The organism is Oleidesulfovibrio sp. (genome assembly GCF_047973035.1).
Classification (GTDB): Bacteria; Desulfobacterota; Desulfovibrionia; order Desulfovibrionales; family Desulfovibrionaceae; genus Oleidesulfovibrio.
This window is the reverse complement of the sequence record NZ_JBKEBF010000010.1, coordinates 1-57,671: the sequence shown is the minus strand read 5'-3', so window position 1 is coordinate 57,671 and position 57,671 is coordinate 1. Positions and strand designations below refer to the sequence as shown.

The window sequence follows — 57,671 nt, the reverse complement described above, 5'->3', positions numbered from 1 at the left end:
GCGGACAGACAATCTTTCCCGTATCATTTAGGATTACATAGCAGGGTATGTCGGGTGCAACATATCTATATCGCAGAGATTGGGTTCGCCTGATGAACTGCATCATCAAAGCATTCTCTGCCTGTAAAAGTCGACACACTGCAAAAATAATAAAGGGATATAATCGTGAACGCTAACAGTAACAATCAAAAGACCGAGACACATGAAGGCAGACCGGACTGGTTCCATCTGGAAGTACATCCCTGGGTGTTTTTCGGTTCAGCGGCGCTGATTATTCTTTTTGTGGGAATTACCATCGTCTTTCAGCATTTTCTGGGCAACGTGTTTCAGGCGATGCAATCCTACATGTCCACGTATGCCGGATGGTTTTTCATTGCCACAATGAATATTGTTCTTTTGTTTGTTCTGCTGCTTATTGTAAGCCGCTTCGGCGATATCCGGCTGGGCGGGCCGGATGCGGAGCCGGAATTCAGCACGCTGGGCTGGTTTGCCATGCTGTTTTCCGCCGGTATGGGCATCGGCCTGCTATTTTATGGTGTGGCGGAACCCATGTTTCATTATGTGGCTAACCCGCTGACAGAGCCGGGCACGACAGACGCTGCCAGAAAAGCAATGGATATCACCTTCCTGCACTGGGGCCTGCACCCGTGGGCAGTGTACACCATTGTCGGTCTGGCTCTGGCGTTCTTTTCATTCAACAAAGGGTTGCCGCTTTCCATCCGTACCGCATTTTATCCTGTTTTCGGTGAACGTATTTACGGCCCTATCGGCAATATCATCGATATCATGGCCACCGTTGCCACGCTGTTTGGTGTGGCCACCTCGCTTGGACTTGGTGTGCAGCAGGTGAATGCAGGGCTCGACCATCTTTTCGGGGTGGGACAGTCCACCACCATTCAGGTGCTTTTAATTGCAGGTATCACCGCCATAGCAACATGGAGTGTTGTCAAAGGGCTGGATAAAGGTATCCGGCGTCTTTCTGAGCTGAACATAGCCCTTGCTGCCGCGCTTGCGCTTTTTGTGCTTATTCTGGGGCCCACGCTGTTTATTCTTAACGGTACGTTGGAAAACATCGGGTATTATATTCAGTTTCTGCCGCAGCTTTCCACGTGGAACGAAACCTATGAACACACGCAATGGCAGCACGGCTGGACAATTTTTTACTGGGCATGGTGGATTGCGTGGTCGCCGTTTGTGGGCATGTTTATTGCCCGTGTTTCCTTTGGTCGTACCATCCGCGAATTTATTCTGGGCGTGTTGCTGGTGCCCACGTTCATTACATTCCTGTGGATAACCATTTTCGGTAACACTGCGCTGAATATAGAAATGTTCGGTGGCGGCGGTATTGCCACTGCCGTGCAGGAAAATTTGCCCGTTTCACTTTTTGTGTTGTTGGAGCACTTCCCGCTCAGTTCCGTTACATCTGCTTTGGGTATTGTCGTCATAGTCACGTTTTTTGTGACGTCATCCGACTCCGGATCAATGGTTATCGACATCATTACCTCCGGCGGCGACCCGAACCCGCCTGTGCTTTCCCGTCTTTTCTGGGCCTTGCTGGAAGGGGCAGTGGCTGCTGCGCTGTTGATGGGCGGCGGACTGGTGGCCCTTCAGACGGCAACAATCACAACAGGGTTGCCCTTTGCTGCAATCCTTCTGGGCATGTGCTACTCTTTACACAAAGGGCTTAACGAATACACCGGCCCGCAGGAGTTCACTCTGGATCTGGGCAAAAAGCCTGCCCGATTCCGCGTTAAACGTAAGCCGGTACTGGACAGGACCTTCGGAAGACGCAAGCTCTGGTAACAGTCCGCCTGAAGGTCGCAGACCACGGAGGCGTTATGCGCCGGTTTGTCATTACGCTTTTTTGCTTTTTGTTTTTGGCTACCTCGTACTCCATTGCCGGAGAACGACCGCTGACCATTGCCTATGTTGAATGGTCGTCTATTGCCAGTGCCAATCTGGTGCAGGTTGTCGTGCAGGAAGAGCTTAATGTGCCATGCCGCATTGTGGCAACAGATGCTGAAAACATGTGGCGCATGGTGGCAACCGGAAAGGCTGACGTAATGCTTTCGGCATGGTTGCCTGCTACGCATTCGACCTACTACGACGAGTTCGGCGCGCAGATGGAAGACCTTGGCCCTAATCTTAAAGGCACCAGAACAGGTCTGATTGTGCCTAAAGTGACTGCGGGCAGGTTTACCGCCGGAACAGGGCTTCGTAATCGTCCCTACATTACAACGGAAAGCATCCCTGGCCTGCTGAAGGATGCTGAGAAATACAACCATCGCATTATCGGCATCGACTCTGGTGCCGGTGTGATGGAAAAGACACGGACAGCGTTGAAGGAATACGGACTGGAAGGTTCGTTCCGGCTGGTGGAAGGAAGCGAAGTCTCCATGATGGCAGAGCTCAGCCACGCCATCAGACATCAGCGCTGGATTGTGGTTACCGGCTGGCTGCCGCACTGGGCTTTTGCCCGCTGGCAGCTTGAGTTCCTTGAAGACCCGAAAGGCGTGTACGCCGATGGCGGCAATATTCATACTTTTGTGCGCAAAGGGTTAAAGGAAGACCAACCGGAACTGTATGCCTTGCTCGATAGTTTTTACTGGACTCCTGAAGACATGGGGCAGCTGATGCTCTGGATTCAGGACGATAAGGGGCTTTTTCCCTACGAGAAGGCACAACGCTGGCTTCGTACGCATCCGGAGCGGGTAGCAGGCTGGCTGCAATAACAGACGAACTTTGGAGATTATTCTCATATGCTTCAGGATATTCATTTACGCTATCGCAACGGCTGCATGAAGCTGTTTCGCATGGATGAGCAGAAACATCTTGTTTTTGTTGGGACAGCGTTTGTTGTTCACTCGGAAGGGTACCTGCTGACAGTCGCACACCCTGTCTCGCAGGATGATACGCTGATGGTGGTTCCGCCGGAGGCAGAAGATGACTTTTTGCCAGTAAGCAGTGAAGCGCTTACCGCGATACCGGTTCGCGTGGCGCAGATGGATAAAGAGCGCGATCTTGCACTGCTGAAGTTTACGGACAAGGTGGAGATAACCACGCCTGATCATCTGATAGGCGTACCGGAAAACGCCACAGTCGGTAGCGGAGTCGCATGCCTTGGTTTTGCGTTCGGTTTTCAGTGCATTTATACGCAGGTGCTGCAGCAGGCTGTAGTATGCGCGAAAATGCGCTCCACCAACGGTACAAATCTGTTTCTTTTTGACAGCCGCGTACATGACGGCTCCCGCGGGGGGCCGCTTGTCAGCAACGATGACGACCGCGTCATTGGTGTTGTTACGGGCCGTTTTGACCCGCTTGAAGCTACACCGGTAATAGAAGGCGAAAAGCCTATGCCTACAAGCTTTTCGTACGCGGTATCTATCGAGTACGCTGTGCCCATGATGGAAAAAGAAGGACTTGATGTGATCTGATGCGGAGCGGGTGCCGTAGGTGCACCTCCGGTATACGGGAGCGTTTTTTGTAACAACGATATGTTGTCGCGATACTGAACTCTCTTGTGTCCGTCGTATCCGGAACCTCAATGGATTGTTATCGCGTTGTTATATCAGCCCGTTCAGAAATGAGCGGGCTGATTTTGTTTGCGGTGCACTTATTCCCGTAGCCTATGTGTTTCTTTTATGGTGAGTATATGTTTTGCGATTCTGAAGTGTTACAGAGAAAGGGGACTTTCCCGCATGGTGGTGCGGACGCACTTTCCAGCCTGCACCGTTTGTTTTCGGGGGCGGTGCAAAGGTTGACACTGCCGGTGCTGGCGCATACAGACCGCAGGCGCGTATCTGTCGGCAGAAGGTTTGGCTGGCAGAAGCAGGCTTCTGCCGATGTGGTTCAGAAAGCTGTGCAGATATTTTTTTGCCTGCCGATGCGGATTAAGAATATACACCGCACAGTTGTGCGGAGAACCTGCATTTTCAGGATTTGTATTTTGCGGTGGTATGCTGGTGCATTGCAGCATGCTTGCGTTGCTTTTCAGCGGCAGTGTATTCTGAAGATTGCTCGGGCTTGTGCCAGGCTGTTTTTGCTCTGTCATTATAATAAGAGACAGGATTATGAAAAAGAAACGGGATCAGCGTTTTATACAGGCTAACAAAGAGGCTGTTTTTGCTCTGGGAGTGTATGCTCTGTATTTCTTGTGGTGGTACTTTTGTGCTTACGGGATGGGTGACGGCGATCCGGAACAATACAACTATGTGCTGGGACTGCCGGAATGGTTCTTTTACAGTTGCATAGTGGGGTATCCGCTTATCACACTGGTGCTTTGGGGGATTGTCCGGCTGTTTTATAAAGAAATGCCGCTGGATGACACCACGGAAGATTCTTCCGATGCTGATGCAGAGGGAGGACGCTCATGAGCGGCTCGCTGACGGCGATAATACCTGTAGTGTTGTATCTGGCATTTTCTTTTGCCGTTGCGTTATGGGCGCGCAAAAAAGCCGCGGCACAGGCCACATCACAAGGCGTGCTGGAAGATTACTATATAGGCGGCCGCAGCATGGGCGGCTTTGTGCTGGCTATGACCATCATCGCCAGCTACACCAGCGCCAGCAGCTTTGTGGGCGGTCCGGGCGTTGCCTACCGTCTCGGGCTGAGCTGGGTGCTGCTGGCCATGATTCAGGTGCCTACAACGTTTCTTACACTGGGCGTGCTGGGTAAGCGTTTTGCCATAGTCGCCCGCAAGACGAATTCCGTGACATTGGCTGACTTTTTGCGGGCCAGATATAAAAACGACACCGTGGTGAACCTGTGTTCGTTTGCGCTGCTTATTTTCTTTATGGCGGCGATGCTGGCTCAGTTTATCGGCGGTGCCAGACTTTTTCAGGCCGTTACCGGCTACCCGTACATGGTCGGTCTGATCCTTTTCGGCATTACCGTGGTTCTGTATACCGCCGTTGGCGGTTTTCGGGCGGTGGTCATTACCGATGCGTTTCAGGGTATCGTTATGGTGGTAGCCGTGGTGGTGGTCCTGCTGGCTGTAATCAACGCCGGTGGCGGCATGGAACAGTGCATAACCACCCTGAAAGAAATCGATCCGGGCCTTATCACTCCCACAGGGCCGAAAGAAGCAGTACCCCAGCCGTTTATTCTGTCGTTCTGGGTGCTGGTGGGACTGGGTGTTATCGGCCTGCCTCAGACCGCCCAGCGCTGTATGGGCTACAAAGATTCCCGCGCCATGCATAACGCAATGGTCATAGGCACACTGCTCATAGGCTTTATGATTCTGTGCGCGCATCTTGCCGGTACGCTTGGCAGAGCTGTAAGGCCCGACCTGCCCGCGGGCGACCTTGCCATGCCGTCGCTGATTGTGGACTTACTGCCGCCTTTCTGGGCCGGTGTTTTTATTGCTGGCCCGCTGGCAGCAATAATGTCCACTGTGGACTCCATGCTGCTGCTGGCTTCCGCCGCCATTGTAAAGGATTTGTACGTTCACTACCGGTACAAGGGCGATGCTTCCAGATTAAAGCCCATGACCATGAAGAAGATGAGCCTTGCCAGTACGTCGGTAATCGGTGTGCTGGTATTTCTGGCAGCCATAGAGCCGCCGGATCTTCTTGTCTGGATCAACCTCTTTGCCTTTGGCGGGCTTGAAGCTGTCTTCCTGTGGCCCATAGTGCTTGGCCTGTACTGGGACAAGGCAAACGCCGCAGGGGCCATTGCGTCCATCATTACAGGTGTTGCGGTGTTCATCTGCCTGTCTGTGGCAAAGCCTGCCATGGGCGGCATTCATGCCATTGTACCCACCACGCTGGCTGCGCTGAGCGCTTTTGTGGCTGGCGCATACTTCGGCAGGCCGCCCGACAGGGCCACAGTTGCTGTGTTCCGCGGAGAGTTGTAGCGATACCGGCTGCCGCGAGTGCGTACTTAAAATACATAGCCCCGCCTGATTCTGTATGAATCCGGCGGGGCTTTTTTATACGGTTTAAAAGGGAGTGAAGCAGGACTCATAAGAGGGTGCCTGCGTGAACGCATTGACTACAGCACGGACCGCACAAGGCAGACCATGCCCGCAAGCGTGATGATAAAAAGCAGAACGCGTCTGAAAACCTGCTGGTTGATATGGCGTACAACGGGAAAGGCCAGCAGCGTACCGATCATTGTAGCAGGAATGCCGTACATGGCGTAGCTGAGCACAGTCTCAGTATACATGCCTGCGCTGGCTTGAAGAATGCAGGTCATGGTTGCTCTTGCAACAAAGAAAACACCAAGAGTGCCCAGAAACACTCTGGGGCTCCATCCGGCATACAGTCCGTATGCGCCCACGGGGGGGCCGTCAAACGAAATTGTCGTGCCCAGTAAACCGGCACCGAATCCTGCCAGACTGCCTTTGCTCCATGATTCGCCACTTTTTGTGCTCACTTTGTATGTGCACTGCCAGTACACATAAAAAAGCAGCAAAAGCCCCACCCCGCCCTGCAGCATGGCGCCGGAGACTATCTGCAGGATATAAAGCCCCGCAAAAGCCCCTGGCACACAACCAGCAATCATAGGCCGCAGCGCAGAATAACGGCAGTGTCTGAAATGCATAAGTGCAATGCTGATGTCCATTACAAGAGTGAGAATGCAGCTGAGCGGTATCACAACGTGCATAGGGATAAACGTAGCCACTACGGGCAGTGCCACCATAGCACCGCCTACGCCGCTGACGCCGGATACAAAGCCTGCAATCATCCACATACCGAAAACAAGCAGATGAAGAAAGTCAGGCATTTCTGATACCTGCCCTGTCGTTCTGTTTAGTGGTTGCAAGTTGCTGCTCGCACTGCTCCAGCGAACCGTAACCTAGCTTTTGCATCAGCAGTTCATAGCGCTGGCGGGTAAGGTTGCGCTGCTCATAACGGGCTGTGGTTACGCACGCTGCATAAGCTGCCAATGTTGCGGGTGAGTACGTCTGCAATTCACATGAAAGGTAGAGGCAAAAGCTGTGGTGCCCGTCAGGGTGGACAGCATGGGGAAATTGTGCGGCAACTTCTTTTCTCCATGCGCTTTCAGCCTGAACGATGTCCTGTATGGCGGGAGCATTGCTCAGTTGCGGAATAAGACCTTCCATCAGCGCATATTTTTCGGTCATGAGGTTGCGCCCATGCCGTCTCGCCTGCGTAAGGTCGTTCAGATATGATTGTAAAAAATCGACGGAAAGCACTGCATGCGTGATTTCACGCATAATGCGGAAAGATTCGGGTCGTTCCTGACACGGCGATATCCCGCCGCGATTATTCACTTCCAGAAACATAGCCAGTTCAAGCACTATGACAGATTCGAGAAGCGAGTTATTAGATGTGTTCATCAGAATACCTTTTCCAGAATGATATGCTTCAGACGACTACAAGGTCGCCGGAAGGAGGGCCTTTTACTCCTTTGCGTGCTTAGATGGAAGTGGTTTTTATTCTTTTAGTTACAGTGTGTTATATTTTGTTTTTATGTCACACCCAGATGGCCTGCCGCAGCCCGTGGCGTTCTGGATGATCATTGAAAAACGGAACCTGATTGCAACGTATGAGGGGGGTGGCGCATGTTTGCGTAGGTAGAGCAATTTTGCTTATTGCCGTGCTGTCTTGCTATACTGTAGCATCGTGCTAACATGTTGAATTATTGACGGATATCTGTCTTGCTGGTGGTTGAGGCCGGTGCATGAGGAAAAAACAGCCTTAGCGTGGGACGCACAACATGAGGCATCGGTGATGCTTCAGGTGCAAGGTTCTTACTGGCGGGAGCTTCGTCTTGTTTGCAATGGTAAACGCACGCTGGACAGCGGGAATGTGGACAGATACGTGCGCCGGACATAAGGCGTTACTCTTGTTACGTGTCAGGATGGACTTCTTTTTGTAAACTGAACGGCTATGGACACAGGAGGCAAAGATGATTTTTGGTGTTGAAGCAAGCCCCCGAAGTGGAGGCAACTCTCATAAACTGCTGGAAGCTGTGCTTGGCGGCGCTCAGGATGCCGGAGAACGTACAGAAGCGGCGCATCTGCGGGATTATAAGTATGAGCCGTGTGTCGGCTGTGAGAAGTGCCGGAAAGATAAAATCTGTACCCGTTTTCAGGACGGCATGACTTTGCTGTATCCGCGCATTATCGAAGCCCGAGGGCTGGTGCTTATTTCTCCGGTGCATAACTACAATGTCACCGCGTGGATGAAAGCATTTATAGACCGTCTGTACTGTTTTTATGACTTTAACAATGAGCGGCCGCGGGGTTGGTCCAGCCGCCTTGCAGGTCAGGGGCGAAAAGCAGTCATCTGCGCCATTGCAGAGCAGGCCGACAGGCGTGACATGGGCTTTACGCTTGAAGCAATGCGTATGCCCCTTGAAGCCTTAGGCTATGACGTGGTGGAAGAAATTGCCGTGTTGCGGCTGTTTGACAGGGGGATAATTGCACAGCACGAAGACAGGATGGCACAGGCTAACAAGGCAGGCCGGATACTGGCAGAAAGCCTGCGGGGTGGTTAAGAGCTGTTCAATATTGCTTATAGGGAGCGGGGAGCGCAGTGCCGCAATCTTAGCCTGCTTGCAAGCCCGCTTTTAGTGCTGAATAGCGTTTAATATAAAAGCAAACTGTCATTGCGGGGGAAAAGCGTTGATGAAGGGAGGCGTTACTGTAAAAGTTCTAGCTTAATCAAATTCATGTCTAGTTTCAGTCGCAACGCCATATTATAGAATACGGAGGTGTAGGTGGATACCGAAAGCAAACTCAGGCATGGACAGGCCATGTCAATGCAATGGGTCGGATATTTGTTAAGGCAAGTTATAGCAGATATTGATCATGGTGGAGCTAATACCATTAATATTTTAAAACATGCGCGGTCTGTAGATAGTTCAACAGGCCTGATTCCTCTTAAAGCAGGTTGTACATATGTTGAACAGTTTTTTTTAGCATTTGCCATTGAACTAGGACTCAAGGCCTTGCTGTTGGATGAAGGGGTAGCTCCACCTTTTAAGCATGATTTAAGTTACTTGTATAATACACTCACCAAAGATACAAAAGAACGTCTGCAAACTGCTATGGATAGCATGGCCCCAACGCTAGATATGAGCATTTTTTTTCAGACCCACAAAGATGATTTTATTAATTGGCGTTATTTAGAAAATATTGAATTGCAAGAAACTGCTCCACAAGAGTTACATTTGGTCATTTGCGCAATACTTGATGTTTATAACAAAAACACCGTACAGCATAACAACTGCCCCTCTGGCTGACTATCAGATCATGTTTTAGCCACTACACTTTACTATAAAAAGCGCAGCCCGACAGGCAGGATGCGCACTCTGCTATGCTTGTTTTCATTGTCTTGCTACGTCATGCCGCAACGACGAGATGGAACTGTATAACGTTACTTTTGAACCCCGTACTTCTGCATCCTCAAATAAAGTCGCTTGCGCGGAATGCCAAGGTATTGGGCTGTTTTTTCTATTTTACCGTTGTTGCGGGCCAATGCTTCGATGATGACGTTCTTTTCGTAGTCTTCAACCAGTTCATCCAGCGAAGCAGCCTCTGCAGGCAGGCTTATGGATGAAACTGCGATTTCTTCTGTAGCCAGATCAATCGGCAGCCCCAGCACTAATTGCTGCGCGACATTGCGCAGTTCGCGCACATTCCCAGGCCAGGGGTACTGCTGCAGACGGAGCAAAGTTTCCTGATCCAGTTCCGGTACCGAGGTGTGGAACCGTTCAGCCATTACTTTCATGAAATGTTCCAGCAGCAGGGGCACGTCGTCCGCTCTGTCGCGCAAAGGCGGAATGACAATGCGGGCAACGTTGAGCCGGTAAAAGAGGTCTTCGCGGAACGTGCCTTCCCGCACAGCCTTATGCAGCCCTATTTTGGAGGCTGCAATAACCCGAAAATCAACAGGGATCGTCTGGTTGCTGCCCACGCGTTCGACAACCCGCTCCTGCAGAGTCCGCAGCAGTTTTACCTGTACGTCCATGGGCATGGATTCGACTTCATCAAGGAACAGGGTGCCCCCTTGCGCCAGCTCGATTTTTCCTATGCGCCGGTTGACTGCATGGGTGAACGCCCCTTTTTCGTGCCCGAAAAGCTCGCTCTCAACCAGATTTGCGGGAATGGCACCGCAGTTAAGCGCAACAAATTTGCCCGCGCTGCGATTGCCGCATTCATGAAGCGAGCGTGCGGTAAGCTCTTTACCTGCACCGGTTTCTCCCACCAGCAATACATCCACATTGATGGCGGCAAGGCCTGCTACGGTTGTCCGCAGCTGGCATATCTGCGGTGAGGTACCCAGAATCCGGTTTTCAAGTCCGGTTTTGGTGGCCAGCTGCTCCTGCAGGTTCTGGTTTTCCAGCGCCAGCCTGCGGGCATCCAGCGCGCGTCTGGCAACGTCGATAAGGTATTCCGGCGGTGCTGGCTTTTCCAGAAAATCATAAGCACCTGAACGGATGGCTTCCAGCGCCATCGGCACATCACCGTGCCCTGTAAGGATAATCACCGGCAGCTCGGGGGCGATCTCATGGATTTTTTTCAGCAGCATCAGCCCGTCCATGCCGGGCATTTTTACATCACTGATGACAACACCGAGCCAGTCAGGATCTATATGGGGCAGTACTGCCAGAGCAGAGCTGAATGTGCGGATGGCGTATCCTTCCAGCTCAAATGTCTGTTGGCATGCCTGCCTGATTTCCGCTTCGTCATCGACGAGGAATATTTCACCTATCGGGGTCATTAGCTTTTTTCAACCTTCTGAAATGACAGTGAGAACTTTGTTCCGCCGGTTTCCGCATCCGCCGCTTTAATCTCACCTTTCATGTCTTTTACGATGTTGTATGAAATTGAAAGCCCCAGACCCAATCCTTTACCGATCTCTTTGGTGGTGTAGAACGGGTCAAAAATGGCCTCTTTGACCTCTTGCGGGATGCCGGGGCCGCTGTCGGTAATCTCAATTGTCAGGTCTGTGTCGTTGTCAATAATATCAAGTGTTATCAGTCTGTTCTCGAGCGGCTGCTGAGATACTGCGTCTATGGCGTTGCCGAGAATATTAACCAGCACCTGTTCAAGACGGATATCCTCTGCGCTTACCATCTGAGGGGCGTCGGTATAGCGTTTTTCAATGGTGATGCTGTCCTCTGCTATGCGCCGGTCAAACAGGTATAGCGCATGTTCGATGGTCGGCACCACATCAACTGGTTGCAACTTGTTGGACGGCAGTCTGGCAAACGACTTGAGGTGATTGATGAGCTTTGCCATACGCTCGCTCAGGTCACTTATTTTGTGTATATTTTCTTCATGTACGTCCAACTGGCCCCGTTGCAGCAGCAGCTTGGCATTGTGCAGATAATATCTGATGGCTGAAAGCGGCTGGTTCAGTTCATGAGCGATGCCCGCAGACAGTTGCCCCAATGCCGCCAGCTTGCCTGCCTGCACCAGTTCATCCTGAACTCTGCGGCGTTCCTTTACTTCCTGACGCAGCTTGGCGTTGGTGTGACTCAGATATTCGGTTTTCTGCTGCACTCTGCGGCGCAGCAGTTCTTCCGCTTCTTCGCGCTCGCTCACATCGTGAATGGTTATCATCAGGTTTTTCCGGGCACGCTGCTGGATGGACCGGATGACAACTTCAACGGGAAATTCTGTCCCGTTGCTGCGGAAGCCCCGATAGACGCTTTGAATCTGGTCATATTCTCCGTCAAATGCTTTCATGCAGGCTTCTTTTACAGAGGCAGAATCATCTTCAGCCACAAATTCCAGCAATGAACGTCCGGACATGCCGCGTTCTTCCGCTGCAAACAGTGTTGCTGCCATAGGGTTGAAGAATCGTATTATACCGTCAGAGTCTGCAATGATAAGACCTACGGCTGCGTTATCGATGATAGCCTGCGCATTGGCATTTTCAACGGCTACGGCGGTATCGCGGAAAACGCGTAACGCTGCGGTCATCTGACCTATTTCGTCTTTGCTTTGCTGTGGTACGGGATGAGCCAGATCGCCACCTGCAATGGCCTGCATACTGTTGGCCAGCGCATTCAGTCGGGCAACAATGCTGCCGCGTACATAAAACCACATTACGCTGGCAGAAATAACCAGACTGAGGAAGACAAGCCCCAGTTGATACCAGCGCGCCCGTTCAAGCTTTTGCTGCGTGACAGCCGCTGATTCCAGAGCCTGTTTTTGTGTACGGGTGACAATTGACCCGACTGATTCGCGCAGCTGGCCTACAAGTTGTCTGTTTTCCGTAAGGATCTGCTGGCCGGTCACTTCACTGGTGATTATCGCTTTTTTCAGAGCAAAAATGCCATCCGGCCCGTCAGCCAGTAGGAAAATTTCATTCAGTAACTGGCGCAGAGTCAAGGCGCTGGCCCCGCCTGAGAATTCTTCCAGATTAAGCTTCAGCGAGGTTGTAGTATCACGGGCGAGCGCAGCAAGGTTATCCACCTGTGCTTCGTGTTGCGAGGATGATGTCTGCAGCAACAGACTGACAAGCATATCCCCGTTGCTGCCGATGCTTTCAATAATGTTCTTGGCTTTTCTGTTAGCCCGCAGGCGGCTCAGGAATAATTTTTCGGCACGTTGCCCTTTTGCTTCTGACAACCGTTCGATTTCAGCATCAAGGTTGTAATTCAGGTCCTGACTCAACGGCTCGATTTCGCCCAGCATGTCTGTATACAGCCAGCGCAATCGTTCCATGCGTCTTGCCATTTCTTCTTCGTACCCCAGACGGGCCGCAACCACATTCTGCAGCGCGGTAAGATTTGTCCGCAATTTATGTAAAAGGGTATCCAGCTCTGTCCGCAACTGAGGATAAGCCCGCTCAAGTTGCTCAATTTCAAGCCGGAAGTGCCGCAACAGTGTATCCAGTTCGCTTCTGATGTGTGCCTGAGATTCTTCATCCGTGGCAGAAGCCAGATTGGGCGCAATAGCCATAATCTGCCCGCTGGTTTCGGCAAACTCTGTCACCTGTGCCAGTTCGGGCAGTTGTTTTTGTGTGATCGTTGCAAAAATGTCGCTGGAATTTTCCAACAGGAAAAGTGCGATCATAACAGCTGCAACGGTTACGGCTGCACTGGCACCGAAGGCTAACAGCAATCTGGCCCAGATGCCGTGAAAAAGAGGAAAGCGTGTGCTCATTATTGGGTACTAGCCTTATCAAGCAATTCTTTAGCTTTGCTCAGCCGCTCCTGAATAAAAGTCTGCCATTGTAAGATTTGTTGGTGCCTTTCAGGACTGACAGGGTAGCCCAGAGACGGATCGGCAAAGATTTTAGTGAATTCAGGATCGCGGCTTTGTTCTTCTGTTACCGGCACTGCGGCAAGCAGACTGTGTATTCTGTCAAAAAGGGCGGTGTCTGTATTTCCGGCGGCACGCTGCTTTTTTTCAAGCGTGATCAGACGCTTCCATAAACGCCTGCGCTCCAGAAGTCTGTAGGTGATCATCTCGTCAAAAAGCTGGTTAACCAGACTATACCGCAGCTGTGAAAGATATGCATCGTATGGGCGTGATTTGCCAGACTTAATAAGTTTTAGCAGCGGGTGCGAATCAAGAGTGCCGTTTTCATACATGGCTTTGGAAACCGGCAGACGGTTAATGTCCCGTTTCAACAGCAGCTTTTGCCCCTCCGGAGAAAGGAGGAAGTCAATGAACAGTTCGGCTTCAAAAGGGTTTATGCTGTTTTTCAGAGCCGCTACCGTGGCAGGCGCAAAAAATGCGGGTTCGCCATACCGGAAGTCGATGTCATCGCGCCCTTTGGGGCGACCAAGCATGTCGATGACAAGCCCCAGCCCGAACATGCCGCTTTTGACACCTTCCGTAACGCTGAAGCTGCGTGCGGAAAGGGTTATCAGGTTGCCCGACATACGGGTCAGATGTGCCCATCCTTCTACCCAGCCCATACCCTGCAACATGCTTTCCACAATAAGGTGAGTGGAGCCGGAATGCGAGGGTGCGGACATGGAAATATGGTTGTAATAGCGCGGTTCGTCGAGCTGGCTCCATGCCGACGGGCCTGTCAGCTTTTCGCGTGTAAAGTAGGTTTTGTTCCACATCCAGCCCACACCGGAGACTGCAAACCCGTAAAAGTAGCCTTCCGGATCATCTACGGGAAAATCATTAAGAAAAATCGTGCTGTGCCTCCGGCCGCTGGGGGGACGCCGCAATACTCCTGCTATCTTTAAAATTTCAAAAGCATCAGGGGAAGAGGACCAGAACACATCAAACTGCCTGTCGTTACCTCTGCGCAGCTCCGCTATGGCCGATGTTGTTTTTTTGTTCAGAATCGAGACGTTGATGTCCGGATACAGCTCGCTGAATCTCTGCACAAAAGGTTCATAAAAAGAAGGAGGAAAAGACGTTATTATCTGCAGGCGCGAAGGGCTCTGTGCAGCAAACGCTGTTGCAGCACAAAAACTCAGTCCCCACAACGACAGGACCCATATGCCTGCAATCGCTGTCATAACGGGACGTGTAAAGGCTCTCATCCGGAAGAGGCCGGTATGCATTGCTTCCTCCTAAACTTAGAAAGGCAGTAACTGGTAATGCAAGAGGCAGGCCGGAGAACGTGAAAGGTCGTATCGGAATAGCAGACTATGCACAGAAGCGAGATGTTCCCCGTATCGCTGCCGAACCGTAAAGGAAGTTTCCGAGCTTGGTCAAGGCGGCTGTTTTGTGCCAAACCTGTTGTTTTTCTACAGTTGAATTGCGGCAACCTTCTTTAGTTGCGGCATGTTACGCACGTGTCTCTATTGGGCCGGAGCTCGCCTCAGGCGCGTTGGCAACGTCTTCAGAACAGAGAAATCAGTACGGCAAGGCAAGCTGAGAGCAAAGCGTTATTGCGGCGCATCATATGCTTGGTGTTGCGGTCTCGTAAGCCAGCGTCAGATGAGGAAAGTCTGCAGAGTTGCCGTATCGTATCCTGTTGAGTTGTCAGGAGATATTCAGATTCCTAGTTGAACAATCAATCATATTGAAAATGGGTCAAATACGGAAAACGGCCGAGTCAGTTTTGACCCGTTGTGTCGGCATGGCAAGGAAGGGAAAGTGCCTTTTTTGAGTTTGATACCTTTAAAAAACAGCATGTTAAATCAGGTTGTACCAATTTGGCACAATCTTTGGACTACAGGCGGGGTGTGTGGGAGCCGTAGCATAGCTGTGAATACGCCAGAGAACAGCAGGTGCTGCAGGTTTTCACCTCATCATGCGGCCGGTTGGCGGTCAGGCGGTCGTACTTGTTTTTTCGGCGCGTTTTCGTGCCGTGAACTTGATTAGGAGGATCTGATGAGGAAACTGCTGGCATTACTTGTAGCAATGGTGTTTGTTTTTCCTGCGTATGCCATGGCTGAATACCCTGAAAAGCCGATCACCATTATCGTTCCGTCCAAAGCCGGTGGCTCTACCGACACTACTGCACGTATTTTCATTAACGCTGCCCAGAAGTACTGGCCCGGCGCTAGCTTTGTAGTGCAGAACGTGCCCGGTTCCGGCGGCCAGAAAGGCTTTGAAGGTATCGCCCGCGCCAAAACCGATGGTTACACCATCGGCATGGTATTCACCACTCAGGTTGTATCTCACGTTGTATCCAAACGTGCACGTTACACCCTGGACAGCTTCCACTTCATGGGCAACACCGTTGATGACCCTGTGCTCATCGTTGTTCCCAAGGAAAGCCCCATTACTGACCTGGCTTCTTTCGTAGAAGCTGCAAAGGCAAAAGAACTGACCGTTGCTGTTAACGGTATCGGTTCCGATGACTTTGTCGCAGCTCAGAAGTTTGAAAACAAAACCGGTGTAAAGCTTAACCTGCTGCCCACCAAAGGCTCTACCGAGCAGAAGGCTCTGATTCTCGGCAACCACTGCGATGCCGCTTTCATGAACCTTTCCCAGATGTACTCCTCTCATAAGAGCGGCTCTGCCCGCGTTCTTGCCCTGCTGACCAAGGAACGTTCTGAAATCATGAACGACGTTCCTACCGCTGCTGAGCTCGGCATTGACGTAGAAATGACCGCAACCCGTGGCTTTGCAGTACCTGCAGGCGTTGACAAAGAAATTCTTGATAAGCTGGACGACCTGCTTGCCAAGGTTAACGCTGACGCCGGCTACATTGCCGACTGCAACAAAAACATTTTCAGCCGTCTGCCCATGAGTGGTCCCGACTTCCGCGCGTACCTTGATGAGCTGCAGGCTGAAACTCAGGCTTTTTACGACAAAAACCCCTGGTAAGAACATATGCCGAAAAAATACGCTGAGTTAATACTTCTTGGCGGATTTTTGGTGCTTGCGGTGCTGCTGTTCAGCAGCACCGCTTCCTACCCGAAATCCGTTCAGGGCTCGACGGCAGAGTATGTACGCTTTCTCGGACTAAGTACCGGTATCCTGTGCGTACTTCAAATTATACTCTCTATGCGGGCCAAAGGTAAGGCAAAGGAAAAGCAGCAGGAAAAGCTGAAAATCGCAGCAGCGCCCAGACCTTTCTGGCTGCTTGTTGTCCTGCTCCTGCTGTACGCTGCCGGATTCGAATTCCTCGGATTCTATCTGGCTTCGGCAATCTTCCTGCCTGTTACTATGGTTATGCTGGGTGCCCGCAAGCCCCTGTCCATTATTCTGACGTCGGGCGGCGTTCTGGGCTTCGTGTACTTTGTTTTTGAAAAACTGCTGGGTGTTTATATGCCTGTCAGCAGTCTGTTTGGATAGGGGACTGATACATGCTTCTTGAGTCATTATCTGCGCTTCTTACGTGGCCTGCACTACTCGCGGTGGTCATCGGCACCGTGTCAGGTGTTGTCGTCGGGGGGATGCCGGGGCTGACAGCAACCATGGCGGTTGCACTGCTTATTCCGGTAACGTTTACACTTGATCCGCTTATCGGGCTTGTCCTTATGGGCGGCGTTTACTGCGGCGCCATGTACGGCGGTTCCATTCCTGCCATTCTGCTGCGCACACCCGGCACTCCTGCCGCGGTTGCCACTGCAATGGAAGGATATCCGCTCACGCAGCAGGGGCGCGCTGGTCTGGCACTTAAAGTGTCCGTTATTTCCAGCTTCTGCGGGGGGGTGTTCTCCACTTTCGTCCTGCTCATCCTTGCTCCGGTACTGGCTATTTTTGCCCTTTCTTTCGGGCCGCCAGAATATTTCCTGCTGGCACTTCTCGGTCTTGCAGGTATCGTATCCATGACTGACGAAGACACTGGTCTTGTCAAAGCCATCATCTCCGGCTTGCTCGGTCTGATTATCGCCGTAGTCGGTACCGACCCCATTTCCGGTATGCTTCGTTACACAGCCGGTCTGACTGACCTGTACGAAGGCGTTGCCTTTATGCCGGTTCTTATCGGTATGTTCTCCATTTCGCAGATGCTGGCACTGACCGGTAAAAAATGTGTTGTGGACAACGCCGCAATGGTAACCGAAATCAAGCGCGAACCCATGCCCAAAGGCCTGCTGCGCTACATCGGTCTTGGTTCCGGTACCGGTACGCTGGTTGGTATTCTGCCCGGTGAAGGTGCAACTATCGCCGCGTTCCTTTCGTACAACGTTGCCAAGCGACGCTCTAAAAATCCTGAACTGTTCGGTAAAGGCAACCCTGAAGGTATCGCTGCTGCCGAAGCCGGCAACAACGGCTGCGTTGGCGGCTCGCTGGTACCCACGCTGACTCTGGGTATTCCCGGTAACAGTGTTGCTGCTGCGCTTATGGGCGGTCTGCTGGTTCACGGCCTGATTCCCGGTCCTGAACTGTTCACCAGATACGGCACCATGACGTATGCGTTCATCTTCTCTCTGTTTATTGCAAACGTCGTGTTTCTGGTGCTGGGCCTGTACATGGCTCCGTACTTCGCCCGTATATCTCTGACTCCTACCGAACTGCTTATTCCGACCGTGTGCCTGTTCTCGGTTCTTGGCTCTTACGCCATGCATAACAGCGTACTGGACGTATTTATCTGCCTGCTGTTCGGTATCGGTGCAGTTCTGCTGCAAAAGACAGGATTCTCGCTAGGCGCGTTAATTCTGGGGCTGATTCTCGGCCCGATTGCGGAAACAGGCTTTGCTCAGGCTCTTATCATGAGCAAGGGCAGCTATGCGATCTTCTTTGAAAGCCCGCATGCAATGGTTCTGTGGGCCTTGACGCTGGCATTAATGGTGCCACCTCTTTATAGTATCTATAAAAAGAATCGCGCCTCTGAGGCGTAATGTACAGGTCCCTGTCCCATCGATGCTTGTCCGGCGGGCTGATGTTCAGCCCGCCGGCGGGGCAGGGGCCTTTTAAAGCAATAACCGCGTAAAAATCGCACTAAGGGAACTGTTATGTCGTTCGGTGGAATATTGCGTAAAAGAACTGGCATTGAACATAAAGTTGATGCCTTTATCGATCTGGTGAGTGAATCCGGGCTTATCTACAAGCGTGGAATCGAAGCGTATACCAGCAAAGATTACGAGACATTTAAAGAAACGCTGGATCAGATCACAGATGTAGAGCGTCATGCGGACGACTTGCGTCGTGCGATTGAAGACTTGTTGTACAGGCGCACGCTTATTCCTGAATCCCGCGGTGACGTGCTTAAACTTATTGAAAGCATGGACTCTCTTCTGGGCCGGTTCAAGGGTTCCATGTTCCGCTTTGAAATCGAGCGTCCCAACTTTCGCGACCACATGATTAAAGACCTGCTGGCGCTGGTGCAGACCGTTGTTGAAGCCGAAGAGGCTGTAACGGTTTCCGTCCGCTCGTTCTTTAAAAATATTTCAGCCGTGCATGACCACCTGCACAAGGTTCCGTTCTGGGAAGCCGAGGCGGATAAGATATCCACCAAACTGCAGACTGCTATTTTCCGTTCTGAAGAGCTTGAGCTGTGTGAAAGCCTGCAGCTTGGCGCTTTTGTACGACACGTGGATGCCATTGCGGATCAGGCAGAAGATATGGCCGACAGTCTGGCAATTTATGTCCTTAAACGTGCATTTTAGGAACTAGCCGTGTCTCTTATATTTCTTTCCAGCGGCCTTTTTCTCGGGTGGTCCTTGGGGGCCAACGACGCTGCCAACGTGTTTGGTACCGCCGTTGGTTCCCGAATGGTCAAATTCAGGACTGCTGCCATCTGCTGCGGTATTTTTGTACTACTGGGTGCAGTTGTCAGCGGCGCGGGCGCATCAGAGACGCTTGGCAAGCTGGGGGCCATTGATGCTCTTGGCGGGGCGTTTGTTGTGGCCTTTGCCGCTGCGGTCAGCGTGTACCTGATGACGCGCGCCAGATACCCTGCCTCGACTTCGCAGGCTATTGTCGGTGCCATCATCGGCTGGAACTTTTTTTCCGGCACAAGCACAGACACGCAGCAACTGACCAAGATTGTCATGACCTGGGTGGCATGCCCGCTGCTTTCGGCAGCTGCCGCCGTCATCTGCTATAAACTTGTCACAACTATTATTCTGCGTTGTAAAATCCATCTGTTCAAGCTGGATACATGGACACGTTACGGGCTGATTATCGTCGGAGCCTTCGGGTCTTATTCCCTGGGCGCAAACAACATTGCCAACGTTGTGGGCGTATTTGTTCCGGTTTCGCCTTTTACCGAAGTGACGCTGTTTAACTGGTTGCACCTTTCGTCCGCGCAGATTCTGTTTTTCATCGGCGGCATTGCCATTGCGGTGGGTGTTTTCACCTACTCAAAAGAAACCATGATGACCGTGGGCGGGGGCATTTTCCGGCTTTCCCCTGTCATGGCGTTTGTTGCTGTGTGGGCGCATTCGGTTGTGCTATTCTTATTTTCTTCCAAGGGCCTTGAGTCTTGGCTGCTCAGTCATGGTCTGCCTGCGCTGCCGCTTGTTCCGGTATCCAGCTCGCAAGCGATTGTGGGCGCCGTTATCGGGATGGGCCTTCTGAAAGGGGGCAGGGGAATCCGTTGGAAAACTGTCGGCGGCATTGCATGCAGCTGGATTGCGGCACCTGTTTTCGCATGCATCATCAGCTACGTATGCCTTTCGATTCTGCAGAATGTATTCCACCAGCGCGTGTACGACGGTGCTGCTGTGGCCAGCGTTCCGCCGGCAGTAGTTGAGTTTCAGGATTCCATCAATAAGGGGCCTGCCCCCTTTAGTACCGCACCGTTGTCCGCTCCTGTGGCAGCGCCACAATTTGATGTAAAAGGATAGGAGGTTTCAATGAAAACTAAAATTATCGCCACCCTTGGCCCCGCATCGACAAATAAAGACATTATGCGTGCGATGGTTGAAAGCGGTGTGCGAATCTTCCGCCTTAACTTTTCTCACTCCAAAGCGGACGGCTTTGTATCTGCGCTGGGCATTATCCGCGAGCTTGAAAAAGAACTGAATATTCCGTTGACGGCGATGGGTGACCTGTGCGGTCCCAAAACCCGTATCGGTGCTGTTGCTGATTCTCCCAGACAGGTGGAAAAAGACCAGCTGCTTTTGCTGGGCGTTCCTGATGCCGATCCGCATGCCGCAGACAAGGTGTTTTTGCCGCTGGATTTCCCTGAGCTGCTCATCGGGCTTGAGGAAGGCATGCGCGTGATTCTTGCCGATGGTCTTTTGCAGTTCAAGGTTGCTCGCGTGATTGAAAAGGACCGTCTGTTTGAACTGGAAGCGCAGAACAGCGGACTGCTGACCTCGAACAAGGGAATCACGTTCCCCGGTAAATTCCACCCCGTGGCTGCTTTGACCGACAAAGACCGCATTGATGTGCGCGAAGGTCTGGAGCTGGGACTGGATGCCTTTGCCCTTTCTTTTGTGCAGACTGCTCAGGACATTCAGGATCTTATTGATGAAATGGATCGTTGCGGTCGCCGCGTTCCCATTATTGCCAAGATTGAACGCCAGAATGCCGTTGATAATTTGGATGCTTTGGTTGAAGTGTGTGATGCGTTGATGGTTGCCCGCGGCGATCTGGCGCTTGAATGCTCGCTGGCAGAGGTGCCCACCATCCAGAAGCGTATCATCCGCGCCTGCCGTCATGCGCAGAAGCCTGTTATCATTGCTACTCAGATGATGCTTTCGATGGTCAACAACGTGGTGCCCACTCGTGCGGAAGCCTCTGACGTGACCAACGCCATGGTAGACGGTGCCGACTGCGTGATGCTGTCTGAGGAAACTGCGATCGGGTCTAATCCGGTTGAAGTTGTCAATACCATTCGCGATATCGCCACGACTGCGGAAGTGTACTATCACGAACGCGCCCAGACTCCGTGGATGCCCAAAGAGGGTTCCAACTCCGGAAAGTATATGGCGTACGCATCGTGCCTGCTGGCGAACAACTTCAAGAGCAGAGCGCTGGTGTGCCATACAGAAAGCGGACTGACTGCGCGTAATATCTCATCGCGCAGACCGCAGCACGACGTGTTCGCGTTGTCCCCCCGTATCAACACGGTGAAGGCGCTTAATTTTGTTTGGGGTGTTAATCCTGTGCTCTGCACGGAAGAAGAAGCACGCCATACAACCAGATTGAAGAACTTTGTGACGGAATCGGAATTGTTTAATTCCGGCGATACGGTGGTTCTCAGCACGCATTCCGTGGATCTGGGACAGCCGGAGCCGTATACCAATAAGATTGAAATCTTTCAGAAATAGCGCAGTCCGGACGTCATGTCAGTTTCGGGGAAAACTCCTCCCTCTCCTGATGTGCATAAAAAAACCAAGGTGATACGATCAGGAGAGCTTCGAAGCGAAGCATGATTAACGGAGTACAGCCTGCAAGCTATTTCATCGGCCCCTTCTGGCAACAGAAGGGGCCTTGCTTTTTTTGTACCCGGCGCCTGATAATCCGGCAGGATCTGTGCCGGACAGGCTGCTTTCTGTCTGAATTTTGCCATATGCTTGCCTTTGACGGCATGGGGGGATAGAGCGAAGTGCCGCATTGCCGCACATGGTTTGATGGTTCCTCGAATTTTTTTTATGGTGAAGTACTATGACTCCTGCAATCAACACAGCGAAAAAAGCGAAAATTACCTACGTGGTACATGAGTATGACCACGACCCCAATGCCGAATCTTACGGTATAGAAGCCGCAGAAAAGCTTGAGGTGGAACCCGAAAGAGTGTTCAAGACTCTGGTTGTCAGTGATGGCGGCAAAGTCTTGTTTGTAGCCGTTTTGCCGGTTATGCAACACCTTGATTTAAAGCTGTTTGCCAAAGCCGTGGGAGCAAAAAAGGTTGCTCTTGCAGATGTGAAACTGGCAGAGCGGACCACAGGGTATGTTGTTGGCGGGGTCAGCCCGTTGGGGCAGAAGAAAAGACTGCAGACTGTTATCGATGCTTCCGCCGAAAGCTGTCAGACTATGTTTGTCAGCGGCGGACGGCGCGGGCTGGACATAGAGCTGGCTCCCGCGGACCTTGCCATGCTGACGAAGGCAAGCTTTGCTCCTATTGCCAGATAAGCCCTGAAGCGTTTTGTGGAACTGAGCAGTTTTGAATGAAATCGACACCGAAGTGTTGTTTGAAGAATTACAGGAGCTGCATTCCCTGCCGGATGCAGGTGAAATTAATTGACAGCAAAAATACGGAATTTCGTTGAAGGCCGCAGCCGCAAGGGTTGCGGCCTTTTTTTGCTGCATCATGTAACCTGTTTAGTATACACTTTTTTACATTTTTACTGTATGCAGGGTAAGTGCTGCTATAATGCGCGTTTCAGGCTGTGGGGTGCCTGCGTTCTATTGCCGTCTCCTGCGGTACGCGTCATGGCGCAATCGTAACGAATTCGTCTTTTTGCTGACACACCATGCGGTAATGTTGGGATGTTTGTGCCGGTAGTTACGGCATTTTTTAAACCATACACAACGCGAAGAGGTTAGGGATGAAAAGACTGTTGATTCTGTTGGTTCTTGCCGTGTTTGCAACCGCTGGTATCGCACACGCCGAACCTTTGAAACTGCTGACCTGGAAAGGCTATGCCCCTAAGCAGCTTGTAGAAAAGTTTGAAAAAGAAACGGGCATCAAGGTTGAAGTAACCTACTCCAACAACGAAGAAATGATTGCCAAACTGCGCGCCACCCGCGGTGCCGGTTTTGACCTTGCCCAGCCCAGCCAGGACCGTATTTCATCGGTACAGGCCGCCTACAAATTGTATCAGCCCATCGATTACTCCCGCATTGAATCAGCTCTGTTTATTCCTTCCATGCTGGAAGCGGTAAAGAAAAACACGCTGGTTGACGGTAACTCTCATGCAGTACCTTTCTGCTGGGGTACTTCCGGCCTTATCGTGAACAGCGAGAAAGCTTCCGGTGCGACCTCGTGGAAGGCACTGCTGGATGAAAAGAACAAAGGCCGTGTAAGCTACCGCCTGAAGCGTCCCACCATTATCGCCATGGGCTTTGCCCTCGGATACGACCCCTTTGACCTGTATGCCGATGCAGCAAAGTATCAGGAAATGCTCAATCACATCGAAAAAACTCTGATTGATGCCAAACCGCTGGTGAAAAACTACTGGGCAAACGGTGACGCACTGCTTGAGTCCATGCGTTCCGGCGAAGTTTTTGTAGCCATGGCATGGGATAACGGCGGCTGGAAACTGCACGCCGAAAATGCTGCCATCGACTTTGTTGCTCCTGAAGAAGGCGCTCTAGGCTGGATTGATACCTTTGCCATTCCTGCAAAGGCCAAAAATGTTGATGCCGCCTACAAGTGGATCAACTTTATGATGCGCCCCGAAAATGCAGGTCTGTTTACCTCCGAGGAAGCCGTGCCTACTGCTTCTGCCGGTGCAAACCAGCACGTGAAGCCCGAAGTTCGCGCTAATTTCGAGCGTTCTTTCCCGCCTGCAACCATCGACAACATCAAGTGGTACCCGCCTGTCCCTGCTCAGCTTGAGGCTATGGAAGGCAAAACCCTTGATAAAGTAAAAGCAGCCAACTAACGGCCTGCTACCTGCACAACAGTACGCACGGGACGACGCAAGTCGTCCCGTGTTTGCATAACAGTCTGAAAATACACATGACAAACGATCTGTCTTTGCGCAATCTTACCAAGCGGTTCGGCGACTTCGTTGCGGTGGATAACATTAACCTTGATGTGCCCACGGGGTCTTTTTTTTCTATTCTCGGGCCTTCCGGCTGCGGCAAGACAACGTTGCTGCGCATGGTGGCAGGGTTCGAGGCGCCTACCAGCGGCACCATTGCCATACGCGGCAATGACATGGCTAACGTGCTGCCCAACAAGCGGCCGGTAAATCTGGTGTTTCAGCACCTTGCCTTGTTTCCCATGATGACCGTGGCAGAGAATATCGCCTTTGGACTTAACCGCCGCGGTGTGAAAGGGCAGGAGGCGCACAAGCGTACAGAAGCTATTCTGGAAAGGGTTGGACTGCCTGATTTCGGCGCCAAGCGTATTCAGCAGCTTTCCGGCGGACAGAAGCAGCGTGTTGCCATTGCACGGTGTCTTGTGCTGGAGCCTTCTGTTCTGCTGCTGGACGAACCGTTGGGCGCGCTGGACCTTAAGCTGCGCGAACAGATGAAAGTTGAACTGAAAAAGTTACAGGCCAAGGTAGGCACAACATTTATCTACATTACCCATGACCAGTCGGAAGCATTGGTTATGTCTGACCGTGTGGCGGTGATGAACCGCGGCGCGTTTGAGCAGGTGGGAACGCCGCAGGAACTGTACGGCAACCCCGCAACGCCGTTTGTTGCCCGTTTTGTGGGTGATAACAACAGATGGGCAGGCAGCGTGACCGAATGCAGCGGCGATGCCGTGGTGCTGCAGACTGACGAAGGCTATACCTTCCGCGCCCGTGCCATGCATGACTGTGCCGCAGGCCGGCGGGTGAATCTGTTTTTGCGACCCGAAGCAATGCTGGTGGAACCTGCCGATACAAAGGGCATGAACGTGTTTACGGTAACGCTGCGGGCCATATTGTTTGATGGGGCCAACAGCCGCCTGCTTACCGTGACGGAGCAGGGACATGAACTGCTTGTACGCCTGCCGCAGAACAGGGTTATTGAAAATCTGGAAGCAGGCAGGCAGCTGACCGTGGGCTGGAACCCCGATTCCGGCATCTGCTTTGCCGCGGGCGCTGACGATGTATTTGTTCATGATGCGGAGGGGGCTGCATGAGTACAACAGGAATGCAGCAATCGCGTCTGGCATTTGTGATTTTTCTGGCGCCGGTGCTGTGCTGGCTGGTGCTTTTTATCGTCCTGCCGCACCTTGATCTTTTGTACATGAGCTTTCGCGGTGACAGTTTTACCAACCCCGGCTGGACACTGGAAAATTACCGGACTTTTTTTGAAGAGCCCATCTACTGGCTTACGTTTGTGCGCACAGCGACATATGCGGTGCTGACTACGCTATGCACGCTGGTCATCGGACTGCCGGTGGCGTTTTATATTGCCAAGGTGGTGCGTCCGCAGCTTTCCGGCGCGCTTATGGTGCTGCTTTTGCTGCCGTTCTGGGTAAGCGAACTGGTGCGCGTGTACGGATGGATGATTCTGCTGCGCGAATCGGGCGTGCTGAACTTTTTTATGCTCAAGCTGGGCATGGTCGATGCACCCGTGGAGATGCTGTACAATGATGTGACCATGGTCATGGGGCTTGTGTACACGTCGATGCTTTTTATGGTGGTGCCGCTGATTTCCGTTATGGAAAGTCTGGACGACAGCCTGATTGAAGCTGCCTATGACCTTGGCGCGGGGCGGGTGTGCATCTGGCGCACGATTATTATTCCGCATTGCAAGCCGGGCATCTCTTCGGGGTGCATTGTGGTGTTCATGCTGACCCTGGGCAACTACCTTACCCCCAACCTGATGGGCGGTAAAAATTCGCTGTGGTTTACCGAGCAGATTTATAACCAGTTCATTGCCAGCTTTAACTGGAATCAGGGCTCGGCATTCGGGTTCCTGCTGCTTGCACTCAGCTCTGTTATCGTGTGGGCGGGGCTTAAAATTACGGGCCAGAAGCTGGGCGAGGTGGCGTCATGATTCGCTCACTGCCCAATGCAAGGTCGTATCTGTGGTCGTTCCACATGTTTGCCGTGGCCTATTTTGTGTTTTTGTTTGCGCCGCTGGTGGTTACCTGCGTATTGGCGTTTAACAATTCCGATTTTCCTTCGTTGCCGTGGTATGGCTTTAGTCTGGACTGGTTTTTTTCTGCCGGGCCGGAGCGGGTGGGCATTTTTCACGACAGCCAGAATCTGCGTGCCATGCTGACCAGCGTACAGACAGCTTTCTGGGTTTCACTGTTCAGTGTGCTTGTGGGCACTTGCGCAAGCTTTCTGTTTGAGCAGGAAGAGTTCCGCTTCAAAGGTGTGCTGTACATGCTGATGCTTGCCCCGCTGGTTATTCCAGGTGTTATTCTGGGTATTTCTCAGCTTCTTGCCGCAAATACGGTAGGCGCATTTTTTGATATTAATTTTGGGCTGGATATCGAGTGGTTACGGCCAAGCTTCTGGCTTGTGGTTGTCGGTCAGTTTTCGTTTATCACCACGTTTGTAACGCTGGTTGTTTCTGCCAGATTGCGTAAGTTTGACCGCAGTCTGGAGGAGGCAGCGCTTAATCTTGGCGCAAACCGTTTCGAGGTTATCAGATATATTACATTGCCGTTTTTGCGGCCCGCCATTATAGGCGCAGGGGCTGTAGCATTTCTCATGAGTTTTGAGAACTTCAATACTACCTTGTTTTTGGTGGGCTCCAGCCCTACACTACCCATCAACCTGTACTTGCAGGTACGTGACGGTAGTACGCCCGTGATCAACTCTATTTCATTTTTGCTGATTGTCGGCACCTCCATATTGGTGCTTTTCAATCTGTACTTCAGTCGAAAGGCGGAATGATGTTTTATAATCTGGTTCCAAAGCGCGCAGTATGTGCGCATCGCGGCGCTCGTTCCATTGCGCCGGAAAACACCATGCTCGCGGCGTTTAAGGCGCTGGAGTGCGGCGCCCATTGCTGGGAACTGGACGTCCAGCGTTCGAAGGACGGCGTTCTGATGGTTGTGCACGACCCTACTCTGGAACGCACAACCGATGCGGCTCGTAAGTTTGCCGGAGCGGATGGAGTTGTACCGCCTCTTGATACGGCACACTACGAGTTTACGCAGCTGCGCAGGCTGGATGCCGGTAGCTGGTTTGTGCGTAAGGACCCGTTCGGAACTATTGCCAGCGGTGAAGTGACCGAGGGCGCTCTGGCTGCCATGGAAGGTGAACCGGTGCCTACGCTGGCAGAAGCGCTGCGCTTTGCCCGGCAGCACAAGTTTCCCGTGAATATCGAAATTAAAGACCAACGGTATGCTCCTGAGGATATGCGCGTTGTCACAGAGGTTCTGGATACTATTCAGGCTGAAGAGTGCGATGATCTGGTGCTTTTGTCATCGTTTAATCACGGTTACCTGCGTGAAGCACACAATCAGTGGGCCGAATTGCCCCTTGCAGTGCTGAGCGAAGGCGAAACGCCGGAGACAGCGCATCCTGCCGACGGCACTGCCAGCGGCATTGCAGGTTATGTAAAGGGTGTCGGTGCTAACACGTACCATCCCGACCACACTATGACCTCTCCCGAACTGGTGCGTGAGCTGGCGGAGCTTGGCATTACTGTGAATTTATGGACGGTAAACGATCTGGATAAAGCCAAAGAGTTTTATAAAGCCGGAGCGCGTGCCATCATCACCGATGTCCCGCAACATCTTCTGGCTGCTTTGCGTAAGAAATAATCTCAGTTAGCATTGTCCATCTCAAAAGGCGCATCCCGTAAGGGGTGCGCCTTTTTTATCTGCCGGAATGGTTTGCAAAGATTGTATGGGGAGCTGTCCTGCTGTTCTGCAACGTTGTTCGGGCAGCATGATATCCTGCAGTTGCGATGAACGTATAATGCTCCGGAAATATATAATATTTTTTAAAACAACTGCAAATGCGGCATGATTATGGATATAGGGCATTGACTTAATTCTATATATCTATGTACATGTTGATAATGGTGTATAGCAATGTTGTATTTTTATGATGTTCATTTTGTATGAGCCACGTTTTTCATGTTGTTGTTTTTGCAGCTTAATACATTTGTAATGTGTGTTTTTTGTCGTGAGTTGCCAGATGTGCAATTTTCAGGTCGCTCTTGGCTGTTTTTTATCAGGAATAGTCTTCATTCTGACTTGAGCAATTGTCTGATTTTTTGCAAACAGTGAATTAGAAAATAGTAAAAGTAGCAATATGTTGTGAGTAAAGGAAGCAGGGGAGACGAAGATATTTCGCAGGCACGCTTAAGGAGGAGGCCATAAATGAAGGACCCGGTGCCGAAAAAAGGATGGCTGGCAGGGTTGATTGTTCTGGCTGTCATACTGGTAGGAGGAGTCGCTTTTGCCTTTCAGGCTACATCCAGCAACGAGTTCTGTACTTCGTGCCATGAAATGAAACGGCATCTTACAGAGCTGGAAAAATCACCGCACGCTGTAGATAAGGACAAAAAGCCCATCAAGTGTGTGCAATGTCATTTGCCATATGACGTAGGTCCGACCTATGTTGTGGTGAAGACATATCTGGGAGTCAAAGATGTGCTGGTGCACAACTTTGGTGATCCGGAAAATGACTTTTATCGTGCCGAACTGCAGGTTTCCGCCCGCACGTTCATTGATGATGCAGCATGTCGCAGTTGTCATGAAGACCTGATGAAGACAACCAAGGACAAGCCCATATCATTAGAAGGCAAACTCGCACACGAAGCCTATCTGGGCAAAAACGGGTGCACCGATAAAGGGTGCGCGGACTGCCATCACAATATGGCTCACCTGCCTGACTTTGACAGGCGGTACACCGTTAATGCCGAATTTTCTGCAAATCTCCCTAAAGATAAGGAAGGACTTTAAATGAAAGATGGAAGTTACTTCTGTATTCGCAGGTGGATCGTCTGGGGCGTTCTTATTCTGCTGATCGTTGGCGGTGCGGTATATTTTTATGCTCCCAGAGCACTTTCCGGCACAAAATGCGAAGCCGCAAAGCACCTCGACAGTCCGGAAGAGGCTGGCGACTGCTACAGTTGCCACATCAAAGCCACTCCGAAGATTGCGCAGGACTGGTACGAGTCCAAGCATGGCGTACTGCTGGTAAAGTGCTTTGTATGTCACGGCCAGCCGGACGGCAAAGGCTCAATCGTGTTTTCTGCCAATCCGGACCCCGACTATGTATGTCGTCGCTGTCATGACCCTGCCATCAAGGTCATGCAGGAAAAATACGGTATGCGTGCCGAGTGTAACGACTGCCACAGATATCATTCCAATTCTGTGCATCACGACGCGTACACCCGGACTGAGTCCAAAAAGACCATTGAGCAATAAGGAGCGATGCGATGCCCATATCCAGAAGGGAATTTATAAAAAGTGCAGCTGCAGCTTCTGCTTTTATGGCTCTTGGTATTCCGAATGTGTTTGCCGCGGGTCCTGATGACAAGGTGCAGAACTGGGTGAAAGGTGTATGCCGTTACTGCGGAACAGGTTGCGGCGTTATGGTGGGGGTAAAGGACGGTAAGGTGATTACCGTTAAAGGAGATCCCAATAACCACAATCAGGGGCTGCTGTGTCTGAAAGGCGCATTGCTGGCTCCTGTTATCTATGCAAAAGACCGTATTACGGAGCCGCTGGTACGCAAGGACGGCAAGCTTGTACCGGTATCATGGGATGAAGCGCTTGATTTGGCTGCGTCAAAGTTTAAAGGCGCTCTTGCCGAAGGCGGTCCCGATGCCGTGGCCTATTACGGCTCAGGGCAGGCATTGACGGAAGAAACCTACCTTGCCAACAAAATATTCAAAGCAGGGTTGAAGTCCAATAACGTAGAAGGCAACCCCCGTCTGTGCATGGCATCCGCGGTGGGCGGCTACGTGAGCACTTTTGGTAAGGACGAGCCCATGGGGTCGTATAAGGATATCGACGCGGCCACATGTTTCTTCATCATCGGTTCGAATACATCTGAATGCCACCCTGTGTTGTTCCGGCGTATTGCCGCCCGCAAACAGAACGACACTAACGTGAAGATTATCGTCTGCGACCCGCGTACGACAAATACATCACGCATTGCTGACCTGCATCTGAACACTATTGCCGGTTACGACCTCGCTCTGCTTAACTCCATGGCATATGTGATTGTCCATGAGGAACTGGACGATTACAGATTCCATTCAAAGTACGTGAATTTTAAGGATGGTGAAGGGAACACCGTCGGTTTTGAAGCGTACAAGGAGTTTCTGGAAGAATACAAACCGGAAGACGTGGCTGAGTTGTGCGGTATTCCCGCAGACCAGATACGGCAGGCGGCGCTTATGTTTGCTCAGGCATCCGCCACAACCTCGATGTGGTGCATGGGGATCAACCAGCGTATCCGCGGGGTATGGGCGAACAACCTGATTCACAATCTGCATCTGATAACAGGCAAAATCGGCAAGCCCGGCTCCACGCCGTTGTCACTGACCGGTCAGCCTAACGCATGTGGCGGTGTGCGTGATACGGGCAGTCTCTCACATCTGCTTCCTGCCGGACGCCTTGTAGCAAAGCAGGAACACCGTAATCAGATGGAAGAACTGTGGGGCCTGCCTAAAGATTCGCTTAATCCGAAACCGGGCCTGCACACCATGGCGCTGTTTCAGGCCATGAACGACGGCAAAGTGAAGACACTGCTTACGTTGTGTACAAACCCCGCGCAGTCGTTGCCAAACGTTACCAAGTATCTTGAAGGAATGAAAAAAACCTTCATCGTGGCTATCGAGGCGTTCGGCGATGCCATTTCGCTGGAATATGCCGATGTGGTTTTACCGCCGGCTTTCTGGGTAGAGCGTACCGGCGTGTATGGCTGCACAGAGCGGCGTTATGCGCTGGTCGAACAGGCCATTGAACCTCCGGGGCAGTGTCGTCCCAGCGTGAATATTCTTGTTGAACTGGCGAAGCGGATAGGCGTTGATCCCAGACTTGTGCCGTATCGTAACTCTGATGATGTATGGGAAGAATGGCGGAATATTTCTGCCACAACGCCATATAACTTCAGGGGCATCACGCGTGAACGCCTGAAGAAAGAATCCGGCATCCTGTGGCCCTGCCCCACGGAAGACCATCCCGGAACCAATATCCGCTATGTGCGCGGTGAAGACCCCAATATTCCAGCAGACCATCCTGATAAATACTGGTTCTACGGCAAGCCGGACGGCAAAGCCGTCGCGTGGTTGCGCCCGCAGAAGCCGCCGGCAGAACAGGTGAGCGAAGAGTATCCGTTCGTGCTTACCACCGGCCGCGTTATTGACCACTGGCACACCGCAACCATGACAGGAAAAGTGCCGGAAATCGCCCGCTCATTCCCGCATGCGTATGTCGAGGTCAACGTTAAGGACGCGGAGCGCATGAGCATTCAGCACGGCGATAAGGTTAAGCTGACTACCCGCCGCGGCGAGATGCTGTTCGACGCCCGCGTTGGTGATGTCTGCGAGCCCGGGCTGGTGTTTGTGCCGTGGTTTGACCCGAAGCTGGTGGTGAACAACCTGACAGTGGACGCCATTGACCCCGGCTCAAAGCAGCCTGAATTCAAAATATGTTCGTGCAAGGTGGAAAAGGCATAGCTATGGCAGTTGCTGGTATAATCCTTCATGCGGAAAGCAGCAGGCTGCAGCAGGTGCGTGCGGTGGTGGCCGCGGAAAAAGACATGACCATTTATGGCGAACACGACAATCAGTATCTGGTTGTCGTGGGTGAAGTGCCTTCGGCAAAGCTGGAAGACCGTATCCAGAGTCTGGAGGCTGTACCGGGGGTTCTGGCCGTGTACACCACCTACGTGAATATAGAAGACGAGCAGGGCGGACAGGTTATGCCATAGGGCGGCCTTTCCGGCTGTCTGACCGTCCGCTCTGATTGTGCCGTTTCAGCGTGCGGCGCCGGTGTGTCCGGCGCCGCACATAACGCGGGGCTTGTCGTATATGTCTGATTCTTTCCTCCGCCCGCCGGGAGCAGGAACCGAGAAAAGATTTCTGTCCAGATGTATTCATTGCGGGCAGTGTGCGCAGATATGTCCTGTCCGGTGTATTGAACTTGCGCCTGCAGGAGACGCCGCCCAGTGGGGAACACCGCGCATCTTTGCGGCAAAGTCCGCCTGTTTTTTGTGTATGCGTTGCGGACCTGTGTGCCCCACAGGAGCGCTGGCTGTGGGGCCGCCGCAACAGGCCGCCATGGGCAGGGCTGTGCTGCACAAGGATCGCTGCTACACGTATGAGGGAAGCATTATCTGCCGCACATGTTTTGAAAAATGTCCCCTGCGCAATTCTGCTTTGATTCTGGAACAAGGGATGTTTCCTGTTATTACGGATGCCTGTGTGGGATGCGGCGTGTGTGAGTATGTCTGCCCGCGCAAGACTATTGACACGGTTCCGGCGCGCTCGTTGCCCCGTAAGGGAGGCGCATGATGTTCTCTCTGAAGACTGTCCGTCTTGTTGTTCAGGTGTGCTTTGCACTGCTTTTTATTCTGGTCCCGTGGCTGAATGCCAGAGAAATACATCACGTTACCGGCAACCTTTTGTCGTTTACGTTTTTCGGGGTACCGCTGGCTGATCCTCTGGCGGTGGTGCAGGCATTTATTTCATCAGGAGAGGTTGCGACACGTGCGTTGACAGGGGCTGCCATCGCGCTGTTGCTGGCAATGCTGCTGGGTGCGGTGTTTTGCTCGTGGATTTGCCCGTTCGGGCTGCTTTCAGAGCTTATGCAGCGGGTTCAGGTCCGGTTCGGCAGGGCGCATCCTCTAAACGGACCGGACGGTTTTCGGGGTAAGTTGTGGGCTGTCGGCATTTTTCTGGTGTTGCTTCTGCTTTTCGGCCTGCCCCCTGTGCTGAACCAATTATCCATGCCGGGGTGGTATTCGCGCGTGTGGCAGATGTTGCAGGTGCAGCATGTTGTGCCTGTGGGCGGCGCTTTGCTGCTGACTGCGCTGGGGGTGGATGCCATACTTGGCAGGCGCTTCTGGTGCCGTTACTGTTGCCCGCAGTCTTTGCTGTTGATGGTTGTCCAGAAGCTTAGCCCGTGGCGCTGGCGGGTTCGCTTTACCGCGGCTAAGTGTACCTGCTCCCGTATGCGTCCCTGTGGCGAGGCTTGCTCTTTAGGCTTGAATCCGAGGGGCTCCAAAGAGCAGCTTGAAAGCGAATGCAGCAATTGCGGTGACTGCGTAGTCGCATGCAGCCGGTACGGGAAGGCATTGGAGCAGCGTTTTACACGAAAGTAGTTTACGCTGTATTTTCATGCTGAAAATAAACGGGCATTCAACCGATGCCCTTTTTTTATGCCCGATCAGAATGTAATAAGGTGCTGCCTGCTTGTTTCTATACAAAGATTTAGTAAACTATGCGGAAACGTTGAAGGCGTACCGGAGGATACATGGCCCGTTTTCTGAAAAAGATGGATAACAGAGCAGGACGCCCGCCAGGCGCTCTTGTTTTTGTAGGAAAGCAGAAAATCAACCAGCCTCGTCTGCGTGTCATCGAATACGGTACAGACATGGTTCATGATGCCTTTGTGGAAACTATTGATGAACTTGCAGGGCGCACAGGGCAGGACACAACATTGTGGTGCAATGTTGACGGCGTACACGATGCTGCTTTGATGGAATCGATGGGAGCCCGATTCGGCATTCCGCCTCTGGTTCTGGAAGACATTATGAACACGGGGCAGCGCCCTAAGTTGGAAGAATTTCCTGACGTGGTTTTTGTTTCAATTAAAATTCCCTTTTTGAGTGACGACAGAACGCAGGTTTCTACAGAGCAGCTGAGTGCAGTGCTGAAAGAAGGCTGTCTGCTGACGTTTCAGGAGCAGGCCGGAGTTGTTTTCGAGCCCGTACGCGAGCGTTTAAAAAGCCAGCACGGCAGACTACGAAGGTACGGGGCGGATTATCTGCTGTATGCTCTGCTGGATTGCGTGTTTGAAAAATACCTGAAGACGATTGAAGTGCTGGGCGAGCGTATCGAATTGCTGGAAGATGATATTATTGACGACCCCTCACCTGCATTATTGCAGGAAATCACAACATACCGGCGTGAGATGGCTTATCTGCGCAAAGCTGTGCGTCCTGCGCGCGAAATTGCGGCGAGAATGGCACGGGTGGAGAACGGGCTGGTGGCGGACAGTATGCAGCCTTACCTGCGCGACCTGACAGATATGGCGGAAATGACCGCTGACGCTGTGGAAGTGTACCGAGAACTGCTGAACGATCATCAGAACAGTTACAACATGGCAGTGGGAAACAGACTGAACGACATAATGAAGTTTCTGACTATTTTTTCTACCATTTTTATCCCGTTGTCGTTTCTTGCCGGTGTCTACGGAATGAACTTTGAGAATATGCCGGAGCTGCACTTCGAGTACGGCTATTTTGTATTACTGGGAGGCATGGGCTGTCTTATGGTAGCCATGCTTGTTTATTTCCGTCTGCGAAAATGGCTGTAGCTATCAGATTGTTACTGTACCTGCAAACAAAGCGCATAGTGTTATGGTTGTGCGCTTTGTTTGTCTGAAAAGTGTTCGGTATTCAGGCGGCACTAATTAAGAATGGCCCGGCATTATGCACCGGCAAAGGCTGCCAGTACGGAGATGATGCGGAATTCAGGCAGATACTTACACACAGAACCGGTTGGCTTGTGTCATCGGGGTAGCCGCCTGAATATGCACCATTCTACAGCAGGCAAGAAACCGTAAGCCCTCGTCGCGGGGGATGCGCTACAAGCTTACCGGTGTTCCGTCTGCTGTGGTCAGCACAACTTCACCGGAGAGCCAGTCTGCAGTTTTCTTTTTGTGTTCAAGCAGATGAGGCTGTGTCATATGCTTGCGCAAGGCATCCATACTTTCCCACTCCTCGTACATGAACAGCACATCGGGCGAGAACGGGTCTTTGTAAATATTATATGTGATGCAGCCTTCTTCCTTACGCACTGTCAGGGCAAGATCGCCCATATGTTCAACGAATTGCTGCGTATAGGGCGCTTTTGTAGGTATTTTTACAGTTACTATAATCATGTGTTATCTCCTTTTGTTTCGTTGTAGCTGAAAGGCATCCAAAGCCAGTGGGTATGTTGCCACAGGTAGCGCATACTGTCGTTTAAGAAAAGCAGGTACTTTTTTTGAAGCCGCATGGAACCAGACTGCGGATGGTATTTATCCTGTGCTGACGAAGGAGGATAGTGCCGGTCTTTACCGGAGGAGCCTTTTTGTATCTCTGGAGTATGCATATTGCTGTGGCGGAGGGACCGGTTATGTTCAGGCAGTATGGTTGCCGCGGAGTATGGCGCACCGGGCGTCGCAATAATATACTGGCATGGAGCGCCCGGCAGCTTGCCGGACGAAACAGCTCTTTAGATCGCAAGATGAACCCGTATTCCGGTAAGATGTGTTTTTTGTGATTTTTGGGGGGCTATGCTTTTTTTGTGAAGAAATGCTGAACACTCGAATGATACTTTGCCGATAAGGCAGGCCAGAAGCCTGATTGGTGTATGGAATATGCCGTAATAATGGCATGCTATGGCTGTACAGTATGCTTTGCAATATAACAGCAGCCAATGAGTGGAGCATGTATCAAATGATAAAATGCTGCTTGTTCATCCGGAAAGTATGCAAGATATGAACACACAAGAAGGACTGCCTATCTGTTGTAGTAAGTTATGATTGAAGGGGTGGCTGCCGCTCAGCTACTGCGTGCGCTGCAGCGTATTCTAAAAATATGGAGTAACGGCTTGCCTTTTCACGAACCGTCAGGTACTGACAGGGCTTCTCGATAATGAGAACAAAATTCATTTTCATAATGTGGAAAAAAAGGACATGTGTGGAGTGGTTATGCGACCCTTACGAATTATTTCGCTGATTATAATGCTTTTGGCTGCTCTTGGCTGCGTACGCAACGTGACGCCGGTACAGGTGCAGGGTGAGGCCCCATGGCTGGATGGTCGGTGGCCCCATGAAAAAAGTACATTGCCCCGCAGCAATCAGTCCGTGTTCGGCCGTCTGGAAAACGGCATGCGGTACGTCATTAAGCAAAACGAAAAGCCTGAAGATCGCGTAACTGTACAACTTAATATTCAGGCTGGCTCGATGATGGAGCGTGATAACGAACTGGGCCTTGCGCATTTCCTTGAGCATATGGCTTTTAACGGTTCACGCAATTTCGCCCCCGGCGAGCTTATTCCGTTTTTTCAGGAAAACGGTTTGGCCTTTGGCCGCGATGCCAACGCACACACTTCTTTGATGGAAACCGTATACAAGCTGAATCTGGCCTCGGATGAAGCAAATCTGAACAAAGGGTTGTTGTTCATGCGGGACGTGGCCGACGGACTGAGCATTCTTCCGGAAGAGGTGGAAAAAGAGCGCGGCGTTATTTTGTCTGAAAAGGCGGCCCGTGATTCTGAACAATATCGTGCAGGTCAGCGCAGACGCCAGCAGCTGTTTGCCGGAACACGCTTTGTAAACGACGTAATCGGTACCGAAGAAGTCATCAGAACTGCCTCTGCAGAAACTCTGCGCGGTTTTTATGATGCGTGGTATCGCCCCGAACTGATGGTCTTGGTAGTTGTGGGTAACATCGACCCCGTAACCGTGGAAAAAGATATTAAAACGTTGTTTGGTGATTTCAAGGCTCATGGCGAACGCCGTGTGCTGGAATCGTGGGGTGATGTCCAGTATTCCGGTGTTCAGACCTATCAGGATACATACGATACTGAATATACCATTGTAACCATGGGTGCTATGAAGCCGCGGGAATGGCTGGACGATTCGCCGGACTTGCAGCGCCGTATGCTGCATGGCGCAATGGCCAACAGCATTATTAACAAGCGCATGCAGCGGTTGCAGGCAAAGGGCGATGCGCCTTTCCTCAAAGCATTTGCCCGTGAATCTGCTACCATGTACCTCTTCCCGTCTGTCGATTTCATTACAATAAGTGAAGCAGGTAACTGGCAGAAGTCTTTTGCTATTATGCAGGATGAACTACGCCGCACGCTGGAGTTCGGTTTCCTGCCGGAAGAAGTTGCGGAACTGAGTACAGAGCTGCTGCGCAGCTATGAAAAGCGGGCAAAGTTTGAGGCGCAGATTCCCAGTGATTCCGTAGCAGAGACTATGATTTCCTGCTTTAACGGCAACCGTGTGTACCAGTCGTGGCAACAAACCTACGACATGTATAAGGTGTTCATTGAGGAAGCGAGCGCAGAAGACCTGCACCGTGCATTTGTTGAAATGTGGGACAGCGGCAACAGAATAATTTCTGTAACCGGTAATGCCGTTATCGAAGGTGATGCCGATGCTGTAATCCGCAACTTGTGGGAAGAAGGCAATAGCCGCACGGTTGTGCCAGTGATGGCAGCAGGTAAGCTGGACTACCCGTATGTGGCAGAGCCGAAGACCGCAGGCGTGGTAGCCCGCAAAACGGAAAAGCCTGTGGCTGGTGCAAACCTGACCCTGCACGAAGTTGTGTTTGAAAGCGGCCTTGTGCTGCGGATGATTCCTACTACCTTCCTGAAAGACCGGAGCTCGTTGTCGCTGCATATAGGTGGCGGCGGGGATTCTTTGCCCGATAACAGCTATATAACTGCCACTTTGGCCATGCTGACCGACAGTGAGTCCGGCTTCGGCAAGCTTACAGCTGAAGAAGCAAGCCGCCTGCAGCGCAGCACCGGTTACGGCACCGGATTCAGCCTGCAGTCCAAATCGCTGATGCTTGGCTCCGGCGGTGAAACTGAAGACATGCAGGGCATTCTGCAAGCCATGTGGACGCAGTTCCGTGATCCTTTCATCGAAGAAAAAGACCGTCAGGAAATGCTCCGCGGTCTCGCCATTGCCGATGCCGCTCGTAACAAGGACGTGCCTTCTGCCATGTCCACTGCAGGGCGCGAGCTCTTTTTCGGTAAATCGCTGCGTATTGACCCCATTACTGCCGGGAAAGGCTCAACTGTCTCGCTTGCAGATATGCAGACCGCGTTGAAGTCGCTGTACGTTCCTGTGGACGGAGTGCTGAATATTGTAGGCGACTTTGACCCTGCCAAAGCACAGGCGCTTGTTGCTGCGACCTTCGGCTCATCCGAAGTGCAGTGGAAACCGCTTTCCGGTGCTGATTACGCCTACGTTCCGAAGTTTGCTCAGAAAGGCAAGCGTGAGCGCCACATCGTGGTTGATGCGGACCTGAATCAGGCTGCATTGCGAGTAGGCTATCTGCGCAGGCTGGAAGACATCCGCGACCGTAAAACTCTTACCGCGCGCAGGTTGCTGGCTTCAGTTGCCCGTGACCGGCTGCGTGAAAGTGTGCGCGAAGAACTTGGCGCATCTTATTCTCCCAGCTTCTTTTACTGGGTGGACTCTGACAACGGCTACGGCATGTACATGGTGAATATCGGCACTCAGCCCGATAAACTGGAAAAGCTTGTGGACGTTGTGAACGAGGTTATGGCGGACATCGCGGCAAACGGTGTTACCGAAGAAGAAGTGGAACGCCAGCGCAAGCCCATGCTGAGCAGCTGGGAAGAAGGTCGGCGCGAGAACGCCATTTACATGGGAATGCTTGATACTATTGCCCGTACCGACTGGCCTTCGTTTGAATGGAATGCCCAGTTCCCCGAACTTCTTAATGCCGTCACTGTAGAAGAGTTGAACCGTGAAGCACGCGCAGCATTTACCGATGCCAATAAGGCTGTGCTTACCGGTACCGAGTCCGGCAAAAAAGCAAAGCAGGCAGCCAAGGCTGCGGCGGAGTAACGCAGCAATGAACGCACTTATAGAATGCCGCGACCTGCGTCATAGCTATGGCGAAAAAGCCGTGCTGCACGGGCTTTCGTTTTCCGTTGAGCGCGGCGGAGTGTTCGGCCTGCTGGGAAAAAACGGTGCAGGCAAAAGCACAACTATTAATATACTTATGGGATTTCTCAGGCCCGGCAGCGGTAGCTGCCGGGTTCTGGGGGAACCCAGCCACGCCCTGACTCCTGCCGCGCGTGCGCGCATAGGCCTGCTGCATGAAGGGTTCATTCAGTACGACTTTATGTCCATTGATGAACTGGAGCGTTACTATGCTCCCTTTTATCCGAAGTGGGACAGGGACGTATTCTATGAGCTGGTCAACAGGCTCAACGTGCCGAACACGCGTCGTATTTCCTGCATGTCCTGCGGGCAGCGTTCGCAGGTTGTGTTGGGGCTTATTATGGCTCAGCAGCCGGAACTGATGATTCTGGATGATTACAGCATGGGGCTGGACGTGGGGTACCGGCGCCTCTTTATCGATTTTTTGCGTGAATATGTGAAGGATCGGGGCACAACGGTGCTGCTTACTTCTCATGTGGTGCAGGAACTCGACAAAATCGTGGACAACATGATTGTGCTGCAGGAGGGACGTGTCGCTGTTTCCGGTTCGAAAAAAGAGTTCATGGAGAGCTTCCGGTGCTACTCTTTTACCAGAACAGAGGCGGCAGACGCCCTGCACGCAGATGATCTGCTGCAGAATGTGGAACACATGGGCAGCACCACGACAGTATATACTTTCACTGAAGAAGCCGCACTGCGGCAGCATTTGAAGCGCTTCGGAGTTGAGGCGGAGAACCTCACCATGATGCCCATGGACTTTGAAGACGCCTTTATCGGACTTACCGGCAAGTATTGATACCACGCTAAGGCGATTTGTGTAGCGGGCGGGCGCGTTGTGCCTGTTCTGCAGGTTTTTTGTATCCGAATTTCGCCATGTACGTGATTTGCAAACTGCGTAATGCGCTAATAAAATTGAGAAAGATATGAACGCTCAGATAAAGGCTCTGCTGGGGAAGGAGTGGATCAAGCTGCGCAGGGGGATATGGCTTATTCCGCTGTTGCTTGGAGTTGCGGCAATAGACGCCCTGCTCACGCTCAATACAATTGAACGTGTGCACGGGGCCTTTGGCCTGTGGACAACTCTGGTTGCCAAGGAACCGATGTTTTTTAAGTTCTACGTTCTGATTGCTTTATGCGCCATCATCATCGGTTTGTTGCAGGCCTGGCCTGAAACGCAGAATAAGCGGATTCGTTTGCTTTTTCATATGCCTACAGAACCGGAGCGTATAGTAGGCGTAATGATTGCCACCGGTCTTGCGCTTGTCGGGTTGACAAGCCTGATCGCACACGGGCTGCTTGTTGCAACCATGATGCACTTTAACCTGCCGGCAGATATCATTATTCCGGTTCTGCTTACTGTGGCGCAGTGGAGTGTGCTCAGCGTTGCTCTTTATCTGGGCATCATATCCATTAGCGCTCCGGTACGTTTTCCCGTCAGCCTTATGGGGCTGGCCGCATTTCTGATTGCTCTGGAGCTTATGCTCAAGACTCCCGGATATGCCCGAATGGCTCCTTCTTTATGGCGGTATGCATTGTTTGCGGCCGGTTTTGTACCGCTTGTATTCTTCAGTTATCTGCCTCTGATGGGAGAGCCCGGAAAGCATCGTCTCTACTCCGTTTGCCGTGCAGCCAGTCTGTTGCTGGTTACCGTGGCTCTGTGCGCGGTGCTGCCTGATTTGTACTGGCGTATCTGCATGCCCGACAGAGTAGGTGAACGCCTGTACTACAGTCCTGTCGAGAAGCAGTTTGTCATTTCCAGCAGCTACACTCAGAGAGTCCCCGGCCCGCAAGGCAGTGCAGGTCCTGTTATTACTCTGGAAGATGGTACCGTGCTGGATCTGAAGCAGAGGGCTTTAGCCTTGCCGGTGCTGCACGCAGAGGACCTTATCAAGTGGAAGATGTTTCCCGATACCATTGCAGGGAAGGTGGTTACATTGCATCAGGCCAAGTACGGCTGGCAGTTCATGCGGTTTAAGCCGCGTGACTGGAATGTGTCTGCCCCTATGCTGCACATGATGCTGGAGTCCAGACCGCATGGAGCCAAGCTGGAAATGCCTGATGATCTGTTTCGTCTTGGAAGCGGGGAGAGCTCTATAGAATTTATCGACCCTGAGACCGGTGCAGTGCGCACGAAAAAAAGTGAGCAGTTCACCACTGCCATGATGGATGCGGGATTTGAATTTCCTGTACAGGCTTTCGGTGGCAACCCCGATACGCGTAAAGAATATGACGAAGGCTATCTGTTTGTGGATGCCCGGGGAGGCGTATTCAAGCTGCAGATGGTGGAAGGTCGCCCCGTTTGCATCAACAGCGGACAACGCATCGAGGAACCTGTGCGCGGTGTTTTTGTAAGCGAAAGCAGAAGGCGCGAAATGGTGGGATATATCGTGTCTGACAGCGGCGTGTACAGCGTGATGCAAAGCGATCTTTCTTTGCGCCAATGGCCTCTTAACGAGTTCGACGCAGATAGCTCGCACTTTTATCTGTGGGCTGACCCGCTGTGCAAGGTCATTGTGTCCGGCAACTTTGCGCAGCCCGAGCTTGGCCTTTCGGGTGTGGCCATGGACCCTGACTTTACCGTGAAACGGACATACGACCGGCCCATGCATGATGCAGATGTTAACGCGCTTGATTTGCGAAAGACAATTGCATCAGCTTTGTTCCCTGTGCGTATTGTGCAGCATTCACCCATAACCAGCTACGTAACCATGGATTTTGAATACGCGGCAAAGCCCTTGGTAGCATTGGCTTCCGGCGTGGTCTGCACGTTGCTTATGGTGTTCGGCTTCCGCGCTGCGGGCCGTCGTGTACGCCTGTGGGATTGTGTTCTGGTGGCTGCTTTCGGGCCTGTGGCCTTGCTGGTTGCAACAGTTGCGACGTTCAGGGAGATATCGTTTCGCAACTTGCTGCGTCGTTAGAGAATGCTGAGATACCCGCCCCTGTGGTGAGGAGATCACCACAGGGGTTTTTTATAGTCATGTCATTGAAAATGACATTCATTACCTTGAAAGGGGGCCTTATGAAACGCGTTGTACTGAGCTGCCTGATGTTGCTGCTGACCGCAGCTGCAGCTCATGCACAGGAACAGGCTGAAGCTGGCGCTGGCGGGGCGCAGCGGCCGAAAGCCGTATTGGAAAAAATGGAAGGCAGCAAAAAAGAGGCTGCTGCCAATGCGACAAAGCGGACAACGGGAGATGCATCAGACAAAGTGCATAAGTTGAGTGTGGTGGAGGTTGAAGACGCACGCAACGAGTCGGGAGCGTCTTCTATAGGCGGACAGACTCTGAGAACGCTGCCGTCGTATTCCGGCTCCATTACGGAAGCACTTAAAGGCATGTCCAACGTGCAGTTTTCCAATGACATGCTGTCTTCTCATACCGGCGGTGAGATAAAGCCGCCGCGTATTTCCATTGCGGGAGCCGACCCGTGGGAAAACAGCTACATGATTGACGGGATGAGCATTACCAACAGGCTGAATCCTAACGGCATGCAGGATGACTCCGCGCACACATCTACAATGCTTTCGGGTGCGGACCAGACGATTTTTTATGATGTCCGCCTGCTCGAAAACATCAACGTGTACACAAATAATATTCCTGCAAAGTATAGTGGTTTTACCGGTGGTGTTGTCGACTCCCGCCTGCGTGACCCCAAAATGGACGAGTGGCATTTTGAGGTGGAAGGCAGGCATACCCGGAGCAAGTGGTTTTCATTACGCGGGGTTGATGAAAATTCTGACTCTGCGGAAAGCCAGCCAAGATTTAACGTCAATACTCTTTCAACCATAGCGGAAGGGCTTGTTAACGACAATGTTGGTGTGCTTCTCGGGGCTTCCCGCAAATATTCTACCATACCGCTGAAGCGCAAAGACAACGACGGCAATGTAACTGATGATGACCAGCATCGTATAAGCGACAACTTTTTTGCAAAGTTACTGCTGCGTCCTAATGATGATATGACACTCTTGGAGATGGCTCTCTGCGGCTTGTCGCGGGTTATAACCGTTACTACTCCGGTGACTTGCGGGCCATTGTATTTGATCGACACCGCCGGTTTATTCAGCATCAGCAGAGAGATATGAATGGTGACGGTGTATTTGAGTCAAGTACTACCAAACTGGGCACAGACAAGAACTATACAGCTGCAGGTCTTGATACACCGTACTCTGATGAGTTTACCGCTGGTGTTCTGGGTGACGTACTGGGCTTTGAGTACAGCGTGGAGTTTTTGCAGCGCAAAAGCAGAAAAGGCTTAGAGACTCATAGCGATGACGGCCTTGATTATCACTGGATGAACACCCGTAAAAGTGACCATAATGCAATTACGCTGAAGCTTGCCAAGGGGATACGTACAGAGAGTTTGGGTAATCATATATTCTCAATCGGCGCGACGAAGTCCGAAACTGAAAAGAATAACAACAGTTACGATACTGAAAGTTATGCAGAGCGCTACGGGCACATATGGGATTATGACCAAGCCTATCTGAACGGTGAGTTGGTAAGCAGAAGTGAACTCCCTCCTGACGACTTTAACTCGTCGCTGACAGTCACCTTTGGCTGGCAGGGCAGCTTTTTTGAAGATTCCCTGCGTTTGAACAGCATAACCCGCTGGAAGGATTCAACCAATGGGCTCTCCCGTGATTCCCGTCTCAGCGATGACACCCCTAACGGAACAGTTACCGGCAGTAACAGAACGGAAAGCAGCGAGTGGGTCAACGATGATGGCACCTACAGCAAGGCCTATAAATACGGCGTAATATCGGGAAGTTTTATTACCGATCTGGGCGTAGAGTGGGATGCCTACAAAGATGAAGACCTCACCTTCACCATGCTGCTGAACGTTAACAACGTGTTTGACGAGTCTCAGGAAGTGAGCGTGACCGAAGGCGAAGCTTCCCGCGGGCGTTCTATCTATGCAGGTGTACGCTGCGAGTTCTAGCCGACGTACCAGTAACAATAAGTAAGCAGGCATCCGGCGCAGTTTATGTGCGCCGGATGCTTTCGGGCATTTCTTCGGGGTGTCGCACCGCATTGTTACACGCCGTTTTCAGGCAGCGGGTGCGCAGAGTTCTGTTGATCAAAGGTAAGGAGATAGTTCCATGCGTAATGCATCGGAGAAGCAGTCTGGTCTGATTTTTAAATCTGCTGAAAACACAGTCAGCGGCGGCAAGCAGTGTCTTCAAGATCGCTATAAAAGAGTGCGGCAGGCTATCGGGGCTTTATGCCTTGGCGTTGTTCCGGTTCTCTTCTTAGCTGCTGTTTTGTGTTTTGGCAGCGCATCCGGCGTTCGGGCGGCGCAAAAAAATGTCATGACAATGGGTGATGCGCCGCAGTTTGCGTGGAACGGAAAGCATTTTCCGCATGCGAATCCGGATGCGCCCAAGGGCGGCACCCTCAGTCTTGCCGCCAGAGGTAATTTTGATTCCATGCATGCGTATATCGCCCGCGGATTACCTGCTGCCGGAATCGGCTTTACGGTTGATACGCTTGGCGTAGGGGCGCCGGACCATACGATTTTTGAATACTACGGGCTTATTGCAGAATCATTTGAAGTCTCGGATGACCTTTCGCATGTGACTTTTCATATCAATCCGGCTGCACGGTTTCATGACGGTATGCCCATTACGGCAGAAGACGTGGCGTATACGTTCCGGCTGCTGATGGAATACGGCGCTCCCAGATACAAGCAGTACTATGCTTCGGTGCAGGGGGTGGAGGTCCTTTCCGCCCGTAGCGTGCGTTTTACCCTGACCGAAAAAAATAACGCAGAGCTGCCTGTTATTCTGGCGCAGCTTCCTGTGCTGCCTAAACATTACTGGGAAAAACACGACTTTTCAAAGCCGTCGCTTACGCCAGCCGTGGGCAGCGGTCCGTATAAAGTGAAAGATTTTTCGCTGGGCAGTTATGTGGAATACGAGCTTGTAACCGACTATTGGGCGAAAGACCTGCCGGTGAACAAGGGCCGGTATAACTTTGGCACTATCCGATACGAATACTTCCGTGACGAAACAGTTGCGCGGGAAGCATTCAAAGCCGGTGAGTTTGACTTTTACAGCGAAGGAACCGCCAAAGCGTGGGTTTCTGCGTATACCGGCCCTGCTGTAAAGGCCGGTCACATCAAGCGTGAAGAGCTGACGACAAACCGGCCCATGGGCATGTACGGCTTTATCTTTAATACACGTAAGGACTTTTTTGCCGACAGGCGCGTACGGCAGGCCATATCGCTGCTGTTTGATTTTGAATGGACCAACAAGGCCATCTTTCATAATGCATACACCCGCAGCACCAGTTACTTTTCAAACAGCGAGCTGGCTTCCTCCGGTGTGCCTTCAGAGTCAGAACTTGCGGTGCTGCGTCCTTTTGCAGACCAGCTTGCGCCAGAAGTACTAACCGAACCTTACCACGTGCCTGTTACAAAAGGTGACGGCAACGTGCGTGAGCAGATGCGGCAAGCCCTGAGCCTGCTGCAGCAGGCAGGCTGGCAACTGAAGGACGGCACTTTGCAAAATGCCGCAGGGCAGCGTTTTGAGTTCAGCATTCTGCTGCGCTCTGCAAGCCTTAACAGAGTCGTACTGCCTTTCAGGCGCAACCTCGGGCGCATAGGTATCAACATGCATGTGTCACTTGTAGACCCGACGCAATACGTTAACCGTATCCGCAGTTTTGATTACGACATGATTATGGGCCGTGTGCCCCAGTCTTCTTCCCCGGGTAATGAGCAGCGCTCATACTGGACAAGCAGCGCTGCCGATACAACAGGCTCAGGCAACTATGCAGGCGTCAGGTCTGCCGTGGTAGACGCACTGGTAGAGCACATCATCGCATCGGCAGACCGTGAAGAGCTGGTCACAAATTGCCGCGCACTTGATCGCGTGCTGCTGCATGGCGCCTACTTTATTCCCGGCTGGTATTCTTCTGTCATCCGCATTGCGTATTGGGACAAGTTCAGGCGCAGTGATCTGCAGCCTGCCACGGGCTTCGACATGCATTCGTGGTGGGTGGATGAAGAAGCGGAAAAAGCCCTGCGCGCTACGGCAACCGGATACGGGAAGTAGCCATGTTCGAATACATAGTTCGCAGGCTGGCGCTGCTGGTGCCTACGTTTTTGGGCATCATCGCGCTGAACTTCTTTGTTATCCAGTCCGCCCCCGGTGGGCCGGTGGAACAGTATCTGCTGAAGCTGGAAGGCGCCGACACGGTATTTATGGAGCGGCTTGGCGGAGAAGGCGGCGATGCCGGTGTGGATGTGGTCTCCATTGACGGAGAGAGCGGCACAGGCGGAAATGGTGCGTACAAAGGCCACAGAGGGCTAGCGCCCGAAGTGATTGAAGAGGTCAGGCGCATGTACGGTTTTGACAAGCCCATACATGAACGCTTTTGGCTGATGCTGACAAATTATCTGACCTTTGAATTCGGCAACAGCTTTTTTAAAGGGCGCAGTGTCATACAGCTGCTGGGTGACGCGCTGCCTGTATCCGTTTCGCTGGGCGTATGGAGCACGCTGATCATTTACTTTGTGTCCATACCGCTGGGTATCCGGCGGGCTGTGAAGCACGGAACGAAGTTTGATGCGGTAACAGGCACGCTGGTTGTCATCGGTGATGCAATTCCGGGATTTCTGTTTGCCGTGCTGCTGGTGGTACTGTTCGCCGGTGGCAGCTACTGGAATATTTTTCCGTTGCGGGGGCTGGTTTCGCCGGACTTTGCAGACATGACGCTGTGGCAGCAGGTATGCGATTATTTTTCACATCTTGCATTGCCGCTTACTGCCATGGTTATCGGCGGATTTGCCACGCTTACCACGCTTACCAAAAATTCTTTTCTGGATGAGATACATAAACAATACACCGCTACAGCGCGCGCCAAGGGGCTTGGTGTGCGGCAGGTGCTGTACGGGCATGTGTTTCGTAATGCCATGCTTATTGTCATCGCAGGGTTTCCCGGTGCGTTTATTCATATGTTTTTCACCGGCTCTGTGCTTATCGAAGTGATTTTTTCGCTTAACGGTATCGGCCTGCTGGGGTTTGAGGCTGCCATGACACGTGACTATCCGGTCATGTTTGCCACGCTGTATATGTTTACGCTGCTGGGGCTGCTTACCCGCATCATCTCCGACGTGACATATTCTCTGGTAGACCCGCGTATCACTTTTCCCGGCAGGGGGACGGCCAATGCATAAGCTGTCTCCTCATGCTCTGCGTAAAATCAGGGCGTTCCGGTCGCACAGGCGCGGCTGGATTTCGCTATGGGTGTTTGTACTGTTCTTTATGCTCAGCCTCGGGGCGGAACTGGTGGCAAATGATAAGCCGCTGCTCGTTTCGTATAAGGGGCAGTGGTACGCACCTGTATTTAAAACATATCTTGAAACTGACTTCGGCGGTTCGCTGCCTTTTGAGGCAGATTATAAAGACACGATAATCAGTACAGAGATTGATGAACACGGCTTCATGGTGTGGCCGCTTGTACGGTTTTCGTACGATTCGGTGAACTATCAGGCTGAACAGTTTCCTGCTCCGCCCTCTGCCCTGAACTGGCTGGGCACGGATGATCAGGGGCGCGACATTGTGGCGCGGGTGCTCTACGGTTTCAGGCTGTCTATCCTTTTCGGCTTCAGCCTGTGCATTGTAAGCTCTGTTGTAGGTGTCGTGGCGGGAGCCGTGCAGGGGTATTACGGCGGCGCCGTGGACCTTGTTTTTCAGCGGTTTATGGAAATCTGGTCGGGTATGCCTGTTCTGTACCTGCTTATTATCCTTTCCAGTATCGTAACCATGGGCTTCTGGTCATTGCTGGGCGTGATGCTGCTGTTCAGCTGGATGGGGCTTGTGCATGTGGTGCGGGCAGAGTTTCTGCGCTGCCGCCAGCTTGATTATGTGCGTGCTGCCAGAGCCATCGGTGTGCGCGACAGAACCATCATGTTCCGTCATATCCTGCCCAACGCCATGGTTGCTACCATCAGCTACCTGCCGTTTATCTTCAGCGGGGCCGTAACCACGCTTACCTCTCTTGATTTCATCGGCTTCGGCATGCCTCCCGGTTCGCCTTCGCTGGGCGAACTACTGGCACAGGGCAAAAACAACCTGCATGCACCGTGGATAGGACTTACCGCCTTCGGCGTGCTGGGAACGCTTTTGTGCCTGCTGGTGTTTATCGGGGAGGCGGTGCGCGACGCATTTGATCCTAACGGGGGAAAAAAAGCATGACGAGCCGGAAGGATATATTGCTTTCTGTGGAGGATCTGCGCATCGGCTTCGGTGCAATGGCGCAGAAAGGGGCTACAGACATTGTCGACGTGGTGCACGGTGTAAGCTTTGCGCTGCGGCGGGGCAAGGTGCTGGGTATTGTAGGCGAAAGTGGTTCCGGAAAATCGCTTACCGCACGGGCCGTCATGGGCCTGCTGCCCGCAGGCGCCACGGTGCGGGGCGGCAAAGTGCTGTTTAACGGCAAACCGCTGCCTGTTTCGAATGATGAAGCCATGCGCGCCGTGCGCGGCAGACGTATTGCCATGCTGTTTCAGGACCCGCTGAGCAGCTTTAACCCCTTGCACCGCATTGGCCGTCAGATAGGCGAAGGGTTGGCTGTTCATCGCCGCTGGGACAAGGAAAAAATTAAAAAACGGGTTGCCGGTCTGCTGGAACAGGCAGGCATGGATGATCCGCAGCGGATTATGAATTCGTTTCCGCATCAGCTTTCCGGCGGGCAGCGGCAGCGCGCTATGCTGGCTATGGCCCTTGCAGATGAGCCGGATATTCTGATTGCGGATGAGCCTACAACGGCCCTTGATGCCGCCGTGCAGCGGCAAGTCATCGACCTGTTGCTGTCATTGCGGGCTTCGCTGTCGCTTACGCTTATTGTCATCAGCCATGACCTGCCCATGATGCGCAGTCTTGCTGATGAAGTATGCGTTATGCAGCATGGGCGGATTGTGGAGACAGGTTCCGCAGACAGGATTTTTGCTTCGCCGCAGCATCCTTATACCAGAATGCTGATGGACAGCGGCAAAGATGACGTTCCGGTGTCAGTACATAGTGATGCCGCCCCCGTGCTGGAAGTGCGCGGGCTGAATGTCCGTTATCCTGCGGGCAGTAGCTGGTTCGGCAGGGTTCGGCGGTATCATCATGCCGTTCGGGATGTTTCGTTCGCTTTGCGTCGGGGGGAATGCCTGGGAGTGGTGGGTGAAAGCGGTTCCGGCAAGTCTTCACTGGGATTGGCCGTGTTGCGGCTTATCGCATCACAGGGAGAAGTGAGCTTTTCCGGCGTGCCGTTGCATGTATTGAATGAGAAAGAATTGCGTTCTCATCGCAGCCGTCTGCAGATTGTCTTTCAGGACCCGCTTGCCGCGCTGAACCCGCGTCTGAGTGTGCAGGAATGCATTGCAGAAGGGCTGAGGGCACAGGGCGGCATGACGGAAACCGCAATGGAAGAACGCGTCATCAGCGCCATGCGGGAAGTGGAACTGGACCCTGAAATGCGGCACCGCTACCCGCATGAGTTTTCGGGCGGGCAGTGCCAGCGGGTGTGTCTGGCCCGTGCGCTGGTCATGCAGCCCGAGTGCATAATATTTGATGAACCCACATCATCTCTTGACCGTAATACGCAGTTTCAGGTGGTGCGCCTGCTCAAAACATTGCAGCAGCGTCATGGTCTGGCCGGTGTTTTTATCGCCCATGATTTGTCACTGGTACGGCGTATCTGCCATCGGGTGCTGGTTATGCAGCATGGTGATGTTGTTGAAGCCGGAGATACCGCCAGCGTTTTTGCTGCGCCGCAACATGCCTATACACGCCGCCTGCTTGAAGCGGCGATGGCTGAGTAAAAAATAGAAGAGCGGCTTTGCCAGACGTTTGCGGACAACAGTGCGGTAACGTCTGACAAAGCCGGACAGAATGGAATGTTTCTATGAAAAAAATAAATCTAGTAAGCCTTGCAGGTAAAATTTGTCTGCCGGTGTTTTTCGGCCTGTTGTCCGTGGCTCCGTCTACTGCACGAGCCGCCTCGCCAGAGACAGTTGTGGAAACGGTAACCTCTACCATTGCCATTGAAAAAAAAGTTCATGAACAGGGCTCGGAGTGGGAACGGGAACAGGCGTCGCTGCAGGAAAAAATCCGGCAGGCACGGCTGGAAGAGGCTTGGTATGCACTGCAGGTAACTACTTTTACCCGCTACGTGAATACGGCAAGTGACCGTGTGGACGAGCTGACAAAGACCCGCGATGAGCTGGTGCGCATGGAGGCGGAACTGGAAGGCGTGCTGGTTAAGTACATTGATGCGCTGGACAGCTTTGTCCGGCAGGATGCGCCGTTTCTGCAACAGGAGCGCGAAAGTCGCCTGCGCTTTTTGCGTGCCACTGCGGACGACTATGAACTGACAGGGGCTGAAAAGCTGCGCCGCACATTGGAGGCACTGCAGGTTGAGCTTGCCTACGGTACCGATGTGGAAGTGACCGCAGGGGCAATTACCGTTGCTGGTGAATCCCGTAACGTCCGGCTGCTGCGGTTTGGCAGAGTCGGGCTGTTTGCGCTGTCGCCGGACGGTGCAAGTGCATGGCGCTGGCAGCGGGGGCAAGGGTTTGTAACTGTTGATGCCGGACAGGTTCCCGCAGTGCAGCAGGCTGTGACTATGCTTGAGTCCGGCAGCGTGCTTCAGTTGCCAGTGTTGCCGTTCGGGGAGGTGAAATAATGCGTACTCTGGCCATAACCCTTTGTGTCTTTTTTCTGGCAGTTGGTACGGTGCTGGCTGCTTCTACCGGAAACGGCACTTCACTTGGCCGCATTGCCGAAGATGCCAGCGAAGTGAAACGTGTGACAAGCGAAAACGCCCGGGCGGTGATGCGCAGTATGGAAGAGCAGCGCGCTGGGCTGAAAGAAGAACTGGCAACACTGACCGCCAGCGTCAATGCAAAGAAGAGTCGCGCTTCGGAGTTGCAGAACAGACTTGCCTCGTTGCGAAAGCAACAGTTTTCTCTTGAGGAAGAGTTGAAAAGTAAGGAAGCGGTGCGGCGTAAGATTCAGAACTCGGTGCGGGATAATGCAGGAGTGCTGCTTGCCGCAGGGCCGATGTTTGATGCGCAAGGCCTTGACGCCGGATGGCGGGAAAAACTGGCCCTGATGGCAGAGCCTGAACGCTTTCCTTCGCTTGGCGACGTGGAATTTCTGCTGGCAGCCCTTCAGGCTTCGATTAATGCCGGCGGCAAGCTGGTGCGTGTGCGTCAGTTTGTACATGTGCGTGATGGCAGCAGCCGGATGGTGGACGTTCTGCATCTGGGAGCATTGCAGGCAGCCTACGCAGCAGGAGAAGAAACAGGATTCCTTTTGCAGCGCGACGCTGCTTCGTTGCCGCAGGCTGCCGCCTATAAGCCGGATAATAACGAGGCGGAACTGGTTCGTAATGCTTTTACAGCGCCGGACGGCGCAACAATAGCGATTCCGGCAGACCTTTCCGGCGGCAAGCTGCTGGCAGACCCGCCGAAGCGTCACACGCTGCTTACTACTGTTATGGAAGGCGGTCTTTTCCTGTGGCCTATTTTGCTCATCGGCGTTGTGGGAATACTGCTGGTGTCTGAACGTGTCTTTACGCTTAGTCGTGTCCGCATAAACGGAAAGCAGGTTGTGGCAAAGGTGCTGGGTGCAGGGGCTTTCAGAATGCGTGCAGAATACGCCGGTGCGGCATCGCCTGCGGAACGCGTTGTGGGGCGCATCCTGAACGGCAACGGCGGCAGCAAGGAAGCTGAACAGGCTGACAGAACATCGCCTGAACTGATGGAGCGACGTCTCGAAGAAGCCATGTTGGATGAATTGCCGCCTCTGGAGCGCTTTTTACAGACTCTCAGAGTGTTGGCTGCCATCTCTCCGCTTCTGGGGCTGCTGGGAACTGTATCCGGCATTATTCAGACATTCCGTGTCATCACCGCCCACGGCAACGGCGACCCCAAGCTGCTTTCTGCCGGTATTTCCGAAGCATTGCTGACTACGGAGATGGGCCTGCTGGTGGCTATTCCGCTGCTGCTCTGCCACCATTTTCTTACCCGCCGCGTCAATACCATCATGCTGGACATGGAAGCCGCCGGAACATCGCTTATTGCCGCCGGTGCAAGCGGAGGTAAGGCATAATGGCAGGCGACATTCTTGGCGGAATATCCGTCGGGCTCAAGTCGTTGTCAGCCGGTGCAGGTATTCTGGCGCTTCTTGGAATTCTGTGCATCTGGGTTTGGACGCTTATTATCCTGACCGCAGTGGCGCTGCGTGATGCAGCAAAGCAGAGCCGGGGTATGGAGAGTTCGCCGGATGCCGGTTCAGGTGCGGATGCGGGCACTGCCCCCGCTTTTTGTTCAATGAACAGAGCCAGCGGTAACGTTGTTGATACGGCAAGTCATAGTGTCTCCGGAGGATTATCTGACCCTGCCACACCATCTGCCGGCAGGAAGCCTTTATCTGAAAGAACATTGCCGGAGCATACCGCTGATACCGGTGTGTCCGTACAGGTTGGCAATCGTTTACCACCGATTGTTGCGGCGGATGCGAGCGACTCTATGCTTCGTGCAGAAGGAGCTGCCAGTTGCGGAGTGCAAGGTTCCCGCCCGGAAAGGGGCACGGACGGAGGTGCGGACACAAGCACCGGCAGGGGTGTTGTGGAACAGCATAGGCTGTTCTGCCGTGTGCTTGATCAAAGCGGCATCAGTGGGCGTCTGCGCAAACGGATTGTCAGAGCGCACATGGACATTGCCATGAGGCAGTTCAGCAAGAATGTGGGAACCATTCTGCTGCTTGCGTCACTTGCTCCGCTGCTTGGGCTGCTGGGCACGGTTGAAGGCATGATAGGCACCTTCCGCGCCTTGGCAGAGGCTGGCAATGCCAGCAATGCGGCCCTGACAGAAGGTATTTCAAAAGCGCTTGTAACCACACAGGGCGGCCTGCTGGTAGCCATCCCCAGCCTGCTGGCTGGCGGCGTGCTGTATCGCAAGACACGTAAGTTGCGGAACACGCTTCGTTCCATCTCCCTGCGGTCAGAGAATTCCGGCGCGATGTTCAACAGCAACGGCCCTTGCCCCGACGGAGGTGCATAATGAGGTGGCGTCGCTCCTCTCAGGATGAAGTGGTCAACGATATCGACCTTACACCTATGATTGACATGGTGTTTATCCTGTTAATATTTTTCATAGTATCCACAAGTTTTATCAAAGAATCCGGCGTGGTGGTGGAGCGCCCTGCAGCCAGCACCGGTGAGGCACAGCAGGTACAGGTTGTGGTGGGTATCGACAGCGATAACGTGTTGTGGCTGGAGGGTGACACCGTGGATATCCGTACCCTCAGCGCTCATATGGACCGTCTGCTGGCAGAAAAAGAAAATCTGGCCGTCATTGTGGCTGCAGATGTGCAGTCAAACTCCGGCGTGCTGGTAAAAGTGATTGATATGTGCAGGATGGCGGGTGTGCGGGATGTAAGCGTAGCCACCAAGGAAGCTTCATGAAAAAAGCAGGAACTGTAGTGTTGGCTGCTTTCGGGGGCATCGGCGTAACAGTTTTCCTGCTGTTGTTTCTGCTGGCAGGTACGTCTCCTCGCCGGGCTGTGGAAAAGCCCGTCCTGCATGGTGCTGTAAAATTATCCTCGTTTAGAGATGCTCCGGTGCAGGAAGAACAGACTTTTGCCACGCAGGATGTGCAGCAGGTTCAGCCTCTGGAACATGTGGCTCAACTGGAAATGTCTATGGATTCTCCCGCGCTGGAAATGGATATGCCCAGTATGGAAATGGATTTTGCACCCGAAGTGGCAGGAACGGCTCCTGTAAGCGGCGTGCCTTCCATGGCCGCGGCTGGCGGGCTGAGCAGCCCTTCCGGCGGGGCTTTGACCTTGGGTGAAGTGGATGAACAGCCGCGCCCGTTGTACACGCCTGCACCTTTGTACCCGATCAAGGCAAAGCGTCTGGGAACAGAATGCACAGTTACCTTGCGCATTCTGCTGCGCGAGGACGGCACCGTAGGCAAAGCCACACCGGTGGACCCGCAGTCCGGAAAAGAAGCTTTTTATGAAGCGGCAAAAGAGACTGTGATGCAGTGGCGTTTTGTACCCTGCAAGGTTGACGGTAAAGCTGTTCAGTGCATCGCAGACCAGCCTTTTTCGTTCTCTCTGAGCAGATAGGCAGGGAGCAGGGTTAACTATGATGAGTGATATTACCATAACGACAGGCTGCCACAGTTTGGCGAAGGCGGAAGTCTTTTTACCGCAGGGGGCTGTTGCCGGTTTTTTGCGCAGACAGGTTCCCATGATGTTGATTCGACTGGTGACCGGACTGGTTACAGCGGCGGTGCTGATGTTTTTTGCACCGGCAGTGCAGGATGCGCATGCCGCCGGGCGTCCGGTAACTTCCTTTGAGTATGATATGTTTACCAGAGCGAAAGAGCATCTGGACAAAAAACGCTTACCGGAAGCTGCCGAGCTGCTTGGCAGGTACTTTCGCGGGCATTCGCAAAAGCATCTGTATGGCTATGAGCTGTACGGTCTGGTGCTGTTGCAGATGGACAGAGCCGATCTGGCAGTCAATATTTTGCGGGAAGGCTTTGCGGCATATCCGGAAAGCATTGCTCTGGCGCAGAATCTCGGCTCTGCATTATATCAGCTAGATAAGCCGGTAGAAGCCGCCGAAGCATATATGGCTGCTTACAGTCTGTCAGACAGCAAGCAGGTGCTACTGGCCTATACTGCTGCAGTTTTTTATGCCCGCGCGGAACAATACGGCAAGGCAGCAGGCATCCTGCTGCCGCTGGTGGCACACGAGAAGGCAAAGCGCGACTGGCATATCCTGTTGAGCCAATGCCTAATGCATGACAAAAAAGAAGCGCAGGCTGCAGAGGTGCTGAGAAACGCTGTACGCATTTATCCGGAAGACGCAAAGGTCTGGCGCATGCTCGGGTTTGTCTACTTTCGTCAGGGGCTGCGGGAAAAAGCGGCAGCAACTTACGAAGTTGCGTATAAGCTGGCGCCGCCCAGCAAAAGAGAATCCGCGCAGCTGGCATCGCTGTATTGTTCATTGGGGGCACCGTCCTTGGGAGCAAGGCTGATAGGGGATGCTCCGCCCACACCTGAAATGCTGGACAGTCTTGCGGTAACACTGGCGCGCGGCGGTGACCTTTCTGCTGCGTTGGAGCAGATCAATAGCGTATTAAAGCAGGCTCCGTCAGATAAGCGTCTTTTTTTCAAGGGCAATATTCTGATGCGTATGCAACGTATTGAGGAAGCGCGCTCCATATTCACCAGCCTTGCTGCAAAAGGGGGAAAGCTGGCATCCAAGGCACAGTGGGTTCTTGCTGTTCTGGCATGGAATGAAGGCGACTGGGACCTTGCACGAGCAGAACTGAAAAAATTATCTGATAACGGGGGTGACTTGAAAGCCCGTGCGGATAAGCTGCTGGGAGTGCTGCAGGAAATCGAGAACGGCAGCAGAGATGCTGATGCAGCCCGACTTCCTTCTGTAATCAGAGGTTCTGAAAAGGCCGGAACATAATGTATGCCGGATAATGCCTGCCGGTTGCAGCTTAAGGATATAGCTGTATCCGTCCGGCTGATATCCATGGATATAAAAAGGCCGCCCCGAGGGGCGGCCAGAGTTGTCCTGAGTGCGGGCCTGGGTGGCAGCTAGTCTTCTCTGCCTGCGCTTTCCAGTGACTGAATAAGGTCACGGAGCTCTGTCGCTTGTGTTGCCAGCTCCTGCACTGCTTCCGCGGCCTGCATCATGCCATCCGCAGTTTCGTTGACGATCATGTTTACTTCTTCAACCGACCTGCTGACCTCTTCCATTGCCGCGGCCTGTTCTTCTGCCGCGGTGGCAATGCTGGATACCTGATGGGCAGTATCACTGGCCATGCCTACAATGGAATCCAGCGCTTCGCCGGAAGAGTTTGCCTGCATGGTCGCTTCTTCAATGGCTTTTAAAGCCTTGTCCACGCTTTCAATGTTTTTACCGGCAGCCTGCTGGATGTTGGCAATTCTGTCGCCGACTTCCTTGGTGGCACTCATGGTTTTTTCTGCCAGTTTACGCACTTCATCGGCAACTACGGCAAAGCCTCTGCCTGCATCGCCAGCACGGGCTGCTTCGATAGCGGCATTAAGCGCCAGCAGGTTGGTCTGGTCTGCGATGTCCGAGATAACGGTCATAACCTGACCGATTGAGTCCGCCTGTTGTCCCAGTGATCCCATGCTTTCCTTAAGGCTCAGCGCGGTGTTGTTTACTTCTTCGATGGCCCTTATGGCTTGCTGAACAATACCGGCGCCCTGCTGCGCTTTATCACGGGCTTCGCCGGAGCTGGAGGAGGCAAGGGTCGAGTTTTGCGCGACTTCAGTAACCGTGGCGTTGATTTGCTCCATGGCAGTTGCAGTCTCCTGCATTCTGTCGCGCTGGATTGATGCTCCGCTGCTTACCTGATCGACCTGTGCCGTCAGTTCGTCGGCAGCAGAGGACATGCGTTCGGCGATAGTATTCGCCCTGCCGGAAAGATCCTGCATGTGCGTGATGAGTTTTGATACTTTTTCCTGTTGCATTCTGGCTTCATCAAGAGCTTTTTCCGCATTGGCCGCCTGTCTGGCCGCTTCTTCGCTTTTAAGGTTGGCCTCATGCATTTTTTCCTTTAACGAGCCGACCATTGTTGTGATGGAGTTTTGCAGTGAAGCCATTTCCGCAGAGAAAGAGCCCCGGGCTGTGGCGTCCAGATTGCCGCCTGCCACCTGACCTGCAAAGTCCTGAATTGCATTCAGCGGAGTAAGCAGTTCGCGCCGGAGAATAAACAGTGTTGCGCCTATCACCAGCACTATGATGACGCCGCCTGCTATAAGCAGAGCTGTGCGTAGCGCAAATACGCTGGCAAAGGCTTCGGCTTCGTCGATTTCTGCGATGATGGCCCACCGGACCCCTGCAAGAACGTTGAGAGGGGCAAATGAAGACAGTACGGGATGGCCGTTGTAGTCGGTGATTATTTCCGTGTTGCTTTCGTCATTAAGTGCTTTTTGAGCGGCAACGGTATCAACTTTGCCTTTTTGCGGATTTCTGAACGAAGCCACAACGGAATGATTTGTCGGGTCAAGGAATGAGTCGGAACGCATCAACTTGTCAGGGCCGATAAGATATGTTTCGCCTGTTTTTCCAAGTCCGTCCCGAAGCTGCATAAGCTTATTTATATGATCAAGCGGAATCTGCAGCACGACAGTACCGGCGGGAGCGCCGTCTACTGTGATACGCTTGGCGATAAATGCTGCCGGATCGCCTGCCGAAGGTGCATACGGCTTAAAGTCTGAAAAACCGAGAGATTCTTTTTGCGCCATACGCCATGCATCGGCAATGCCGCTTTGTGCAAGGGGCCCGCTGGCAAGGCTTTGACCGAGGTCAGATTCCTTGGCCTGTGTGTAAAGAATGCGGCCTTCCGTACCAACCAGAAAAGTATCATAGTACCCTTTCTCTGTTACATACGGAGAAAAGTGCGGATCAGCCTGCTTGTACAACTCCTTATACTCATTGGAACCAATATTTACCGCAGGACCGCTGTGGCCTTCAGGTAAGTCGGCGTAGGTCTGCAGCGTTGCGATATACGTAGCTGCAAGGGTGTTCTTTGAAAGTAGCGATATGTCGTCTTTCCACCCTTCGATCAGCTCTTGCGCGGTGTGCTGCTTGGTCGCCCGCAGTGATGTCAGCTGATTAAAGTACTGGTCTTCCAGTTTGGAAGCCGCCTGACTGAAAGCGTAGTATCCCATTGCGGCAAACGGAATGAGACCAATGGCCATGCAGAAGGCAATCATCTTTTGTTTTAAGGAGATATTGGTCGTCATGACTCCCCCCTATAAGGAAGTTTGGTTACTTTTACCTGCCATAGTGAGGTCAGAATAACAGCGTACACGAATAACTAGCGAGCGTTATGATTATAATTACATTTCCAGTGCGAAGTATGAGTTGTACAGTTCCTGATACTGTTCTCCATTGCGGCAAACGG

General features: G+C 52.5%; 48 protein-coding genes. 41 read left to right on the top strand and 7 right to left on the bottom strand.

From position 1 onward, the window contains the following. The first annotated feature begins 165 nt into the window (after nt 1–165). The 5 genes from ACK5LI_RS02585 to panF all read left to right on the top strand — a co-directional run bounded on the left by ACK5LI_RS02585 (nt 166) and on the right by panF (nt 5,854). Nucleotides 166–1,803: a BCCT family transporter gene (locus ACK5LI_RS02585; RefSeq protein ID WP_416946072.1), complete on the top strand. Its 1,638-nt coding sequence runs from the start codon at nt 166–168 to the stop codon at nt 1,801–1,803. Between the two features lie 35 nt (nt 1,804–1,838). Next, the gene (locus ACK5LI_RS02580; RefSeq protein ID WP_416946071.1) at nt 1,839–2,732 is read left to right on the top strand and encodes a glycine betaine ABC transporter substrate-binding protein; all 894 of its coding nucleotides are present in this window, start codon (nt 1,839–1,841) and stop codon (nt 2,730–2,732) included. Nucleotides 2,733–2,759: 27 nt separating this feature from the next. Then, entirely contained in the window at nt 2,760–3,434 is a 675-nt protein-coding gene (locus ACK5LI_RS02575) for a S1 family peptidase (RefSeq protein WP_416946070.1), read from the top strand. A gap of 636 nt (nt 3,435–4,070) precedes the next feature. Then, nucleotides 4,071–4,373, top strand: a complete 303-nt coding sequence (locus tag ACK5LI_RS02570) for a YhdT family protein (RefSeq protein WP_416946069.1) — start codon at nt 4,071–4,073, stop codon at nt 4,371–4,373. Continuing rightward, nucleotides 4,370–5,854, top strand: a complete 1,485-nt coding sequence (panF, locus tag ACK5LI_RS02565) for a sodium/pantothenate symporter (protein ID WP_416946068.1) — start codon at nt 4,370–4,372, stop codon at nt 5,852–5,854. Before ACK5LI_RS02570 ends, panF begins: the two co-directional genes overlap by 4 nt. A gap of 137 nt (nt 5,855–5,991) precedes the next feature. Here panF and ACK5LI_RS02560 read toward each other — a convergent pair whose 3' ends face one another. Together ACK5LI_RS02560 and ACK5LI_RS02555 are read right to left on the bottom strand one after the other, a co-directional pair. Continuing rightward, on the bottom strand, nt 5,992–6,726 hold the full coding sequence (locus ACK5LI_RS02560; protein WP_416946067.1) for a sulfite exporter TauE/SafE family protein: 735 nt from the start codon (nt 6,724–6,726) through the stop codon (nt 5,992–5,994). Beyond that, nucleotides 6,719–7,303, bottom strand: a complete 585-nt coding sequence (locus tag ACK5LI_RS02555) for a DUF4125 family protein (RefSeq protein WP_416946066.1) — start codon at nt 7,301–7,303, stop codon at nt 6,719–6,721. Before ACK5LI_RS02555 ends, ACK5LI_RS02560 begins: the two co-directional genes overlap by 8 nt. Before the next feature lie 572 nt (nt 7,304–7,875). Here ACK5LI_RS02555 and ACK5LI_RS02550 point away from each other — a divergent pair. Further along, nucleotides 7,876–8,466: a flavodoxin family protein gene (locus ACK5LI_RS02550; RefSeq protein ID WP_416946065.1), complete on the top strand. Its 591-nt coding sequence runs from the start codon at nt 7,876–7,878 to the stop codon at nt 8,464–8,466. Nucleotides 8,467–8,688: 222 nt separating this feature from the next. Further along, nucleotides 8,689–9,213: a HEPN domain-containing protein gene (locus tag ACK5LI_RS02545; protein WP_416946064.1), complete on the top strand. Its 525-nt coding sequence runs from the start codon at nt 8,689–8,691 to the stop codon at nt 9,211–9,213. A 134-nt stretch (nt 9,214–9,347) separates the two neighbouring features. Here ACK5LI_RS02545 and ACK5LI_RS02540 read toward each other — a convergent pair whose 3' ends face one another. Genes ACK5LI_RS02540 through ACK5LI_RS02530 form a run of 3 tightly spaced genes read right to left on the bottom strand, consistent with a single transcriptional unit; the run spans nt 9,348 to nt 14,457 of the window. After that, nucleotides 9,348–10,694: a sigma-54-dependent transcriptional regulator gene (locus ACK5LI_RS02540; RefSeq protein WP_416946063.1), complete on the bottom strand. Its 1,347-nt coding sequence runs from the start codon at nt 10,692–10,694 to the stop codon at nt 9,348–9,350. Next, nucleotides 10,694–13,090 carry an ATP-binding protein gene (locus ACK5LI_RS02535; protein ID WP_416946062.1) on the bottom strand — a complete coding sequence of 799 codons (2,397 nt, stop codon included), beginning with the start codon at nt 13,088–13,090 and terminating at the stop codon, nt 10,694–10,696. The genes ACK5LI_RS02540 and ACK5LI_RS02535 overlap by 1 nt, the downstream gene beginning before the upstream one ends. Further along, the gene (locus ACK5LI_RS02530) at nt 13,090–14,457 is read right to left on the bottom strand and encodes an ABC transporter substrate-binding protein (protein WP_416946061.1); all 1,368 of its coding nucleotides are present in this window, start codon (nt 14,455–14,457) and stop codon (nt 13,090–13,092) included. The genes ACK5LI_RS02535 and ACK5LI_RS02530 overlap by 1 nt, the downstream gene beginning before the upstream one ends. A 775-nt stretch (nt 14,458–15,232) precedes the next feature. On the opposite strand from ACK5LI_RS02530, the gene ACK5LI_RS02525 reads away from it, so the two are divergent. The 19 genes from ACK5LI_RS02525 (at nt 15,233) to corA (ending at nt 34,322) form a co-directional block, all read left to right on the top strand. Continuing rightward, on the top strand, nt 15,233–16,174 hold the full coding sequence (locus ACK5LI_RS02525; protein WP_416946060.1) for a Bug family tripartite tricarboxylate transporter substrate binding protein: 942 nt from the start codon (nt 15,233–15,235) through the stop codon (nt 16,172–16,174). Nucleotides 16,175–16,180: 6 nt separating this feature from the next. Beyond that, nucleotides 16,181–16,645, top strand: coding sequence for a tripartite tricarboxylate transporter TctB family protein (locus tag ACK5LI_RS02520; RefSeq protein WP_416946059.1), 465 nt, complete (start codon nt 16,181–16,183; stop codon nt 16,643–16,645). A gap of 11 nt (nt 16,646–16,656) precedes the next feature. Next, complete coding sequence (locus ACK5LI_RS02515; RefSeq protein WP_416946058.1) at nt 16,657–18,135, top strand: tripartite tricarboxylate transporter permease; 1,479 nt, start codon at nt 16,657–16,659, stop codon at nt 18,133–18,135. 132 nt (nt 18,136–18,267) lie between these two features. Next, nucleotides 18,268–18,903, top strand: a complete 636-nt coding sequence (locus ACK5LI_RS02510; RefSeq protein ID WP_416946057.1) for a DUF47 domain-containing protein — start codon at nt 18,268–18,270, stop codon at nt 18,901–18,903. A gap of 9 nt (nt 18,904–18,912) precedes the next feature. Continuing rightward, a complete protein-coding gene (locus tag ACK5LI_RS02505) occupies nt 18,913–20,085 on the top strand; it encodes an inorganic phosphate transporter (RefSeq protein ID WP_416946056.1) in 1,173 nt (390 codons plus the stop codon). Nucleotides 20,086–20,094: 9 nt separating this feature from the next. Continuing rightward, nucleotides 20,095–21,516, top strand: a complete 1,422-nt coding sequence (pyk, locus tag ACK5LI_RS02500; protein ID WP_416946055.1) for a pyruvate kinase — start codon at nt 20,095–20,097, stop codon at nt 21,514–21,516. Between the two features lie 337 nt (nt 21,517–21,853). Beyond that, the gene (gene ybaK, locus ACK5LI_RS02495; RefSeq protein WP_416946054.1) at nt 21,854–22,321 is read left to right on the top strand and encodes a Cys-tRNA(Pro) deacylase; all 468 of its coding nucleotides are present in this window, start codon (nt 21,854–21,856) and stop codon (nt 22,319–22,321) included. A gap of 416 nt (nt 22,322–22,737) precedes the next feature. Beyond that, nucleotides 22,738–23,796 carry an extracellular solute-binding protein gene (locus ACK5LI_RS02490; RefSeq protein ID WP_416946053.1) on the top strand — a complete coding sequence of 353 codons (1,059 nt, stop codon included), beginning with the start codon at nt 22,738–22,740 and terminating at the stop codon, nt 23,794–23,796. 77 nt (nt 23,797–23,873) lie between these two features. Continuing rightward, a complete protein-coding gene (locus ACK5LI_RS02485; protein ID WP_416946052.1) occupies nt 23,874–24,992 on the top strand; it encodes an ABC transporter ATP-binding protein in 1,119 nt (372 codons plus the stop codon). 11 nt (nt 24,993–25,003) lie between these two features. Continuing rightward, a complete protein-coding gene (locus tag ACK5LI_RS02480) occupies nt 25,004–25,855 on the top strand; it encodes an ABC transporter permease (protein WP_416946082.1) in 852 nt (283 codons plus the stop codon). Next, complete coding sequence (locus ACK5LI_RS02475; RefSeq protein ID WP_416946051.1) at nt 25,852–26,706, top strand: ABC transporter permease; 855 nt, start codon at nt 25,852–25,854, stop codon at nt 26,704–26,706. The genes ACK5LI_RS02480 and ACK5LI_RS02475 overlap by 4 nt, the downstream gene beginning before the upstream one ends. Continuing rightward, a complete protein-coding gene (locus ACK5LI_RS02470) occupies nt 26,703–27,581 on the top strand; it encodes a glycerophosphodiester phosphodiesterase (RefSeq protein WP_416946050.1) in 879 nt (292 codons plus the stop codon). The genes ACK5LI_RS02475 and ACK5LI_RS02470 overlap by 4 nt, the downstream gene beginning before the upstream one ends. Before the next feature lie 564 nt (nt 27,582–28,145). Beyond that, a complete protein-coding gene (locus ACK5LI_RS02465; RefSeq protein ID WP_416946049.1) occupies nt 28,146–28,730 on the top strand; it encodes a cytochrome c3 family protein in 585 nt (194 codons plus the stop codon). Further along, nucleotides 28,731–29,198 (top strand): hypothetical protein, encoded by a 468-nt coding sequence (locus tag ACK5LI_RS02460; RefSeq protein ID WP_416946048.1) that lies wholly within the window; start codon nt 28,731–28,733, stop codon nt 29,196–29,198. It begins immediately after the preceding gene. 11 nt (nt 29,199–29,209) lie between these two features. Then, nucleotides 29,210–31,459 (top strand): molybdopterin oxidoreductase family protein, encoded by a 2,250-nt coding sequence (locus ACK5LI_RS02455; protein ID WP_416946047.1) that lies wholly within the window; start codon nt 29,210–29,212, stop codon nt 31,457–31,459. Nucleotides 31,460–31,461: 2 nt separating this feature from the next. Then, entirely contained in the window at nt 31,462–31,713 is a 252-nt protein-coding gene (locus ACK5LI_RS02450) for a chaperone NapD (protein ID WP_416946046.1), read from the top strand. Nucleotides 31,714–31,813: 100 nt separating this feature from the next. Continuing rightward, a complete protein-coding gene (locus tag ACK5LI_RS02445) occupies nt 31,814–32,296 on the top strand; it encodes a 4Fe-4S dicluster domain-containing protein (RefSeq protein WP_416946045.1) in 483 nt (160 codons plus the stop codon). Beyond that, complete coding sequence (locus ACK5LI_RS02440; RefSeq protein WP_416946044.1) at nt 32,293–33,105, top strand: 4Fe-4S binding protein; 813 nt, start codon at nt 32,293–32,295, stop codon at nt 33,103–33,105. Before ACK5LI_RS02445 ends, ACK5LI_RS02440 begins: the two co-directional genes overlap by 4 nt. A 152-nt stretch (nt 33,106–33,257) precedes the next feature. After that, nucleotides 33,258–34,322 (top strand): magnesium/cobalt transporter CorA, encoded by a 1,065-nt coding sequence (gene corA, locus ACK5LI_RS02435; RefSeq protein WP_416946043.1) that lies wholly within the window; start codon nt 33,258–33,260, stop codon nt 34,320–34,322. Between the two features lie 270 nt (nt 34,323–34,592). Here corA and ACK5LI_RS02430 read toward each other — a convergent pair whose 3' ends face one another. Continuing rightward, nucleotides 34,593–34,889 carry a putative quinol monooxygenase gene (locus ACK5LI_RS02430; protein ID WP_416946042.1) on the bottom strand — a complete coding sequence of 99 codons (297 nt, stop codon included), beginning with the start codon at nt 34,887–34,889 and terminating at the stop codon, nt 34,593–34,595. An 813-nt stretch (nt 34,890–35,702) separates the two neighbouring features. Here ACK5LI_RS02430 and ACK5LI_RS02425 point away from each other — a divergent pair. The 15 genes from ACK5LI_RS02425 to ACK5LI_RS02355 all read left to right on the top strand — a co-directional run bounded on the left by ACK5LI_RS02425 (nt 35,703) and on the right by ACK5LI_RS02355 (nt 55,198). Further along, nucleotides 35,703–38,606: a M16 family metallopeptidase gene (locus tag ACK5LI_RS02425; RefSeq protein WP_416946041.1), complete on the top strand. Its 2,904-nt coding sequence runs from the start codon at nt 35,703–35,705 to the stop codon at nt 38,604–38,606. A 7-nt stretch (nt 38,607–38,613) separates the two neighbouring features. After that, nucleotides 38,614–39,501 carry an ATP-binding cassette domain-containing protein gene (locus tag ACK5LI_RS02420; RefSeq protein ID WP_416946040.1) on the top strand — a complete coding sequence of 296 codons (888 nt, stop codon included), beginning with the start codon at nt 38,614–38,616 and terminating at the stop codon, nt 39,499–39,501. Nucleotides 39,502–39,628: 127 nt separating this feature from the next. Continuing rightward, nucleotides 39,629–41,623 carry a DUF4857 domain-containing protein gene (locus ACK5LI_RS02415; RefSeq protein WP_416946039.1) on the top strand — a complete coding sequence of 665 codons (1,995 nt, stop codon included), beginning with the start codon at nt 39,629–39,631 and terminating at the stop codon, nt 41,621–41,623. Between the two features lie 101 nt (nt 41,624–41,724). After that, the gene (locus ACK5LI_RS02410; RefSeq protein WP_416946038.1) at nt 41,725–42,786 is read left to right on the top strand and encodes a TonB-dependent receptor plug domain-containing protein; all 1,062 of its coding nucleotides are present in this window, start codon (nt 41,725–41,727) and stop codon (nt 42,784–42,786) included. After that, entirely contained in the window at nt 42,783–43,643 is an 861-nt protein-coding gene (locus ACK5LI_RS02405; RefSeq protein WP_416946037.1) for a hypothetical protein, read from the top strand. Before ACK5LI_RS02410 ends, ACK5LI_RS02405 begins: the two co-directional genes overlap by 4 nt. A gap of 160 nt (nt 43,644–43,803) precedes the next feature. Further along, a complete protein-coding gene (locus tag ACK5LI_RS02400) occupies nt 43,804–45,759 on the top strand; it encodes an extracellular solute-binding protein (protein WP_416946036.1) in 1,956 nt (651 codons plus the stop codon). 2 nt (nt 45,760–45,761) lie between these two features. Beyond that, nucleotides 45,762–46,883: a microcin C ABC transporter permease YejB gene (locus tag ACK5LI_RS02395; RefSeq protein ID WP_416946035.1), complete on the top strand. Its 1,122-nt coding sequence runs from the start codon at nt 45,762–45,764 to the stop codon at nt 46,881–46,883. Continuing rightward, nucleotides 46,876–47,904 (top strand): ABC transporter permease, encoded by a 1,029-nt coding sequence (locus tag ACK5LI_RS02390; RefSeq protein ID WP_416946034.1) that lies wholly within the window; start codon nt 46,876–46,878, stop codon nt 47,902–47,904. The genes ACK5LI_RS02395 and ACK5LI_RS02390 overlap by 8 nt, the downstream gene beginning before the upstream one ends. Then, nucleotides 47,901–49,517, top strand: a complete 1,617-nt coding sequence (locus ACK5LI_RS02385; protein WP_416946033.1) for an ABC transporter ATP-binding protein — start codon at nt 47,901–47,903, stop codon at nt 49,515–49,517. Before ACK5LI_RS02390 ends, ACK5LI_RS02385 begins: the two co-directional genes overlap by 4 nt. An 83-nt stretch (nt 49,518–49,600) precedes the next feature. After that, a complete protein-coding gene (locus ACK5LI_RS02380) occupies nt 49,601–50,380 on the top strand; it encodes a DUF3450 domain-containing protein (protein ID WP_416946032.1) in 780 nt (259 codons plus the stop codon). Then, nucleotides 50,380–51,810: a MotA/TolQ/ExbB proton channel family protein gene (locus ACK5LI_RS02375; protein ID WP_416946031.1), complete on the top strand. Its 1,431-nt coding sequence runs from the start codon at nt 50,380–50,382 to the stop codon at nt 51,808–51,810. Before ACK5LI_RS02380 ends, ACK5LI_RS02375 begins: the two co-directional genes overlap by 1 nt. Further along, complete coding sequence (locus tag ACK5LI_RS02370; RefSeq protein WP_416946030.1) at nt 51,810–52,763, top strand: MotA/TolQ/ExbB proton channel family protein; 954 nt, start codon at nt 51,810–51,812, stop codon at nt 52,761–52,763. The genes ACK5LI_RS02375 and ACK5LI_RS02370 overlap by 1 nt, the downstream gene beginning before the upstream one ends. Continuing rightward, entirely contained in the window at nt 52,763–53,167 is a 405-nt protein-coding gene (locus tag ACK5LI_RS02365; RefSeq protein WP_416946029.1) for an ExbD/TolR family protein, read from the top strand. The genes ACK5LI_RS02370 and ACK5LI_RS02365 overlap by 1 nt, the downstream gene beginning before the upstream one ends. Beyond that, complete coding sequence (locus tag ACK5LI_RS02360) at nt 53,164–53,835, top strand: energy transducer TonB (protein WP_416946028.1); 672 nt, start codon at nt 53,164–53,166, stop codon at nt 53,833–53,835. Before ACK5LI_RS02365 ends, ACK5LI_RS02360 begins: the two co-directional genes overlap by 4 nt. 19 nt (nt 53,836–53,854) lie before the next feature. Continuing rightward, on the top strand, nt 53,855–55,198 hold the full coding sequence (locus tag ACK5LI_RS02355) for a tetratricopeptide repeat protein (protein WP_416946027.1): 1,344 nt from the start codon (nt 53,855–53,857) through the stop codon (nt 55,196–55,198). A 131-nt stretch (nt 55,199–55,329) separates the two neighbouring features. Here the strand turns inward: ACK5LI_RS02355 and ACK5LI_RS02350 are convergent, their stop codons facing one another. After that, on the bottom strand, nt 55,330–57,510 hold the full coding sequence (locus tag ACK5LI_RS02350) for a methyl-accepting chemotaxis protein (protein ID WP_416946026.1): 2,181 nt from the start codon (nt 57,508–57,510) through the stop codon (nt 55,330–55,332). Nucleotides 57,511–57,671 lie beyond the last annotated feature (161 nt).

Bases quoted from the DNA above. Each gene is read 5' to 3' on its own strand.
- ACK5LI_RS02580 (WP_416946071.1), top strand. From the start codon at position 1,839: ATGCGCCGGTTTGTCATTACGCTTTTTTGCTTTTTGTTTTTGGCTACC.
- ACK5LI_RS02575 (WP_416946070.1), top strand. From the start codon at position 2,760: ATGCTTCAGGATATTCATTTACGCTATCGCAACGGCTGCATGAAGCTG.
- ACK5LI_RS02570 (WP_416946069.1), top strand. From the start codon at position 4,071: ATGAAAAAGAAACGGGATCAGCGTTTTATACAGGCTAACAAAGAGGCT.
- panF (WP_416946068.1), top strand. From the start codon at position 4,370: ATGAGCGGCTCGCTGACGGCGATAATACCTGTAGTGTTGTATCTGGCA.
- ACK5LI_RS02560 (WP_416946067.1), bottom strand. From the start codon at position 6,726: ATGCCTGACTTTCTTCATCTGCTTGTTTTCGGTATGTGGATGATTGCA.
- ACK5LI_RS02555 (WP_416946066.1), bottom strand. From the start codon at position 7,303: ATGAACACATCTAATAACTCGCTTCTCGAATCTGTCATAGTGCTTGAA.
- ACK5LI_RS02550 (WP_416946065.1), top strand. From the start codon at position 7,876: ATGATTTTTGGTGTTGAAGCAAGCCCCCGAAGTGGAGGCAACTCTCAT.
- ACK5LI_RS02540 (WP_416946063.1), bottom strand. From the start codon at position 10,694: ATGACCCCGATAGGTGAAATATTCCTCGTCGATGACGAAGCGGAAATC.
- ACK5LI_RS02535 (WP_416946062.1), bottom strand. From the start codon at position 13,090: ATGAGCACACGCTTTCCTCTTTTTCACGGCATCTGGGCCAGATTGCTG.
- ACK5LI_RS02530 (WP_416946061.1), bottom strand. From the start codon at position 14,457: ATGCATACCGGCCTCTTCCGGATGAGAGCCTTTACACGTCCCGTTATG.
- ACK5LI_RS02525 (WP_416946060.1), top strand. From the start codon at position 15,233: ATGAGGAAACTGCTGGCATTACTTGTAGCAATGGTGTTTGTTTTTCCT.
- ACK5LI_RS02520 (WP_416946059.1), top strand. From the start codon at position 16,181: ATGCCGAAAAAATACGCTGAGTTAATACTTCTTGGCGGATTTTTGGTG.
- ACK5LI_RS02515 (WP_416946058.1), top strand. From the start codon at position 16,657: ATGCTTCTTGAGTCATTATCTGCGCTTCTTACGTGGCCTGCACTACTC.
- pyk (WP_416946055.1), top strand. From the start codon at position 20,095: ATGAAAACTAAAATTATCGCCACCCTTGGCCCCGCATCGACAAATAAA.
- ybaK (WP_416946054.1), top strand. From the start codon at position 21,854: ATGACTCCTGCAATCAACACAGCGAAAAAAGCGAAAATTACCTACGTG.
- ACK5LI_RS02490 (WP_416946053.1), top strand. From the start codon at position 22,738: ATGAAAAGACTGTTGATTCTGTTGGTTCTTGCCGTGTTTGCAACCGCT.
- ACK5LI_RS02485 (WP_416946052.1), top strand. From the start codon at position 23,874: ATGACAAACGATCTGTCTTTGCGCAATCTTACCAAGCGGTTCGGCGAC.
- ACK5LI_RS02480 (WP_416946082.1), top strand. From the start codon at position 25,004: ATGCAGCAATCGCGTCTGGCATTTGTGATTTTTCTGGCGCCGGTGCTG.
- ACK5LI_RS02475 (WP_416946051.1), top strand. From the start codon at position 25,852: ATGATTCGCTCACTGCCCAATGCAAGGTCGTATCTGTGGTCGTTCCAC.
- ACK5LI_RS02470 (WP_416946050.1), top strand. From the start codon at position 26,703: ATGATGTTTTATAATCTGGTTCCAAAGCGCGCAGTATGTGCGCATCGC.
- ACK5LI_RS02465 (WP_416946049.1), top strand. From the start codon at position 28,146: ATGAAGGACCCGGTGCCGAAAAAAGGATGGCTGGCAGGGTTGATTGTT.
- ACK5LI_RS02460 (WP_416946048.1), top strand. From the start codon at position 28,731: ATGAAAGATGGAAGTTACTTCTGTATTCGCAGGTGGATCGTCTGGGGC.
- ACK5LI_RS02455 (WP_416946047.1), top strand. From the start codon at position 29,210: ATGCCCATATCCAGAAGGGAATTTATAAAAAGTGCAGCTGCAGCTTCT.
- ACK5LI_RS02450 (WP_416946046.1), top strand. From the start codon at position 31,462: ATGGCAGTTGCTGGTATAATCCTTCATGCGGAAAGCAGCAGGCTGCAG.
- ACK5LI_RS02445 (WP_416946045.1), top strand. From the start codon at position 31,814: ATGTCTGATTCTTTCCTCCGCCCGCCGGGAGCAGGAACCGAGAAAAGA.
- ACK5LI_RS02440 (WP_416946044.1), top strand. From the start codon at position 32,293: ATGATGTTCTCTCTGAAGACTGTCCGTCTTGTTGTTCAGGTGTGCTTT.
- corA (WP_416946043.1), top strand. From the start codon at position 33,258: ATGGCCCGTTTTCTGAAAAAGATGGATAACAGAGCAGGACGCCCGCCA.
- ACK5LI_RS02430 (WP_416946042.1), bottom strand. From the start codon at position 34,889: ATGATTATAGTAACTGTAAAAATACCTACAAAAGCGCCCTATACGCAG.
- ACK5LI_RS02425 (WP_416946041.1), top strand. From the start codon at position 35,703: ATGCGACCCTTACGAATTATTTCGCTGATTATAATGCTTTTGGCTGCT.
- ACK5LI_RS02420 (WP_416946040.1), top strand. From the start codon at position 38,614: ATGAACGCACTTATAGAATGCCGCGACCTGCGTCATAGCTATGGCGAA.
- ACK5LI_RS02415 (WP_416946039.1), top strand. From the start codon at position 39,629: ATGAACGCTCAGATAAAGGCTCTGCTGGGGAAGGAGTGGATCAAGCTG.
- ACK5LI_RS02410 (WP_416946038.1), top strand. From the start codon at position 41,725: ATGAAACGCGTTGTACTGAGCTGCCTGATGTTGCTGCTGACCGCAGCT.
- ACK5LI_RS02405 (WP_416946037.1), top strand. From the start codon at position 42,783: ATGAATGGTGACGGTGTATTTGAGTCAAGTACTACCAAACTGGGCACA.
- ACK5LI_RS02400 (WP_416946036.1), top strand. From the start codon at position 43,804: ATGCGTAATGCATCGGAGAAGCAGTCTGGTCTGATTTTTAAATCTGCT.
- ACK5LI_RS02395 (WP_416946035.1), top strand. From the start codon at position 45,762: ATGTTCGAATACATAGTTCGCAGGCTGGCGCTGCTGGTGCCTACGTTT.
- ACK5LI_RS02390 (WP_416946034.1), top strand. From the start codon at position 46,876: ATGCATAAGCTGTCTCCTCATGCTCTGCGTAAAATCAGGGCGTTCCGG.
- ACK5LI_RS02385 (WP_416946033.1), top strand. From the start codon at position 47,901: ATGACGAGCCGGAAGGATATATTGCTTTCTGTGGAGGATCTGCGCATC.
- ACK5LI_RS02380 (WP_416946032.1), top strand. From the start codon at position 49,601: ATGAAAAAAATAAATCTAGTAAGCCTTGCAGGTAAAATTTGTCTGCCG.
- ACK5LI_RS02375 (WP_416946031.1), top strand. From the start codon at position 50,380: ATGCGTACTCTGGCCATAACCCTTTGTGTCTTTTTTCTGGCAGTTGGT.
- ACK5LI_RS02370 (WP_416946030.1), top strand. From the start codon at position 51,810: ATGGCAGGCGACATTCTTGGCGGAATATCCGTCGGGCTCAAGTCGTTG.
- ACK5LI_RS02365 (WP_416946029.1), top strand. From the start codon at position 52,763: ATGAGGTGGCGTCGCTCCTCTCAGGATGAAGTGGTCAACGATATCGAC.
- ACK5LI_RS02360 (WP_416946028.1), top strand. From the start codon at position 53,164: ATGAAAAAAGCAGGAACTGTAGTGTTGGCTGCTTTCGGGGGCATCGGC.
- ACK5LI_RS02355 (WP_416946027.1), top strand. From the start codon at position 53,855: ATGATGAGTGATATTACCATAACGACAGGCTGCCACAGTTTGGCGAAG.
- ACK5LI_RS02350 (WP_416946026.1), bottom strand. From the start codon at position 57,510: ATGACGACCAATATCTCCTTAAAACAAAAGATGATTGCCTTCTGCATG.